51 protein-coding genes and 1 rRNA gene (1 of these 52 running past the window's edge) are annotated in these 57,671 nt (G+C 54.1%); 33 read left to right on the top strand and 19 right to left on the bottom strand.

Annotated features, from left to right (window positions below):
* Nucleotides 1-713: the 5' portion of a DEAD/DEAH box helicase gene (locus G461_RS0109630; RefSeq protein ID WP_026971685.1), read on the bottom strand. The gene continues 622 nt to the left of window position 1, outside the view; only the first 713 of its 1,335 coding nucleotides appear in the window; its start codon is at nt 711-713; its stop codon lies off the left edge, out of view.
* A 97-nt stretch (nt 714-810) separates the two neighbouring features.
* Nucleotides 811-2,055, bottom strand: coding sequence for a diguanylate cyclase (locus G461_RS0109625; RefSeq protein WP_026971684.1), 1,245 nt, complete (start codon nt 2,053-2,055; stop codon nt 811-813).
* A gap of 223 nt (nt 2,056-2,278) precedes the next feature.
* Here G461_RS0109625 and G461_RS0109620 point away from each other — a divergent pair, with 223 nt between their 5' ends.
* Entirely contained in the window at nt 2,279-2,905 is a 627-nt protein-coding gene (locus G461_RS0109620) for a LysE family translocator (RefSeq protein WP_026957685.1), read from the top strand.
* Between the two features lie 46 nt (nt 2,906-2,951).
* Nucleotides 2,952-5,942 (top strand): DUF748 domain-containing protein, encoded by a 2,991-nt coding sequence (locus tag G461_RS0109615; RefSeq protein ID WP_026971683.1) that lies wholly within the window; start codon nt 2,952-2,954, stop codon nt 5,940-5,942.
* Nucleotides 5,943-6,024: 82 nt separating this feature from the next.
* Here G461_RS0109615 and G461_RS0109610 read toward each other — a convergent pair whose 3' ends face one another.
* The 5 genes from G461_RS0109610 to G461_RS0109585 form a co-directional block, all read right to left on the bottom strand.
* Nucleotides 6,025-8,760: a DUF2339 domain-containing protein gene (locus G461_RS0109610; protein WP_026971682.1), complete on the bottom strand. Its 2,736-nt coding sequence runs from the start codon at nt 8,758-8,760 to the stop codon at nt 6,025-6,027.
* Nucleotides 8,761-8,914: 154 nt separating this feature from the next.
* Nucleotides 8,915-10,384 carry a carbon starvation CstA family protein gene (locus G461_RS0109605; protein WP_026957682.1) on the bottom strand — a complete coding sequence of 490 codons (1,470 nt, stop codon included), beginning with the start codon at nt 10,382-10,384 and terminating at the stop codon, nt 8,915-8,917.
* Nucleotides 10,385-10,700: 316 nt separating this feature from the next.
* Nucleotides 10,701-11,963 (bottom strand): dicarboxylate/amino acid:cation symporter, encoded by a 1,263-nt coding sequence (locus tag G461_RS0109595; protein ID WP_026971681.1) that lies wholly within the window; start codon nt 11,961-11,963, stop codon nt 10,701-10,703.
* Between the two features lie 232 nt (nt 11,964-12,195).
* The gene (gene btsR / locus G461_RS0109590) at nt 12,196-12,915 is read right to left on the bottom strand and encodes a two-component system response regulator BtsR (RefSeq protein WP_026957680.1); all 720 of its coding nucleotides are present in this window, start codon (nt 12,913-12,915) and stop codon (nt 12,196-12,198) included.
* A complete protein-coding gene (locus tag G461_RS0109585) occupies nt 12,915-14,615 on the bottom strand; it encodes a sensor histidine kinase (protein WP_026971680.1) in 1,701 nt (566 codons plus the stop codon). The genes btsR and G461_RS0109585 overlap by 1 nt, the downstream gene beginning before the upstream one ends.
* Before the next feature lie 134 nt (nt 14,616-14,749).
* Between G461_RS0109585 and G461_RS0109580 the strand changes: the two genes are divergently transcribed.
* Nucleotides 14,750-15,424, top strand: a complete 675-nt coding sequence (locus G461_RS0109580; protein WP_026971679.1) for a TIGR01621 family pseudouridine synthase — start codon at nt 14,750-14,752, stop codon at nt 15,422-15,424.
* Here the strand turns inward: G461_RS0109580 and G461_RS0109575 are convergent.
* From G461_RS0109575 to G461_RS0109565, 3 genes are all read right to left on the bottom strand, one after another.
* A complete protein-coding gene (locus tag G461_RS0109575; protein ID WP_026971678.1) occupies nt 15,421-16,992 on the bottom strand; it encodes a GMC family oxidoreductase in 1,572 nt (523 codons plus the stop codon). The genes G461_RS0109580 and G461_RS0109575 overlap by 4 nt on opposite strands.
* Complete coding sequence (locus G461_RS25495) at nt 16,982-17,530, bottom strand: hypothetical protein (RefSeq protein WP_051333484.1); 549 nt, start codon at nt 17,528-17,530, stop codon at nt 16,982-16,984. The genes G461_RS0109575 and G461_RS25495 overlap by 11 nt, the downstream gene beginning before the upstream one ends.
* A 135-nt stretch (nt 17,531-17,665) precedes the next feature.
* The gene (locus G461_RS0109565) at nt 17,666-18,904 is read right to left on the bottom strand and encodes a threonine/serine exporter family protein (RefSeq protein WP_026971677.1); all 1,239 of its coding nucleotides are present in this window, start codon (nt 18,902-18,904) and stop codon (nt 17,666-17,668) included.
* 311 nt (nt 18,905-19,215) lie between these two features.
* On the opposite strand from G461_RS0109565, the gene G461_RS0109560 reads away from it, so the two are divergent.
* Both G461_RS0109560 and tyrA read left to right on the top strand, forming a co-directional pair.
* Complete coding sequence (locus G461_RS0109560; protein ID WP_026971676.1) at nt 19,216-20,289, top strand: 3-deoxy-7-phosphoheptulonate synthase; 1,074 nt, start codon at nt 19,216-19,218, stop codon at nt 20,287-20,289.
* 9 nt (nt 20,290-20,298) lie between these two features.
* Nucleotides 20,299-21,423, top strand: a complete 1,125-nt coding sequence (gene tyrA, locus G461_RS0109555; protein ID WP_026971675.1) for a bifunctional chorismate mutase/prephenate dehydrogenase — start codon at nt 20,299-20,301, stop codon at nt 21,421-21,423.
* On the opposite strand, the gene G461_RS0109550 is transcribed toward tyrA, so the two are convergent.
* Both G461_RS0109550 and G461_RS0109545 read right to left on the bottom strand, forming a co-directional pair.
* Nucleotides 21,420-23,327, bottom strand: coding sequence for a sensor histidine kinase (locus G461_RS0109550; RefSeq protein WP_157360272.1), 1,908 nt, complete (start codon nt 23,325-23,327; stop codon nt 21,420-21,422). The two genes, tyrA and G461_RS0109550, sit on opposite strands and share 4 nt — an antisense overlap.
* Nucleotides 23,324-24,514, bottom strand: coding sequence for a sugar ABC transporter substrate-binding protein (locus G461_RS0109545; RefSeq protein WP_026971673.1), 1,191 nt, complete (start codon nt 24,512-24,514; stop codon nt 23,324-23,326). The genes G461_RS0109550 and G461_RS0109545 overlap by 4 nt, the downstream gene beginning before the upstream one ends.
* 168 nt (nt 24,515-24,682) lie before the next feature.
* Between G461_RS0109545 and G461_RS0109540 the strand changes: the two genes are divergently transcribed.
* On the top strand, nt 24,683-25,213 hold the full coding sequence (locus tag G461_RS0109540; RefSeq protein ID WP_026971672.1) for a retropepsin-like aspartic protease family protein: 531 nt from the start codon (nt 24,683-24,685) through the stop codon (nt 25,211-25,213).
* A 12-nt stretch (nt 25,214-25,225) separates the two neighbouring features.
* Here the strand turns inward: G461_RS0109540 and G461_RS0109535 are convergent, their stop codons facing one another.
* Nucleotides 25,226-26,056, bottom strand: coding sequence for a family 16 glycosylhydrolase (locus tag G461_RS0109535; protein ID WP_157360271.1), 831 nt, complete (start codon nt 26,054-26,056; stop codon nt 25,226-25,228).
* Nucleotides 26,057-26,443: 387 nt separating this feature from the next.
* Between G461_RS0109535 and rpsP the strand changes: the two genes are divergently transcribed.
* The 4 genes from rpsP to rplS are packed head-to-tail and all read left to right on the top strand — an operon-like array spanning nt 26,444 to nt 28,396.
* A complete protein-coding gene (gene rpsP, locus G461_RS0109530) occupies nt 26,444-26,683 on the top strand; it encodes a 30S ribosomal protein S16 (RefSeq protein WP_026957670.1) in 240 nt (79 codons plus the stop codon).
* A 24-nt stretch (nt 26,684-26,707) separates the two neighbouring features.
* Complete coding sequence (rimM, locus tag G461_RS0109525) at nt 26,708-27,238, top strand: ribosome maturation factor RimM (protein WP_026957669.1); 531 nt, start codon at nt 26,708-26,710, stop codon at nt 27,236-27,238.
* 27 nt (nt 27,239-27,265) lie between these two features.
* Complete coding sequence (trmD, locus tag G461_RS0109520) at nt 27,266-28,015, top strand: tRNA (guanosine(37)-N1)-methyltransferase TrmD (protein WP_026957668.1); 750 nt, start codon at nt 27,266-27,268, stop codon at nt 28,013-28,015.
* A 30-nt stretch (nt 28,016-28,045) separates the two neighbouring features.
* Entirely contained in the window at nt 28,046-28,396 is a 351-nt protein-coding gene (gene rplS / locus G461_RS0109515; protein WP_026957667.1) for a 50S ribosomal protein L19, read from the top strand.
* 45 nt (nt 28,397-28,441) lie between these two features.
* On the opposite strand, the gene G461_RS0109510 is transcribed toward rplS, so the two are convergent.
* Nucleotides 28,442-28,765: an isoamylase early set domain-containing protein gene (locus tag G461_RS0109510; RefSeq protein WP_026957666.1), complete on the bottom strand. Its 324-nt coding sequence runs from the start codon at nt 28,763-28,765 to the stop codon at nt 28,442-28,444.
* A gap of 101 nt (nt 28,766-28,866) precedes the next feature.
* The gene (gene mutH, locus G461_RS0109505; RefSeq protein ID WP_026971670.1) at nt 28,867-29,550 is read right to left on the bottom strand and encodes a DNA mismatch repair endonuclease MutH; all 684 of its coding nucleotides are present in this window, start codon (nt 29,548-29,550) and stop codon (nt 28,867-28,869) included.
* Between the two features lie 606 nt (nt 29,551-30,156).
* On the opposite strand from mutH, the gene rppH reads away from it, so the two are divergent.
* From rppH to G461_RS0109480, 5 genes are all read left to right on the top strand, one after another.
* The gene (rppH, locus tag G461_RS0109500) at nt 30,157-30,690 is read left to right on the top strand and encodes an RNA pyrophosphohydrolase (protein WP_026957664.1); all 534 of its coding nucleotides are present in this window, start codon (nt 30,157-30,159) and stop codon (nt 30,688-30,690) included.
* 19 nt (nt 30,691-30,709) lie between these two features.
* Nucleotides 30,710-32,974, top strand: a complete 2,265-nt coding sequence (ptsP, locus tag G461_RS0109495) for a phosphoenolpyruvate--protein phosphotransferase (RefSeq protein ID WP_026971669.1) — start codon at nt 30,710-30,712, stop codon at nt 32,972-32,974.
* A 75-nt stretch (nt 32,975-33,049) separates the two neighbouring features.
* Complete coding sequence (gene lgt, locus G461_RS0109490; protein ID WP_026957663.1) at nt 33,050-33,850, top strand: prolipoprotein diacylglyceryl transferase; 801 nt, start codon at nt 33,050-33,052, stop codon at nt 33,848-33,850.
* Nucleotides 33,847-34,641 carry a thymidylate synthase gene (thyA, locus tag G461_RS0109485; protein ID WP_026971668.1) on the top strand — a complete coding sequence of 265 codons (795 nt, stop codon included), beginning with the start codon at nt 33,847-33,849 and terminating at the stop codon, nt 34,639-34,641. Before lgt ends, thyA begins: the two co-directional genes overlap by 4 nt.
* A 53-nt stretch (nt 34,642-34,694) precedes the next feature.
* Nucleotides 34,695-34,988 carry an ArsR/SmtB family transcription factor gene (locus G461_RS0109480; RefSeq protein ID WP_026971667.1) on the top strand — a complete coding sequence of 98 codons (294 nt, stop codon included), beginning with the start codon at nt 34,695-34,697 and terminating at the stop codon, nt 34,986-34,988.
* Nucleotides 34,989-35,084: 96 nt separating this feature from the next.
* On the opposite strand, the gene rpsT is transcribed toward G461_RS0109480, so the two are convergent.
* The gene (gene rpsT / locus G461_RS0109475) at nt 35,085-35,345 is read right to left on the bottom strand and encodes a 30S ribosomal protein S20 (protein WP_026957660.1); all 261 of its coding nucleotides are present in this window, start codon (nt 35,343-35,345) and stop codon (nt 35,085-35,087) included.
* A 261-nt stretch (nt 35,346-35,606) separates the two neighbouring features.
* On the opposite strand from rpsT, the gene murJ reads away from it, so the two are divergent.
* The 12 genes from murJ (at nt 35,607) to G461_RS0109415 (ending at nt 49,525) form a co-directional block, all read left to right on the top strand.
* Nucleotides 35,607-37,184, top strand: a complete 1,578-nt coding sequence (gene murJ / locus G461_RS0109470; protein WP_026971666.1) for a murein biosynthesis integral membrane protein MurJ — start codon at nt 35,607-35,609, stop codon at nt 37,182-37,184.
* A gap of 40 nt (nt 37,185-37,224) precedes the next feature.
* Nucleotides 37,225-38,157 carry a bifunctional riboflavin kinase/FAD synthetase gene (ribF, locus tag G461_RS0109465; protein ID WP_026971665.1) on the top strand — a complete coding sequence of 311 codons (933 nt, stop codon included), beginning with the start codon at nt 37,225-37,227 and terminating at the stop codon, nt 38,155-38,157.
* A gap of 22 nt (nt 38,158-38,179) precedes the next feature.
* The gene (ileS, locus tag G461_RS0109460; RefSeq protein ID WP_026971664.1) at nt 38,180-41,011 is read left to right on the top strand and encodes an isoleucine--tRNA ligase; all 2,832 of its coding nucleotides are present in this window, start codon (nt 38,180-38,182) and stop codon (nt 41,009-41,011) included.
* On the top strand, nt 41,004-41,525 hold the full coding sequence (gene lspA, locus G461_RS0109455; RefSeq protein ID WP_026971663.1) for a signal peptidase II: 522 nt from the start codon (nt 41,004-41,006) through the stop codon (nt 41,523-41,525). Before ileS ends, lspA begins: the two co-directional genes overlap by 8 nt.
* On the top strand, nt 41,497-41,925 hold the full coding sequence (gene fkpB / locus G461_RS0109450; protein WP_026971662.1) for an FKBP-type peptidyl-prolyl cis-trans isomerase: 429 nt from the start codon (nt 41,497-41,499) through the stop codon (nt 41,923-41,925). Before lspA ends, fkpB begins: the two co-directional genes overlap by 29 nt.
* A 17-nt stretch (nt 41,926-41,942) precedes the next feature.
* The gene (ispH, locus tag G461_RS0109445) at nt 41,943-42,878 is read left to right on the top strand and encodes a 4-hydroxy-3-methylbut-2-enyl diphosphate reductase (RefSeq protein WP_026957654.1); all 936 of its coding nucleotides are present in this window, start codon (nt 41,943-41,945) and stop codon (nt 42,876-42,878) included.
* Between the two features lie 135 nt (nt 42,879-43,013).
* Nucleotides 43,014-43,577 carry a type IV pilus modification protein PilV gene (pilV, locus tag G461_RS23850; protein WP_051333482.1) on the top strand — a complete coding sequence of 188 codons (564 nt, stop codon included), beginning with the start codon at nt 43,014-43,016 and terminating at the stop codon, nt 43,575-43,577.
* Nucleotides 43,562-44,611, top strand: coding sequence for a PilW family protein (locus tag G461_RS0109435; protein ID WP_051333481.1), 1,050 nt, complete (start codon nt 43,562-43,564; stop codon nt 44,609-44,611). Before pilV ends, G461_RS0109435 begins: the two co-directional genes overlap by 16 nt.
* Nucleotides 44,611-45,042 carry a hypothetical protein gene (locus G461_RS0109430; protein ID WP_026971660.1) on the top strand — a complete coding sequence of 144 codons (432 nt, stop codon included), beginning with the start codon at nt 44,611-44,613 and terminating at the stop codon, nt 45,040-45,042. The genes G461_RS0109435 and G461_RS0109430 overlap by 1 nt, the downstream gene beginning before the upstream one ends.
* 73 nt (nt 45,043-45,115) lie before the next feature.
* On the top strand, nt 45,116-48,793 hold the full coding sequence (locus G461_RS0109425; RefSeq protein ID WP_211236263.1) for a pilus assembly protein: 3,678 nt from the start codon (nt 45,116-45,118) through the stop codon (nt 48,791-48,793).
* Entirely contained in the window at nt 48,793-49,218 is a 426-nt protein-coding gene (locus G461_RS0109420) for a type IV pilin protein (RefSeq protein WP_026971658.1), read from the top strand. Before G461_RS0109425 ends, G461_RS0109420 begins: the two co-directional genes overlap by 1 nt.
* The gene (locus G461_RS0109415) at nt 49,205-49,525 is read left to right on the top strand and encodes a hypothetical protein (RefSeq protein WP_026971657.1); all 321 of its coding nucleotides are present in this window, start codon (nt 49,205-49,207) and stop codon (nt 49,523-49,525) included. Before G461_RS0109420 ends, G461_RS0109415 begins: the two co-directional genes overlap by 14 nt.
* 6 nt (nt 49,526-49,531) lie before the next feature.
* Here the strand turns inward: G461_RS0109415 and G461_RS0109410 are convergent, their stop codons facing one another.
* Entirely contained in the window at nt 49,532-50,047 is a 516-nt protein-coding gene (locus G461_RS0109410) for a GspH/FimT family pseudopilin (RefSeq protein ID WP_157360270.1), read from the bottom strand.
* Between the two features lie 96 nt (nt 50,048-50,143).
* Here G461_RS0109410 and G461_RS0109405 point away from each other — a divergent pair, with 96 nt between their 5' ends.
* Nucleotides 50,144-50,482 (top strand): P-II family nitrogen regulator, encoded by a 339-nt coding sequence (locus G461_RS0109405; protein ID WP_026957648.1) that lies wholly within the window; start codon nt 50,144-50,146, stop codon nt 50,480-50,482.
* Nucleotides 50,483-50,553: 71 nt separating this feature from the next.
* Here the strand turns inward: G461_RS0109405 and G461_RS0109400 are convergent, their stop codons facing one another.
* Nucleotides 50,554-51,288, bottom strand: coding sequence for an outer membrane protein assembly factor BamD (locus tag G461_RS0109400; protein WP_051333479.1), 735 nt, complete (start codon nt 51,286-51,288; stop codon nt 50,554-50,556).
* Between the two features lie 264 nt (nt 51,289-51,552).
* Between G461_RS0109400 and rluD the strand changes: the two genes are divergently transcribed.
* From rluD to clpB, 3 genes are all read left to right on the top strand, one after another.
* Nucleotides 51,553-52,518, top strand: coding sequence for a 23S rRNA pseudouridine(1911/1915/1917) synthase RluD (rluD, locus tag G461_RS0109395; RefSeq protein WP_026957646.1), 966 nt, complete (start codon nt 51,553-51,555; stop codon nt 52,516-52,518).
* A gap of 2 nt (nt 52,519-52,520) precedes the next feature.
* Entirely contained in the window at nt 52,521-53,252 is a 732-nt protein-coding gene (pgeF, locus tag G461_RS0109390) for a peptidoglycan editing factor PgeF (RefSeq protein WP_026971654.1), read from the top strand.
* Between the two features lie 88 nt (nt 53,253-53,340).
* On the top strand, nt 53,341-55,920 hold the full coding sequence (clpB, locus tag G461_RS0109385; RefSeq protein WP_026971653.1) for an ATP-dependent chaperone ClpB: 2,580 nt from the start codon (nt 53,341-53,343) through the stop codon (nt 55,918-55,920).
* Here the strand turns inward: clpB and G461_RS0109380 are convergent.
* Entirely contained in the window at nt 55,917-56,189 is a 273-nt protein-coding gene (locus G461_RS0109380; protein ID WP_026957643.1) for a hypothetical protein, read from the bottom strand. The two genes, clpB and G461_RS0109380, sit on opposite strands and share 4 nt — an antisense overlap.
* 145 nt (nt 56,190-56,334) lie before the next feature.
* On the opposite strand from G461_RS0109380, the gene pssA reads away from it, so the two are divergent.
* Nucleotides 56,335-57,210: a CDP-diacylglycerol--serine O-phosphatidyltransferase gene (gene pssA / locus G461_RS0109375; protein WP_026971652.1), complete on the top strand. Its 876-nt coding sequence runs from the start codon at nt 56,335-56,337 to the stop codon at nt 57,208-57,210.
* A gap of 384 nt (nt 57,211-57,594) precedes the next feature.
* Nucleotides 57,595-57,671 (top strand): 16S ribosomal RNA (locus G461_RS0109370); the annotation flags it as partial.

The raw sequence follows: 57,671 nt of genomic DNA, 5'->3' as shown, positions 1-57,671 counted from the left end.
GCGAGTTGCTTCTCCTTGTGCTCAACGTTATCGCTTAGGTAGAAGCGCTGGCTGATGTCTTGGTGCACTGCGAAGCCAAAGCCCACCGCGATGCGTTCGGGTGCTTGCAGCAGACCCTGCGCGATATCCTGCACTTGAGGGTCGTCCATGGTCGCGGAGAACATCATGGTTTGGCGCTTGCGGTGACTGGCTGCGCGGTTGATATGGTTGATTTGCGCGGCAAAGCCCAAATCCAGCATACGGTCTGCTTCATCCAGAATCAGCAGCTCCAGCCCTTCCAGATATAAATGGCGTTTGCTCAGGTGATCGGCCAAACGGCCTGGAGTGGCCACCACAACGTGGGGATCTTTGGCCAGCGCTTTACGCTGGTCATTAAAGTTCTCGCCACCGGTAATCAAGGTCGCTTTGAACGAGGTATTCGCCAGCAGGGTGCGTACCTGCGCAAACACCTGTTTAGCCAGCTCGCGGGTTGGCGCCAGCACTACACAGCGTGGATCGCGCTTGGACAGGGCGCGCTGTTTAAGCAGGCGTTGCACTGCCGGTAGCAGGTAGGCCAGAGTCTTGCCTGAGCCAGTCTTAGAGGAAGCCATTAGGTCTTTGCCAGCCATCGCTGCCGGAATGGCAAGGCGCTGGATTTCTGTCGCGTTATCAAACCCTAGGTGGCCGAGGGTGGAAAGTAGGCGTCGATCAAGTCCGAATTGGCTAAATGGCAAGGTGCTTCTCTCTTGTAGCTGATAGTTAACAGGCGGCGATTATACTCAGACCTGCTGCAATAGCGAGCAATTCCGGTGCTGGCAGCGGTTTAACGCGCTAATCACCCACCACCAAGTTTCGCCCGGCTTCCTTGGCATTGTAGAGCAGCTCATCAGCATGGTGAAGTTGCCCTTCCAGATGCTCGCTCAAGTCGTTGGTCACCCCGATGCTCACGGTGATGGTGAGCTGTTGGCCGTTGTAGTCACATTGGCTATCGGCGATCTGATTACGGAAGGCATCGAGCAGTTGGTAGGCCTGGTCGTTGCTTAGCCCCGCCATCGCGACACTGAACTCTTCGCCGCCGGTGCGACCAAACACAAACTTGCCCAAACAACGCTTCAGGATTTGCGCAAAGTGTTTTAGCACCGCATCGCCGGCCTCATGGCCGTGTTGGTCGTTAAACAGCTTGAACTTGTCGATATCCATGACCGCCACTGCCAGTTGGGTTTGCTTACTTTCGGCTTGCTCGTAGAGCTCACGGGCCCGCTCGATAAAGAAGCGACGGTTGGGGATCTCGGTCAGGTAGTCTTGATAGGCGGCTTTCTCCAGCTCTTCGAGCATACTCAGGGTATTCAGGTTGTGGCTAACCCGGCACTGAAACTCTTCCACCGAGAAGGGCTTGTGCAGGAAGTCGTCGGCGCCATTTTTAATGAACTTGCTGGAGACGATGACATTGTCGGCTGAAGAGAGCCCAAGAATCGACAGGCGCCGAGTGGCCATCTCGTGGCGAATGGTTTGCACCAGTTGATAGCCATCCATTTCCGGCATCTGATAATCGGTAATCAACAGCTTGATTTCTGGGTCATCACGCAGGGCTTGCAGTGCTATCGCGCCGTTCTCGGCCTCGATCACCTGATAGAGGTGGCGATTGAGTTGACCGACGATATATTTGCGGGCGCTGCGCGAATCTTCAGCGACCAGCACCTTTACATTGCGGTTTTGATAGAGCTGGTTGAGTAGGTCCATCGCCAGCTCGTAAGAGTAGCGCCCCTCCTTGAGCACATAGTCGACCACGCCCTTGAGGATGAGCTCACCCTGATTTTTTTCATTGAACGAACCCGAAAGCACCACGGTCGGTAGGCCTTGTTCGAGCAAGAAGTCGATGAGTTCGCCGTTGGGTGAATCCGGCAGGCTGTAATCGGACAAGGCGGCAAAGTACTGATCCGGCGCGCTCAAATACAGCTGCTTAGCTTGTTCAAAGCTGGAAGCAAACACGGGCTTTAGGTGGGTGAGGCGGCCACTGACGTGGCGAATGATCTTCAGAACGGTGGCGCTGTCATCGACTATCAGCACTTGGAGCATAACGTATTCCTTCTACTGCACTTGGCTAAGTGTAGAGCATCCTTGCAAACTCGAATGGTGAAGATAGACGGCTGGGGGCAAAACGCAAACGTGGATGATACTGCTCCAAATCTCTTCATTTGCTGTGGGTATCTTCTCTGCCACGATGACTAAGCGCTACCTGCCACTTGGTGGGCTTTCGGTATAGTATGTTGGAATTACTCAGAATTTTTGTGGAATGAGCATGTATTGGACAGAGTTTGCCACCGTGGCCTTGGTGCACTTGTTGGCGGTGGCCTCGCCCGGGCCTGATTTCGCGGTGGTGCTGCGAAACGGCGTTACTCAAGGGCGGCAAGCGGCGATGCTAACCTCCATCGGCGTCGGCTGCGCCATCTTTATCCATGTGCTGTACTCGGTGCTGGGGATCGGCCTTATCGTAGCCAACTCCTTATGGCTGTTTAATCTGGTGAAGCTGGTGGGGGCGGGCTATCTGATTTACATCGGGATTATGTCGCTCAGAGCCGGGGCGCGTAGTCAGCAGGATATTGAGCTGGATGGCGGCAATGCCATGACCCCTCGGCAAGCCTTCATCAACGGCTTTCTGACCAATGGCACCAATCCGAAGGCCCTGCTGTTCTTCCTTTCACTGTTCTCGGTGGTGATCAGCCACGACACGCCGATCGCGGTGCAGTTCGCCTATGGTGTGTACATGATGGTGGCAACCGCACTGTGGTTTATGCTGCTGTCTTACTTGCTGACAACGCAACGGGTGCGCAGGCAATTTTTGAAGGTGGGTCACTGGTTTGAACGCACCATGGGGCTCGCCTTGCTAGGCTTGGGAATTCGTTTGCTTTTTAGTGGTCATAAATAATGCTTAGACTCAGCTCACTCAGATGGCCTTCACGGGAGCAAGTGCAATGACACAGCCAGCATCAGAGGTAAACAAAAGCAAGCGATGGGCTTGGTGGAAAATCTTACTGCTGGTGGTGGTCGGTCTGTTCGCGGTCTATTTGCTGCTTGCCTTAGTCGCTGTGCCTACCCTTGGCCGCTCGCAGGCAGAGAAGCAGCTGAGTGCGCAACTTGGAACACCTGCCCGTCTTGGATCGCTAACCTTTCATCCCTTTAAACTAAGTGCTCAGTTAAGCGAGCTGGAGCTGGGCAGCGCAGAGGAGCCATTGCTCTCGCTGCAGGCCGCCAGAGTCGAGCTATCGCTATCGTCAGTGCTTGAGCGTGCATGGCTGGTCACCGCGATAGAGCTTGAGCGCCTGCATGTGCATGTGAGCGTAGACGAGCAAGGGCTACTTAATTGGCAAAAGCTCGCCCCGTTTCAAGCGCCTGCGGAGTCATCGCCAAATGAGGTTGAGCAGCCTGCCGATGGTGGGCTACCGCGCTTTACCCTCAGCAATACTCGTCTGATTGATGCTCTAGTAGACTATCGCGACGCGCGCAGTGGCAAGTCGCTGAGCCTGGATCCGATCAATCTTGAGATCAGTGAGCTGAGTAGCTACCTGGCTGCCGAAGACCAGCAGCACCGCTTGGACATGAGTTTTAGCAGTGGTGGCGAGCTACATTGGCTGGGGCGCTTAGACCTGATCGATAGCCACTTACAAGGCGCGCTGAGCCTCAAGCAGATCGCCCTAAGCCCGTTGGTGCAGTTGGTCGAACTGCCGGTGGATATCCAGTTGCAGCAAGGCAAGTTGGATCTGGACTTGGAGTTGGATCTCGATTTTGCCGAGGAGGTTGAGCTTAAACTCGCCGGTGAGCAACTGACAATTGCCGATCTGCAGTTAGCCATTGAGCAGCAGCCATGGCTAAGTCAGGAGCGACTCCGCGTTAGCGGCTTGGCATTTGATTTAGCGCAACAACAGCTATCCGTCTCCTCGATCGACTCCGAGGGCTTATCGCTATGGCTAGCTCTGGATGACGAGCAAGAGCTATTGCCACTTGCGAAGCTTCAGCCGGAATCATCTGCAGAGAAGCCCGCTCCAGAACCGGAACCTGCTGAGTCAGCCTGGCGCTGGAGTGTTGAGCAAGTAGCTATAGCCAATGCCAAGCTGCGCTTTGATGAGCAGCTCTCCGGCGAGCCTGTTCAACACCAGCTGCTGCTGGAAGCCCTGCGAGCTGGCGCGATTGACTCTCAGTTGCAGGCCTTCGATAGCCAGCTGAGTCTCTCCATTGCAAGCGGTGGGCGCTTAGACTTTGCCGGACTCGTTGACCCTTCAGGCCAATCCTTGGCGTTAGCTGGCGAGATTGATCAGCTCAATCTGGGCCTGCTTAACCGCTACCTAAGCCCTTATCTGGAGATATCGCTCCAGTCTGCGCTGTTCTCGGCCACCCCTGAGCTAAAGCTGAGCTGGGCGGAGCCGCTCAGCTATCAGCTAGCTGGTGGTTATCAGTTAGGGCAGCTGAAGATTATTGACCAGCGAGACCAAAGTGAACTGCTAGCTTGGGACCGCTTAGATGTGCCTTCGCTGGAGGTGGACTCGCAAACTCGGCTGATTCGTATTGCCAGTAGCCAGCTGGATGCACCTGCCATGCAGATAGAGATCCGCCCCGATTTCAGCACCAACTTGCAAGGCCTTGTAAAGCCCACCAGTAGCCCCAGCGATAGCTCAGCCAACGATGAGCAGCCGGCGAGCCAAGGTGAAGATAGCGAGCCGGCGCCTTGGACCATTGAGCTGGCGGGCTTGAGCCTGAAGGATGGTCAGGTGGATTTTGCTGACTATACCCTTGAGCCGAACTTTCAAACCGATATCCAACGGGTCAATGGACAACTTGGCGCTTTGAGTAACCACCCGGATAGCTCGGCCGAGCTGCAACTTAGCGGGCAGGTGGATGGCTATGCGCCGGTTGCCTTCCAAGGCTCTGCCGCGCCGTTTGCCGAGCAGTTGCAGTTCGACAGTGCGCTTAGCTTTGAACACCTGGAGCTGACCCGACTGAATGCCTACTCAGGCACCTACGCGGGCTATGTGATTGAGCGGGGCCAGCTGTCGCTGGACCTGGGTTATCAGGTGGAGCAAGGCCAGCTCAATGGCGACAATCGCATCGTCATCGAACAGCTTAAGCTGGGCAAGCGGATCCAAAGCGAGAAGGCTACCAGTTTGCCGCTGGAGCTGGCGGTAGCCCTGCTTGAGGATGACCAAGGGGTGATTGACCTCGGTTTGCAGGTCAATGGCGATATCAATGACCCTAGCTTCGATGTCAGTGCGCTGATCGGCAAGGCCATTGGTAGTGCGATTACCAAGTTGATTACCTCGCCCTTTTCCATTATTGCCAGCTTGGTGGGAACCGACGACAACCTCAGCCAAGTGAGCTTTGCCCCGGGCAGCAGCGAGCTAACAGCTGCGCAGAGCCAGCGCATTGCCTCGCTAGCGAAGGGCATCCAGCAGCGCCCTTCAGTCAAGCTGGGCCTACAGGGCTATGTTGACCCGGTCGGCGAGGCTGAGGCGATCAAGCAGCAACTGCTTAGCGAGCAACTGCTTAGCGGTCAACAGCTTAGTGATCAACAGCAAAGTGCTGGCGAATCGGATGCCGCAGTGGCATTAATCGGCTTGGATGAGATCCTCGTCGAGCCCTCGCTGCAAACCGCGCTTGAGCAAGCCTACCTCGAGGCCATACCCGCGGAGCAAGCCACTGAAGCCTACCAACAACTGCGCCAGCAGCTGCAGGCCGAGGACCGCTTAGCCGCGCTGGACGAGGAGTTACTGGGTTTGCGTTACCAAACTCTGATGGACATCCAGCAGGTGGACGAGCAGCGCTACAAGGCGCTGGCAGAGGCACGCGCCGATGCGGTTAAGCAGGCCTTGCTGGAGCAGGGGATCGAGTTGGAGCGGGTGTTTGTTGAACGGGTCGACCGGCAGAGCGCCCAAGGCGAGCCATCGGTGGAGCTATCGATACTTGCGAACTAGCCCTTTCGCTCTTTTGTCTTTTCGCAAGAGCGCGCCAGTCAAAATGCGGTGGCACAGGTTGTTGACCACCGCATTTACTGAGCTAGTCCGATTCTTGTTTAGCGCTGCCCACCAACTGTTTATGCAGGTAAGACAGGCCGAGCAGGCTCAGGCCCATGCCCAAGAACGACGCCACCCGCAGCAGCCCAGTGAGCCCTTCCATATCGACCAAGAACAACTTGCCGATGGTCAGCAGTAGCTGCGCCAGACCAAACTGATACACCGCCTTCAGCTGATAGCGATGCCCCAGCAAGATGGCGGCAATGGCCAGTAGCAGCCACATCAGCGAGAAGCTGTACACCTCTGCACTGGAAATCGGTAGATCCCAGCGCACGCTGCCCTGCCATAAATGGTGTAATGCGATGTTCAGCCACAGCCAGATTGTCGCCGCTGCAGCATACCAACAGTAGTTGCGCCATGGGCGATGGAGCTGTCCACCAAGCGCTAACAGCAGGGCCGGCGTGGCAAAGCTTAGGGTGCTGAGGTTAAACAGCGGCCAGCTGCCCACGTTCTGCCACAGCCAAGGCAAGTTATAGGTCAGCGCCATCAGCAATAGCGTGTAGTTGGCAGCAGCAGCGACCAACAGCACCACGGCATAGCCTTGGTAGTAGCGGCGCAGTTTGCCCGCCAGATGGCTACGGTATTGATAAACCAGCGCCAGCGCGCCAAACAGCAGCATGTTCAAGCTGGCCTCGGTGGCGCTGTAGCTGCGTTGGAACAGATCGCCGTTGTGCAACAGATAGCGCAGGGCGGCCCACAGGCTGAGTGTGAGCAGGTGGATCATCGCGCCCTCGCTCCAAGCCTTGAGCTGCTGATAGCGACCCAGTTGCTTGCCTGCCAACACGCATAGCGCGGTAGCGGCAAAGCCATTGAGTAGTAGCCATAGCGATTGCTTATCGAGCTCAAACAGCAGTGGGTGCAAGCTTAGGCGGCCAACCACCAGCGTTAGCAGCACTTTGTAGGCCCAGGCCAATTGCGGCAGACGGAAGCGCTTGATGGTGGCGGCCAGCGCCCATAGCTGTAAGCTCAGGGCGAAGGTGAGGCCAGTGCTATCGAGCAGCCAGCTTACGCTCAGGGCATAACAAAAGTGCCCGGCCAGCGATACGCTGATCGCCAGACTGCGCCACTCGCGCCGCCCGGCAACCCGAGAGAGCAAGGCGAAGTTTAGCAGGCCAACCAGCAAGGTGATCACTACCCACGGCATATTGCCAGCCCACAGTGACGTGCTGAGATTGGGCCGCAGCAGGTAGCCGCTTAGCAGTAACAGCGGAGTACTGAAAAACGCCAAGCTGGCCCACAAGGCTTTGGCGCGGCAGTGCTTGAGGCTGTAGCCCGCCGCAGCAAACACTAAGGCTGCCAAGGCCAAGCCGCTGTAATGCCAGGTACTTAAACCCGCTTGGGCCAGCGGTAGCATGCTTAGGCTATCCACATCAAACTGACGCGCCAGCAATATCGCCAATAGCCCTATCAGGTACAGCCACGGGTAGTAGCTAAGCCGCTCTTGGCGGCTACTGGCCCATAATAGCAGCGCCATCAGTGGTAGCCAGCTCCAGCTGGCAGGGCTGCTTAGACTGACGGTAAGCAGGCTCAGGCATTGGGCTAACACCAACAGGCCAAAGGAGAAGGCTTGGATCTCACGTGGCTCGCGGCCTGGTTTTACTAACCTGAGCAGCGCCGCTTTATAGGGGAAGCGCTTGTCTGGATAGCGCAGCACTTGAGTTAGTGCCCAATCGCCGCTGGGGAAGGCCAGCAGCAGATAGCCAAGCACCGCCAGGTAGGTGGATTGCAGCAGCACCAGCGTCGGTGTGTTAGCCGCATCAACAATGCTGAGGCCAAACCACAGTAATGCGCCCGCTAGCGCGCCGTACCAGAGCCAATCGCGGAACACATAGCGCAGCACGCCCAAGGCGCTGATGCTTACCAGCAGGCTGTAACCAAAGGCCATCGGCCAGTTAGACTCGCTGGCACCCAGTACTAGCGGGACCAGATAGGCGCCAAGTATGCCCAGCCCGGCCAGTGGCGGACCGTAGAACAGTGCCAGCCACATGGTGGCGACGGCGGTTACCGCCAACAGCGTAAAGCTTAGCCATTCGGGAATTAAGTGATAGAGGTGTTGGGCGGAGAGAACACTGGCGAAGATACATAGGCTGGCCCCGCCGGCTAAGGCGCCAAGGGCGACCGGTACATCAGGTAGGGTGCGCTGACGCAACTTGATGGCAACGCCATGCAGCAACAAGCCCATTGCTGCACCTATGCTCACGCGAGCGGCAGGGGAGAGTAAGCCCTCTTCGATGGAGTAGCGCACCATAAAAATCCCCGCCAAGGCCACGCAAAGGCCACCACTCCAGGCCATCCAGAAACGCTTCAGGTGCTGGATAATCGGGGATTCGGTAGGCGTCGCCCACGCGCTTGCGGGCTCTGGTTCTAGCTGTGACTTGTCGATAGCCTTGGTGGGGCTTGCCGCTTGTTGAGACTCGGTTGCGCTCTGAGCTAGGGACTCCGGTACTGCGCTGCCAGTCTCCGCGACAGGAACAACTGGCGGGGGCTCGGTGATCGTTGAGGCTGGCACCGCTTCAGGCTCAGACAGGGAATCGCTTTGCTCTGCTACAGGGGCTGCGCGCTGTTGCGAAATTTGACGCTGCAGGGCTTCGACTTGCTGCTCCAACTGCACTTGCCGCTGTTTAAGGCTGCGGATTGACGAGCCAGCGTTGCTGGCCATCACGATGGCAATTATCGGCAGCACCAGCACCGCCAAACCTATCATCACCACAATTTCCACGATAAGGTCCTTTTAGAATTCAGTGCGTTGACTATAACGGAGCTAAGCCGCTGTTTACAGTGACCTTTTGAATTACTAAGACGATTAACAAAAAGAGAACAACAAAAAAAGGCACCCGAAGGTGCCTCAAAAGCAAGAGAGCTAAGGAATAGTTTTAGGCTTGCTCAAGCTCTGACGCTTCTGCGTCATCTTCACCACGACCTTTCATGGTGCTAATCATCAGGCCAGTGATAACCAAGGTGGTTACGATGCCGGCGATGGTTGATACGTTCATCGGCAGACCGAAGCCTTGTGAGCTTGAGTTCAGGATGAAGGTCACCACTACAGTGCTCATAAACATGGCTGGCAGGGTAGTAATCCAGTGCAGCTTGTTGTGGCGTAGCAGGTAGGCTGAGGCAGTCCACAGCATCATTACTGCAGTCAGCTGGTTCGCAAAGCCGAAGTAGCGCCAGATAATCCCGAAGTCCACCTGAGTCAGGATGGCACCTACGGTGAATACCGGTACCGCGATAGCCAGACGGTTCTTCACTTTGGTCTGCTTCATGTTGAAGTATTCAGCCAGAATCAGACGGGTTGAGCGGAACGCGGTGTCGCCAGAGGTGATTGGCAGGATAACCACACCCAAGAAGGCGATGATGCCACCGAATACACCCAGCAGGCCGAATGATGCGTCGTATACCACTTTACCCGGGCCACCGTCAGCAACTGCAGCAGCCAGAGAGTCAACGCTGCCGAAGAAAGACAGTGCAATAGCACACCAAATCAGGGCGATAACACCTTCACCAATCATTGCACCGTAGAACACGAAGCGACCGTTCTTCTCGTTTTCCATGCAGCGCGCCATCAGTGGAGACTGAGTCGCGTGGAAACCAGAGATAGCACCACAAGCGATGGTGATGAACAGAGCAGGCCATAGTGGCATGTCGTTCGGGTTCATGTTGCTAAACATTTGGCTTGGCTCGAAGCCAGCTAGTACTTGGTGATCCGCCGAGAAGGCAATCGCGGTAATCAGGCCAACCGACATAAAGATAAGCAGCGCGCCGAAGAACGGATAGAAGCGGCCTATCACTTTATCGATAGGTACGATGGTGGCAACCACGTAGTAGGCGAAGATAATGGTTACCATGCTACCCAAGGCAACGGTCAGCTCGGTTTGCGAGTTGATCAGGTTAGTAATCATGCCCGCTGGCGCCGATACAAACACCACACCCACCAACAACAATAGAACGACAGCAAACACATTCATAAAGTGGCGAGCAGCTGGGCCGAGGTAACGACCAGCCAGTGCCGGAACAGACGCACCGCCGTTACGCACTGACAGCATGCCAGAGAAGTAGTCGTGGGTTGCGCCGGCGAAGATACAGCCGATTACAATCCACAGCATCGCCGCTGGGCCGTACAAGGCACCCATGATTGGGCCGAAGATCGGGCCAACACCAGCGATGTTAAGAAGTTGAATAAGGTAAACACGTTTTTGCGACATTGGCAGGTAGTCAACACCGTCTTGCTTAGCGTAAGCCGGGGTTTGACGGTTTTCGTTGATGCCAAAGACTTTCTCGACGAACGCGCCGTAGATGAAGTAGCCACCAATCAAGGCTGCTACGCAAGTTAGGAACCAGATCATGTTGCTGTCTCTCTGTTTTGGGTAGGGGTACTTAAATCTGTGAGCGATTGTAACGAGCTCAGCACTTGCTCTCATTTGATCACTAGCTAAGCGGTGCTATCGAGACCTTAGTGGTCGAAATAGCCAGTAAGTGGTAGTGATTTATTTGTTACTAAAATTTAAGGATTTGAGCGGGATCACAAAGCGGCGAGTGACAGCGATAGGCGGGCGTTGCGGGGCGCGTTTCAGGTAGTAGGGAAATGTGTTCAAAGATTCAGGGCAGCCCGCTGGAGGCTGCCCTGTTTAAAGCGAAACTTAAGCAAGATCGAGGCGAGATCTAGGCGCGCTCAGCGCGCAGGCTTACCGGCTCGGTAACGCTCACTTCTTCTTCAACCAAGTTGTCGACGATAACCGCGCAGGCCGCATCACCGGTAATGTTCAGAGCGGTGCGGATCATGTCAAACACACGGTCCAAAGCGAACAGCAGCGGCAGGCCTTCGATAGGAATACCGGCTGCCAGCAGTACTGCAACCACCAAGAAGGACGGGCCCGGTACACCGGCCTGACCGACAGCGCCTAAGGTCGAGGTGAGAATGATGGCAATGTAGGCTCCCATGCTCAGATCTACGTCAAACATCTGGGCGAAGAACACTGCAACCAGACCGTAGTAGATGGCGTTACCGGCCATATTGATGGTGGCGCCCAGTGGCAGCACGAACGAGGCGGTGGAGTTGCGCACTTTTAGTTCGTTCTCCACGGTGTCCATGGTCACTGGCAGGGTAGCCATCGACGAGGCGGTAGACAGTGCCACCACCTGAGGCTTCTTCATCATCGAGATAAACTGGCGAGCGCTGACTTTAGAGAAGGCTTGAACCATCAGCGGGAAGCCGATAAAGCCAAAGATTAAAATCGCAGCTACATAAACAAAAAACAGCTTGGCCACCACGGTCAGGGCGCTAAAGCCGAAGGTGCCTACCGCTTCAGCCATCAGGCCAAATACACCGAGAGGGGCAATCAGCATTACCTTGTTGATCATCCACACCATCGCTTCAACAATCGAGTTTACCCCGTTGATCAGCGGTTCGCGGCGGCTGCGCTCCAGGCGGGAGATCGCGATGCCGAAGAACATGCAGAACACCAAAATTTGCAGGATGTTACCGCCGGTTAGCGACTCAAACACGTTGGTGGGGATCATCCCGGTGATGGTTTCCCAGAAGGTCGGCAGCTCACCTTGCGCGGCGTATTCTGTCGAGAACATGCCTTGTACTGCGCTCATGTTTACACCAGATCCAGGCTTAAACACAATACCCATCAGCAATGCCAAGGCAACCGCCAACGCTGAGGTGATGCCGAAGAAGCCCAGTGTGGTCATGCCCACTTTGCCGGCGTTTTGGCTGTTGCCCAGACCCGCGGCGCCGGAGATCAGCGCCACTGCCACCAGTGGGATCACCAACATTCTGATTAGGTTAATAAAGATTGTTCCGAGCGGGGCGAACACCGCAGCAGACTCGCCCATCATGGCACCGATTGCGGTACCCAGGACCATTGCGATTACCACCTGAACACCGATATTGCCCAGATACCCTTTTGCTTTATCCACGTTTTACTCTCCACCATGAGATTGTTGAAATTTGGCGATATCTATTAACCTTTTTCAAAAGGCTAACGAAAAACTCCAAAGGTCTTTTATTATTTGTTCTATTAATCTGCAACATCAGGGTGGGATAACTGCCACTAAGATCAGGGTTTTACACTGAGCTGTTAGCAAAACTGAGAGTTTTGCCCTCTAGGGCGAGGGCAAGGTGATTGAAGAACGTGATCTGAGGCGTTAGTTACAGACCAAAGTGCTGTTTGATGGACTTAAAGTAGCGGCGGCTCACTGGCAGTTGGGCACCGTGGTGGGTAAACAAGATGGCACCTCCGTTGTCTTCGATGGCGATCTCCTTGATCGCCTCGACGTTGACCAGGTACTGACGATGGCAGCGCAGCAGCGGCGTTTTGTCCTCCAGCGCCTTCAAAGTGATCTGAGTGTGGTTGGTGCCCTCGGCGGTTACTACATGCACGCCACTGAGGTCGGAGTAGGCATACTCGATATCCTGCTGGCGCAGCAGTTTCACCCGGTTGTTAAAGTAGCAAGGGATCAGCTTCAGTGGCTCATCCTGCAGCATGCTTTGATAGCTGTTGGGTGTCGGCTCGGGTTGGCGGGCTTGCAGGCGCACCAAGGATTTTTTTAAGCGCTCCGGCACCACCGGCTTTAGCAAGTAGTCCACCGCGTTACGCTCGAACGCGGCAAGGGCAAATTCGTCGTAGGCGGTGACGAAGATAATCTCTGGGGCATGCTCGCCTTCGAGCATGTTGGCCAGCTCCAGCCCGGTGATCTGCGGCATCTCGATATCTAGAAAGATCACATCGGGTTTGTGGGTCGAGAGCGCCTTAAGGCACTCCAAGGCATTGCCATAGCTGCCAACGACCTCGATATCACTGTGCTGTTTGAGCAGCTCAATCAGCTCCTCGCGGGCTAGTGGCTCATCATCCACCACAAAGGCTTTCATTAGTGTTGCTCCTTATTCGGCAGGCTGATCACCATCCGAGTAAATTGTTGTGGCTCGCTTTCAACCTTTAGGCAGTATTCGCCACCAAACTCATGACGCAGGCGCATGTCTACGATATGCATGCCCAAGCCTTCTTCGCTGGGTGCCTCTGGTTGTTGATAGAGGCCGGCATTGTCTTCCACCACAATCTGCTGGATACCACTATGTTCGCGGCTGTAGATCTTAAGCTTGCCGGTTTCCAGCAGCTTCGAGGTGCCGTGTTTAATGGCATTTTCTACCAGCGGTTGCAGACTAAAGCTGGGCAGCACCTGCTGCATCAGATCATTGTGAATATCTACGTCCACCTCCAGGCGGTCGGCAAAGCGCACCTGCTCGATATGCAGGTAGGCCATGGTGTGCTCCAGCTCGCTGGCCACGCTGTTGAGCTGCTGATTGCTCTTGAGGTTGTTGCGCAGAAACAGCGCTAAGTCGGCAATCAAGCTGCGCGAGGCATCGGCATCGCGGCGCACCACTGCGCTAATGGTATTCAGGGCATTGAACAAGAAGTGTGGGCTGATCTGCGCCTTGGCGGCTTTCAGCTCGGCTTCGGTGAGCAACTGCTTTTGCTGGAGGTAGCGGCTTACGGTGAGCTGCTCGGTGAGTACGCTGGCAATACCTTCGCCTAAGGCGCGGTTAATGTTGAGAAACAGCCGGCGCTTCGACTCGTACAGTTTTACCGTACCAATTACCTCGTTTTCAGCGCCGCGGATTGGCACCACCAAGGCACTCCCCAGTGGGCAGTTGTCGCGTATCGAGCATTGGTATTGGTCTTCCAGGCCGTTGGCAAACACCACTCGGTTTTCCTGAATGGCTAGGGTGGTTTGACCGGTGGAGATGGGCATGCCCGCTTTATGATGGTCGCTGCCCATACCGGTGAAGGCCAGCACTTCCTTGGTGTTGGTGATTGCCACCGCCGATACGCCGATCTCTTGGTAGATCACCTTGGCGATCTTCTCGGCGCTCTTGTTGTTAAAGCCCTCGCGGAACACCCCAACCATTCGTTGGGCGAGGCGCAATGCCTTGGTGGAGGAGTAACTGGTGTACTTGTCGTAGATCCGGCGGCGGTCACGGATCATCATCATAAACAGTGCCGCGCCACAGGAGTTGGCCAGCAGCATCGGCAGGGCGATCTGTTTTACCAGCTCCAACGCTTGGTCGTAGGGCTTAGCGATGAGTAGGATCAGACCCATCTGCATTGCCTCGGCCACCAAGGTGACGGTAAAGGCCAACAAGGGCGAGAATAAGTCTTCGCTGCGATGGCTGCGGCGGCGCACGTAGTAGTGGACCAAGCCGCCCAACAAGCCCTCGGCAGTGGTCGATACCGCGCAGGCCAAATCGGTAAAGCCGCCCATATAGTAGCGATGCAGGCCGCCGGTTAGTCCGACCATATAGCCGATGGTGGGACCGCCAAACAGGCCGCCCAGTACGGCGCCAATGGCGCGGGTGTTGGCAATGGCATCGCCCACCAGCACCCCAAAGTAGGAGCCCAGTGCACAAAATGCCGAGAACAGCAGATAGATGGTAACGGTGTTAGGCAGGCGCGGACTTAGGTTGGTCAGCGGCAAGAAGATGGGGGTTTTACTGAGTAAGTAGGCCACCACCAAAAACACACTCATCTGCTGGGCCAGCGCCAGCAACAGGGTAAAATCGTTAATCGGCATCGCTTGTTTCGTTAGGATGTAGGTATCATAGCGCCTATTTTCTGAGCGGGAGTTTCGGCTGCCCGAAAATGCGAGCTGATACCTAAGTTGTTGTCTTTAGGTATATACTGCGACCCGTTCAAGTGAGAGGCGTTATGAATAGTTTGACCAGGGTGTTAGAGCACCGTGATTTTATCGTGATTTCCAAGCCAAGTGGACTGAATTTTCACAGCGAGGATGGCGAGCTGGGTGTGGTTGAACGGGCGCGCCAGCAGTTTGAGTGCGAACTGTGGCCAGTGCATCGCCTCGACAAGCTCACTTCTGGCTTGCTGATTTTGGCCACCAACAAAGCGGCCGCCGCGCACTTTCAGGAACTGTTCTCCCAAGGACTTATTAACAAGTACTATCTGGCGCTGGCTTCGGCCAAACCAAAAAAGAAGCAGGGCTTGGTCAAGGGCGATATGCAAAAAGGCCGCAACGGCAGTTGGCTGTTGGCGCGCAGTCAGGATAACCCGGCGATTACCCAGTTCTTTAGCTACTCGCTTGCGCCGCAGCGCCGGCTGTTTTTACTCAAGCCCCACACCGGTCGAACTCATCAGCTGCGGGTCGCCATGAAAAGTGTCGGCGCGCCGATCTTAGGTGATAAGCGTTATAGCGGTGAGGACTACCTGCGTGGCTGCCTGCATGCCTATGCCTTAGACTTTGATTGGCGGGGTGAGCAGATCCAACTAGCGAGTGCCGCCGAGCTCTTCGAGTGTGAAGGCTTAAGCGAGCAGTTGACGGCTCTGAGTGAGCCGTGGCAGGTCAGCTTTCCTAAGCTCAAAGGCTAGCTAAGCTGCTGGGCGAGCGCCTTCGATGCACGCAGCGCCAGCGCATAAATAGTGAGCTGAGGGTTCGCACCTAAGCTGGTGGGCAGTATCGAGCCGTCGATTACTGACAGGTTTTCCAAGTGGCGATAACGACCGAGGTCATCCACCAAAGAGCGCTGGGTATCGCCGCCCATGGGGCACCCGCCCATCACATGGGCCGATACCACCTTGGTTTGCAAGGCCTCCATCGGCAGCGTCTCAATCAAGGTCTTTGCCTCGGGCCAGCTAAAGCACAATCCGGCCTGCTCATGCAACGGATAGACCGCCTCGGCACCGGCAGCAAACTGCAGCTCGGCCATACTCAGCAGTGCCCGCCTTGCCCCATCCCAAAAGTAATCGTTAAACGGATAATCAAGCAGAGCACTGCCATCGTCGCGCAGCTCTACCTGCCCGCCTTGGCTGTGCGCATCAAAGCCGTCGCGCAGCAGCGCCAGACACACCTGAAGGCGATTAAACTGCTGCATCAACTGTTGATGCAGCTTGCCGAAGCCACATAACTTGGTTGCCACCAAGATAGGATGCAGTGGCGGTACCTCCAGCTTGTAGCCCAAACCTTGGCGCGGCCACAGGTGCTGATCGGAATAGACCGACTGGGGCGCGCCTTTGTGCCCCTCCACCTTAAAAGGCATCAACGCGCCGCTGATGAGCACCGGGTGTAAGAAGGTGCGCTTGCCAATCAGCTGGTGGGGATCGGGCAGCTTGGAGCGCAGCATCAAGGCCGGACCATTGATACTGCCGGCCGCCATTACCACATGCTTTGCCGACAGCGAGAACGAAGGCGCATTGTTGCTGGTGCTGGCAAGGGTGGGCTTCAGGGTCAGCCCGGTCACTCGCCCTTGCTTATGTTCCAGCGTCCACACTTGATAGCCCGACAGCAGCCAGGCACTGTGCTCCAGCGCCTGCGGAATACATGTGGTTAGCATCGACTGCTTGGCATTGGTCGGGCAGCCCATACCGCAGTAGCCCAAGTCCCAGCAGCCTTTGACGTTGCGCGAGATAACTTGATGGGACCAGCCAAGCTGCTCACAGCCTTGCTGCAGGGCGCGGTTATTGGCGTTCGGCGGTACCTGCCAAGGGCTGATGTTGAGTAGCTGCTCGGCCTCTTCAAAGTAGGGCTGCAAGTGCTGCTCGCTAAGCGCGCTTAAGCCATGCTGATCTTGCCAGTGCTGCAAGGTGGCGTTGGGCGTGCGGATCGAGGTGGTCCAGTTCACCGTGGTAGAGCCGCCGACACAATGCCCCTGCAAAATGCCGATCCCCTTGTCTTTGGTTTTGCGGGAGGCCGCCTCTTGGTAGAGGTCGGGATAGGCCTGCGCTTCTTGCAGGTTAAAATCGCGGCTGGAGCGAAACCGCCCCGACTCGATAATCAGCACCGATAGTCCTGCTTCGCTGAGGATCTTAGCGCTGATCCCCCCACCCGCGCCGGAGCCAATAATCACCACATCGAACTCGGGCCAACGCTCTGGCAGCGACTCGGGAGAGTAATGTTGCCAGCCTGCTGCCAAGCCCTTGGCAATGGGGTCATCCAGCATGTGGCGTACTCCTCTCGAGGGCGAAGCTTTTGAAGGGCTCGGGCAGTTGGTAGTCGAGGGCAGGCCAGTTGGCAGGGTTGCCATACCACGAGGCCATGACCAGCTCATGGAGCCCTTGATAGGCTTGGTTGAGCAGCGCCAGGCTGTGGAAGCGCCAGTAGTTGAGTAGCTGTATGCGCTGTTTAATCGAGAACTTGGAGAGATCGCTCACCCCGGCGCTAAGCAGTAAAAAGCTTCCTCGGCGATGCAGCAAATTGAGTAGCTGAGAGAGCTCTTGCTGGGTGCTAGCGGGCAGATAGCCGTAGGCTTGGTCGATGGCTTGCAGCAGACTGTGCAGCTGCTGGGCGTCGGGCCTTATCGGGTAGAGAAGGCTGGGGGCCATCATTGCCAGCACCTCCAGCTGCGTTGCGCTGAGATGCCGAGCCTTGACCCGTTGCTGGGGTAAATCCTGCGGGCGGCTCAGATACCAGCCCAGCAGCCCGCCTGCGCCAGCCAAGCTGGCTAGCAAGAACTGACGGCGAGTGAAGCGTTGTGACATTGTTGAAGCGTCCCTGGTCCAACCTGTTTGCTTCAGTGTGTCGCAGAGTGGCTAGTGTCGCCAATCGACGCTGCAAAAACTTGCGCTGACGCAAGCTGTTGCAGCGAGTTGGTAGAGAAAGGGTAAAGCGAACTGTTACAGGTCGTTGCGCGGCTCAACCAGCACATCGGCAAATACCAGACCGGCGACCAACGACATAAAGATCAGAAAGGTTTGCGAGCCCAGATCCGGCTGATTGATGATCGACTCACCCATGATCATACTGTTCAGGCTGATATAGGTTTTACTGCCGGGAACCAGCAATACGATGCCGGGAAGCAGCACCACCGAGGCGGGGGCCTTCATCACGCGGGCATACAGATTGCCGTACAGTCCAACTAGCAATGCGCCGACAAACGGGCCCAAACCATCGCCGAGTACCTCGCTGGCGGCGATGCTGCTGACATAGGCGAGCACCCCCGACATGACGCACCACAGTGCGTCGCGCACCCTCACCTTAAATACCACCACCAGTGATAGCGATAGTACTAATGCGGCCAATGCGATCAGTTGCGCCGATAAGAAGGTCTCTTCCGGGAAGACGGCCTTGCCCCATAGCTTGGCGCCAATGGCCATGCCCAGTACCGTGCCGAAGTAGAGCTTAAACATCACCATAAAGGCGTCCACTAATCGGGCGGTGCCTGAGAGTAGTTCACGGGCGGAGACTTCCTTGAGGGCGAGGGTAATCGACAGCCCGGGGATAAAGATGATGATGGCCGAGAGTACCGCTACCGACACGTTTAGCTCTGGCATAAAGCGAGTCATCGCCATCGCGCCGATTGCACAAAACATCGCGGAGGCTGGCTCAAGCGCCTTGGCGATACGTTGCGAGCGCGCCGCACCATGCACCAGTGCGTAACTGATCAGGCTGAGAATGGTGGAGCCGATGGTGGTTTGCCAGTTGCTGGAGATCAGCATGGCAAAGGCGCCACCACTGATACAAAACGCCAGCGCCATCAGCCACTCGGGATATGGACTATTGTCGGCTTCAATCTCGCGCAGTTTTAACAGCGCTTGGCTGGGGCTGGTTTCACCGCTGAGTACCCGGTCAACCAAGCGGTTCACCCTTGCCAGTGCGCCTAGGTTGATATCGCCCGGTTGGGTGCGCGCAATATGGGCCATTTCCAGCGGCATATGCTCGGGATCGTCCGAGGGCTCCCACATCACGAAGGTCAGGTTGGTCGGCTGGACCAAAAAGGTGCCGTCGATATGCAGGGTGCGGGCCACGCGAGTTAGCAGCGATTCCAAGCGTGCTGCCGGTGTGCCCAGTTGATGTAGTGCCTTCCCTAGCCGGATAACAAAGCGACGTTTTATATCGAAGTTTACCGAACTCATTGTTAATGGCTTTTTTAGCAAGGTGATTAAGGTGGCGCGATTATAGAGACAGTCAGGCCGGGAAAGAAGCAAAAAATAGTCGGATTTTCACTTCATGTATGACAATAAGCGAGGTCTCATTTGTCTGACAAAAATAGGAAAAAACACTGCTTTAAGGCTGATTTTGTCCGAAAAGTCGGTTTTTACACTGTTGCTGGCGGTTTTTTGCGCCGAAGATTGCAAATGGCTGTTGCCTTGGTATCGTTTTTATTCGTGGCCACACAACCAAAATAGCAAGGCCACCGTGCAAGCCAAGAAGGAGTTAGCTGTCAATGCAACAAGATCGCGTCAACAATATTCATATTGAGTCTCAACAGATTCTGATTACCCCCGAGCAACTTCGGGAGAAACTTCCAGCCAGTGATAACGCGCTGGAGTTCGTGCGCCGCTCGCGCAAGACCATCGCCAATATCTGCCATCATAAAGACCCGCGCCTGCTGGTGATCACCGGCCCGTGTTCAGTGCACGATGTTGAGCAAGCCAAAGAGTACGCCAAAAAGCTTAAAGTGCTACACGACAAGTACCAAGATACTCTGTTCATTGTGATGCGTGTTTACTTTGAAAAGCCACGTACCACGGTAGGCTGGAAAGGCCTGATTAACGACCCGCATATGGATAACAGCTTTGACGTGGAAGAAGGTCTGCACCAAGCCCGTGAACTGCTGACCTGGATTGCTGAGCTCGGCCTGCCAACCGCCACCGAAGCGCTCGACCCGATGAGCCCGCAGTACATCTCTGAGCTGATCTCTTGGGCGGCGATTGGTGCCCGTACTACCGAGTCGCAGACTCACCGCGAACTGGCCAGTGGCCTGTCGATGCCGGTGGGCTTTAAAAACGGTACCGATGGCAGCCTCAGCACCGCGATTAACGGTATGCAGTCGGCCTCTTCACCACACCGCTTTATTGGTATGAGCCCGCAAGGCCAGGTGGCCATCATGCAAACCGCCGGCAACCCGGACTGCCACGTGATTCTGCGCGGCGGCAAACAGCCAAACTACGATTCGGTAAATGTGGCACTGGCAGAAAAAGCCATGCAGGATGCCAATCTACCTGCCAGTTTGGTGGTAGACTGTAGCCACGCAAACTCAAGCAAAAACCACGAACTACAGCCGTTGGTTGCAGAGAATGTGATTCACCAGATCCAGGAAGGTAACCAGTCAATTATCGGCATCATGCTCGAAAGTAACCTCAAGGCAGGCAACCAGCCAAGCTCACTGCCTAAGCACGAGCTGGCCTACGGCGTGTCGGTAACCGATGCCTGTATCGATTGGGAAAGCACTGCCAAGGTGTTGGATAAAGCCAATCAGGATCTGGCTCAGGCTCTGCGTCAGCGCTTTAAGGATTAAGGACTACACATGGTAGAGGCTCTCAACCAGCTGCGTGACCAGATTGATTCGGTCGATCAGCAGCTACTCTCGCTGCTGCAGCAGCGTATCAACCTGGTGCATAAGGTCGGTGAAGTGAAAACCGAGCACGGTTTGCCGATCTATGACCCAAGTCGTGAGGCCGCTATGCTGGCCAAGCGCCGCGGCGAAGCGGAAAGCAAGGGCGTACCGCCTCAGCTTATCGAAGATGTGCTGCGCCGGGTGATGCGAGAGTCGTATACCAGTGAAAAAGACGCCGGCTTCAAAACCATCAATCCCGATCTGGGTGACGTAGTGGTGATCGGTGGCCATGGCGCGCTGGGTAAGGTGTTCGTCAATATGTTCCAGCTTTCCGGCTACAACGTGAAGGTAATGGGACGTAACGACTGGGAGCGCGCCGATGAGTTCTTCGCTGGCGCTGGTTTGGTGGTGGTCTCGGTACCAATCAAGACCACTGAGCAGATCATTCGCCAGCTAAGCACACTGCCAGAAAACTGCGTGCTATGTGATTTGACCAGCGTTAAAGCACGTCCACTGAAAGCGATGCTCGATACCCATAAAGGGCCGGTGGTTGGCTTGCACCCGATGTTTGGTCCCGATGTGCCGAGTTTGGCAAAGCAGGCGGTCGTTTACGTGAATGGCCGTGGCGAGCAGCACTACCAGTGGCTACTGCAACAGATGGCCATCTGGGGAGCACGGATCTTCCCGGTTAGCGCTGAGAAGCACGATGAGGCGATGACGCTTATTCAATCGCTGCGCCACTTCACCTCGTTCGCTTATGGCCGTCACTTGGCCGAGCTGGATGCTGACTTGAAACTGTTACTGGACCTTAGTTCGCCAATCTACCGCTTGGAGCTAGCGATGGTTGGGCGCTTGTTCGCGCAAAATGCCGAGCTGTATGCCGACATTATCATGGCATCTAACGACAGCGTGGGGATGATTGAGCGCTACTACCAGCACTTTGGCCAACTGGTGGAGCTGATTAAAGCCGGCGACCGCGAGGGCTTTATCAATAACTTTGCTGAGGTGAGCGACTGGTTCGGCGAGTACTCGCAAACCTTCTTGGCAGAGAGTCGCAGCTTGCTACAGCAGGCTAACGATAACCGCCAAGGCTAGCTGTTGCCATTGACGCCTGGCTCTGTGGCCAGGCGTATCTTTATCCCCAATCCCTGCGGTTTTACCTGAAACGCGCTGACCTCTCCATGTAGGTGCAGGCTTACCAAATTGAATACCTGATTGAGCCCCAAACCAATGTTGCCCTCGCCGCGACGAGTGGTGAAGAATGGGTTGAAGATTAGGGTTAACTCTTCTTCATCTACCCCCTGACCATTGTCGCGATACTCCAGGAATACCTCTTCAGTACCTTTGGTCACCTTGATGGCAATTTCAGGTGCGACTTGGTCGGTAAAACCGTGCTGTAGCGAGTTTTCAAGCAAACTATGTAGGATCTGCTCCAGCGCACTGGCGTTAAAACGGATCGTGGGGTTGTCCCCGGCAAAGCGCAGCGCTGGGAGGGCTTGATTGCGGGTGGTTAACTCCATTTCTAGCCGTTGTTGGCACCAGCTTAGCAGCGGGAAGGACTGTTGAGTGCTATCGATGTCAGCGCCCGCGATTGCCTTAAAGCTTTTAACCAGAGCGGCGGCGCGCTTCATACTGCTTTCCATCAACTGGGCTGCTTGTTGGTTTTGCTCCATGGTGTTGATTAACGTGTGCTTGGAGAGCTGGCCTTGTTCCAGTTGAGTCAACACTTGTGACGCGTTGTCGGCGATTTGCGAAGACGCCGAGATGCCCACGCCCAACGGCGTATTGAGCTCATGGGCAACACCCGATACCAGCCCGCCCAAGGCGGCCAGTTTCTCTTTCTCGACCAACTGCTGTTGGGTATCTTCAAGCTCTTTCAAGGTGGCTTCCAGCTCGGAGTTGGCGTTTTGCAGCTCAAGGGTGCGCTGTTTGACCCGCTGCTCAAGTAGCTCTTGGTCAACCATCACCTTGTTTGCCATGGAGCTGAGTAGCTCAGATACCTGCTCGAATTCGCCATAACGTAGAGGCGGAGGCTTATACAGATAATCACCCATCGAGAAGCGCCCGACCACCTGAGTCAGGCTGGTCAGCGGCTGCTGAATGTGTCGGGTTAAAAACAGCGCCAGTGCAATCACCAGTGCGGTGTTTAGGCCTACCACCAGTACAACGTTGGCTCGGCGCTCCAACAGGAGTTGCCAAATGGATCGGGTATCTGAACTTAGCGTAACGTCTATAGGGGGGGATAAAGACAGCCATCCAGCGGTGATGGTTGTCTTAAGCTGTGGCTGTGAAGGTGATAGATGTGCTGATGCAAATAGCTCACTCCCATCTTGGCTTAGGGAGATGCGCTGGCTTTGCTCTAGCGCTATACCGGTGTCGTGCCACAGATAGGCAAAAGGAATAAACACCAAAATAGCGCCGGTGACCCGGTAGCCAGAGGCTGAGTTAAAGCTTTGCTGCAGCAGTGGTTGCGCGAACACGAGCCCATGATGGTTGTCACCACGCGGCGGCTCGCCACGCCGATGGAAGCGTTCATCGTTGTAAATCTCGGTGACTAAAGCCGGTGGTGAGGCGTTGCTGCCAGAATCCCAAGTAAGGAGGTGATGGTAGTCCTCCAGATCGACGAGTTGGGAAAACAGCGGCGCGCCCTCCATGACCTGTCCTTTAAGATTCACAATATAGGCGGCGCTCACCCAAGGATTGTGCTGTACCAGTTCGCTGAGTAACAGGTTGGCTTGGTAGCTGAAAATAGCCGAGTTAGGGGTCATCTGAATATCAGATACTTGGGATAGCGACAGCGCTTCGCGGGCGCTTTGCTGCAAGCGTTGGGTTAGTTGCCGGGTGATATCCTCGGTTTTGAGGTAAATAGCATGGCTGACGTTTTGCTGATCCAGCTCGGAGATTTGCTTGAGCAGGTAGGCACCGATGGTTAGCGTAGGCGCTAACGCGATGAGCAACAGACTGAGCCATAAAACACTGCGTAATTGCTTGATTCTCAAGGTGTGTTTTCCCGTTGCTGGCGGTGATCCCGCTCGGCATATTGCTGCATAAACTGGCTAGCTTGCTGCTCATCTATCAGCCCTTGAATGTAAAGCTCAAAGCCTTTGCGCATACCGGTCCAGGCACTGTTTTGCACCGACTCAGCGGACATCGGAATTGCATCAGCCAGTTGCAGCAGGCTGCCTTGCAGCACGGGGTTGTTCGCCTCCTGTTCGGTCAGCTCACTAAACAGTTGCTGGTGGACCGGCAGGAATCGGGTCTGTTGATAGATCTTGAGCTGGGTGTCGTAGCGCTGAAAAAACTGACTGAGCGCTGCTAAGGCCTCACCATTTGGGCCGTTCAAGGCGTCATTGGGAAACATCAGCACCAAGGATGAGGAAAACGGCACAAAATGCTGGTCACCAATTGCCGGGATTTTGGTTACGCCCAGTTGCGTGCCCAGTTGCTGTTGCAGTTCGGCCAGTGCCCATTCTCCATTGATGGCGTAGGCCACCTCGCCGTCAATAAGAGCTTGTAGTCCGCAGGCATAGTCGCAGTTGGCATCAATCAAGCCGCTATCCGACAAGTCGCGATAGAAGCGCAGTGCTTGTTGCATGGCGGGGCTATCCAGAGTCAGCGACTGGCCTTGGGTCATGCGACCGCCGAAGCTATGAACGAAGCCAGCAAACCAATACATGTCGGGGTAGGGCCAGCCGATGGTGCGCATGCCTTGCTTGGCTAAGGCGGGCTGTTGGGCACGCAGCGCTTGCCAGGTCTGCGCAGGTTGCGAGACCAGCGCCTTGTTGTAGAACAGCATTAAGTGATTGCCCTGAAGAATCGGGATCCCCCGTACCACCCCTTGGTTTAAGGTGGTGGCGAGTTGCTCTGGGGGAACATGCTCGGAGATCATTGCATCGGGCACTGCTGACAAGTGGATGATATTGGCAATGCTGATCGCATCTGACGGAGCAAACACCACATCGACGGTCTGCCCTGACAACGCAGCTTTGACTAGCGCTGGCTGAAGGTCGGAGGAAAGTACTTGATGAAGGGCGACCTGATGGCCAGTTTCTTGTGAGAACTGCTCGAGTAGGGTTTGGAAGACCTGCTTGCCTTGCTCGCGGTAATAGAAAAAGGACAACTCAGCAGCGATACTGCTGGCCGTAAAGAGACTAGCAAACAAGGTGACGAACAGGCCGTATCTCATAGCGGGAATCGGTAAGTTTTTAGCTAGTGTAGACCATGAATGATGAGGTCATTTGCGGGGAAACGTTGGTTTGCGAGCTGGATTTTGCTTACTGTCAAAGAGCAAATCTGCCGGGGAAAGCGTTCTATTATGATAAGTTGTTAGGCGAGAGAAGTAGCAGGAGCCGCTATGGATGATTTTACCGACCCCGAAACCGATAACAGCCGACGAACCGGTCGCTGGATGTATGTGGTCGCCTGGTTACTGCTGTTAGCGCTATTCTACAGTTTCTTCAGTGACCGCATTGAGCGCCTCTACAACCCGAACCAACAGCTGCAGGGCCAAGTCGTGAACGGTGTGCCTGAGGTGCAACTGAAACGCAATCGCCAAGGCCACTATCTGACTCAAGCGCAGATCAACGGCCATCCGGTGGTGATGCTGGTGGATACCGGCGCAACCGAGATCTCCATTCCCAGCTCAGTGGCAGAGCGCCTGGAGCTCCCGGATGGTGCCAGGGTGCCAGTTAACACCGCAAACGGCCGCGTCACCGTTCGGCAAACGCGCATCAGTCAGCTGGATATCGGTCCGCTGCGCTGGCGCGACCTATCGGCGCATATCAATCCCGGCTATCAAGGTGAAGAGATCTTGCTTGGGATGAACGCGCTGAAGCATCTTGAGTTGATTCAGCGCGATGGGGTGTTGACCTTACGCCAGTATTAACTACCGCGAAGGTTAATCTTCCAGCACATCTGCCAGAGTATCTGGTTTGATAGCTGCTTCTCCAAGTGTCAACGCCAACACCACCTTGCCATCGATAACCTGTAAGTTGTCTGGAGAGAACAAGGCGATATTGCTATCAAAGCCCCAATCACCTTTGCCCCAGCGCTTGTCATCAAAGCGGTCGAAATCATCGCGCCAGGCGGGGACAAATTCGCCATCGATGTACTCCGCGTAGCTAATCGAGTCGATCACCTGATACATCGGTAGTTGGCTCTCATCGAAGCGGCCGACCCATTCAATTACTTCCGATACCCACACGTTAGCGCGGTAGCTTTGCGGCTCGGAGCGCATATCGACCACTTGCTGGGAGTCTTCGGCCAAGTCTTGGCGGATCACTTCGCCATTGACCATCCAGGTGATCTCATCGGGCGTCCAGATCAGGGTGTAGTCATGGAACTGCTCCAAGTCGACGATCTCAGCATTGTGCTCTGAGTGAATACGTTTGGCCGCGGTGCCGGTAATCAAGTTGGTTTGTAGTTGGCCCTGCTGCTTGCCGATGGCTTCAAAGTCGATCTCGCGCCAAGGACGGCCTTCGCCCTGCCAAGACTCGTTGTCGTAGGTAAAGAAAGAGGAAACTACCCCTGGCTGATTGACCAGCTTCATACGGATATCAAAGCGACCAAAGTGGACTTTATCCTGGCTGTACAGCTCGGCGCCGTAGAGTTGAGCACTGGTCTGATTGCGCTGAGCATTACTGGTGATCGCCTGCGCGCGGGTATCTTGGTTGGCTTGGCCTTCAGCGGAGCTGTCATTAGCGACATTCGCGCAGGCAACTAGGCCCATTAATGGTATGCAGGCAAGGGGGGATTTAAAGCTTGTCATAGTATTCTCAATAAAACGTGTTCGGGGAAACGAGGTGTTTAGCAATGCCACAACTAGCGAGACTCAGGTAGAGCCTTCACTCTAGATTGGGAACCGTTTCGCGAACAAAAAAGGTTTCTTTGACAAGCGCTTGCCGTAGTTTCACAAAAGGCTGCCGCAATAGGGATTGAGCGCAAAATTCGCCGGCGGAGAAAGGGCCCGAAAATCGCTGATGTAGCGTGGCGAAAATAAACACAGCAGAGGGTGGCTATTTCTTGCATTTAACCTTGAAAAGAGTACAATCTTGCGGCTTCAATTAGCGGGGGTCCATTTTGTGGACCATAACTTTTTTAACTAAATGAGGACGATATGGTTACCATTCGTTTGCAACGCGGCGGCGCTAAAAAGCGTCCTTTCTACCACGTAGTAGTGACCGACAGCCGTAACTCACGTGACGGTCGTTTTATCGAGAAGCTAGGCTTCTTCAACCCAATCGCTCAGGGTCAAGAAGAGCGCATCCGTTTGGAAATGGACCGCATTAACCACTGGGTTGGTGAAGGCGCTGCTATTTCTAACCGTGTAGCTAAGCTGATCAAAGACGCAGCTTAATTCAGTCAGTTGAGTGGAGTTAGGATGAGCGAAAGCGAAAAGCCCGTCATTGTTGGTCGCCTAGGTGCCGTATACGGGATCAAGGGGTGGCTGAAAGTGAACTCCTTCACTCAAGATGCTGAAGCACTGTTTGATTACCAACCTTGGTTGGTAGGTCGTTCTGAGAAGTTCACTGCGGTGAAAGTGTCAGAATGGCGGCGTCACAACAAATCGTACATTGTTAAGCTCGAGGGCTTCGATGTTCGAGAAGAGTCCCAGGCGCTTACCGGTATGGATATCGCAGTTAATGCCGATAGCCTGCCTGAGCTTGCCGAAGATGAGTTCTACTGGCGTGACCTGATGGGCATGAAGGTAGTTAACCTCAAGGGCTACGACATGGGTGTGGTGACCGATTTAATGGAAACCGGCTCCAATGACGTACTGGTTGTGAAGGCCAATTTGAAAGATGCCTTTGGCAAAAAGGAACGGTTAATCCCGTTCGTAGAGTCACAGACTATTGATAACATCGATGTCGAGACTCAAGTAATTACCGTTGACTGGGAAGCGGATTTTTAAGCTCCCATGGCTGAGAACTCTCCTAAGTTGTGGGTTGGCGTAGTCACGCTATTCCCCGAGATGATCAAGGCAGTCAGCGAGTTCGGTGTGACCGGGCGAGCAGTGAAAAACGGCTTGCTACATATCGAGTGCTGGAATCCCCGTGATTTCACTCACGATAGACATCGGACAGTGGACGATCGCCCATACGGCGGTGGCCCGGGAATGCTCATGATGGTGCAGCCTTTGCGCGATGCCATCCACGCAGCCAAGGCCGCAGCTGGCGAAGGGGTTAAGGTGATTTACATGTCACCGCAAGGTCGCCCGCTAAAGCAAGACGGGGTAAAAGAACTGTCGGCAAACCAAAAGTTGATTCTGGTTGCTGGTCGCTATGAAGGCATTGACGAACGCATTATTCAGGCGGAAGTCGATGAAGAATGGTCGATGGGCGATTACGTATTAAGTGGCGGTGAGCTACCAGCGATGACCTTGATTGACGCAGTATCACGGCTGGTGCCGGGTGTACTGGGCGATCAAGCCTCTGCTGAGCAGGACTCCTTTACCGACGGGTTGTTGGATTGTCCGCACTATACCCGCCCAGAAGTTCTGGATGGGGAAGCAGTACCTTCGGTATTGCTGAGTGGCAACCACGCGAAGATCCGTCAGTGGCGGCACAAGCAAAGCTTGGGTCGTACTTACTTGAGAAGACCAGAGTTATTAGAAGATCTAGCTCTGACTGACGAGCAAGAAAAACTTCTTGCTGAGTTCGTTCAAGAGCAACAGCTCTTGGATAATTAAATTAGTTTCAGTTAATTCTAGGAAAATACGATGAGCAACATCATTAAACAGCTCGAAGAAGAGCAAATGAAAAAAGACCTGCCAGAATTTGCACCAGGTGACACTGTTGTAGTTCAGGTAAAAGTTAAAGAAGGTAACCGTGAGCGTCTGCAGGCGTTTGAAGGTGTGGTAATCGCTAAGCGTAACCGCGGCCTGCACTCTGCATTCACCGTTCGTAAGATCTCTAGCGGTGAAGGCGTTGAGCGCTGCTTCCAGACTCACAGCCCACTAGTTGATAGCATTACCGTTAAGCGTCGTGGTGACGTACGTCGTAGCAAGCTGTACTACTTGCGCGAACTTTCTGGTAAGAAAGCGCGTATTAAAGAGAAGCTGGCTAAGTAAGACGACTTCTTCGAGATTGAAAGCCCGCAGTATTGCGGGCTTTTTTTATGCGCTCACTTCAAGCACTGAGTTGTCGCCACCCATATCGCTAGCGATGTAGGCATCGGCGGCCCAGTCGTTGTCGAAGCTCTCGCTGCCTGCGGCATCCAACAGCTTGTACTTGAACTGATAGCTCTCTTGCTGATCGGTGGGGACATTGACCACCACCTTGAACTTGCCGCTTTTCAGCTTGCTTAGCTCCAGGGGTTGCCAGTCATTAAATTCGGCCAAGAGAAAGATCTGGGCTGCATCACCAGCCGCTTCCTTTTCAACTTCAAAAGTCACTTTCATCTCGGGTTTGGATTTTAGGTATTGCTTTTTCAGTGGCATCGCGCACTCCTTGCTGACCGTTTGGGTAGTGAAACTGTGATGTCGTTCAAATCTTGCGCAAAAAATTTTGCTGGGTCAACTATATTCCACAATACAAATGGCTACAAATCATACAGTTCAAAGTGTTCACTGATGATTTTGCGGGTGAATTCTGTGCGCAGGTAGTAGCCGCGCGGCAGGGTCTCTATCTCCAAACCTTTCGGTCCAATCGCTTTGGTACGGGCCTTGGCATTGGCCGCCTTTGGCCGCAATTGCATGACTTCTCCATGGTGGGCAGTGATCTGCTCCACCTGACCTAAGGCAATCATCTCGGTGAGCTCTTCCCAATCGGTACGCAGCAGCTGTTCCTGTTGCGGGCTAGGGCTCCAGATAAAGGCCTGGCCGACCATGCGCTCGGCAGGAGGGGTGCTACGATCGGCAATCAGTGGTACCCACAATACCCGGGATAGCTTGTTTCTCACATTGCTGTTCTCCCAGCAATGCCCCGCTAAATCCACTAGTGGGGTGATACACACATAGGTGCTTTCCAGCGGGCGAGCTTGTAAATCGAGTGGGATGGTCTTGAGCTCAATGCCGAGTTCGGGAAAATCCTGGGTCGGTTTACTGCCGGCGGTTGCGCCTAGGTGCCATTCCAGCAGTTGGCCACTCCACCCCTTTTCTCGTTTGAAGTCCTTGGGCACTTCAACGCCCGCCGCGTTGGCGAGATCGCCCAGAGTCTGGCCTGCAATGTGCTGACAGCGGGTGATCAACTGCTGTTCTGAACTGGGTGGTGAGGGTTGTAACATGTGAGCTGGGTCCGGATTGGATAGCGATTGAACAGTTTGTGCATGCCTTGGTAGGCTCGTCAATACTAGCGTTAAGTTGTTGATATAAAAAGATTTAAATCTCTTTACTTTCGTTCTTTTAAAGAGAACTGTTGATTATAACAGCATTAGCAGTATTCATTCACAGACTTATGCACAGATTGACTGAATAACTCTAAGTTAATGTTATTAAGTCATCCAATATCCACCAATATGATCTAAGTAATCCACTGAAAGCCCGTTTGAAGTGTCGAAAATGCGCGCAAGTAGGCGCTTGGTCGATAATTAAACAGCAATGGTTATGCACATGCTAAGACCAACTAAAGGACATGGGGTGTTGCGTTAAGTTGCTGTATTATAATGGTATATGTGGTTTTGTGGGGTTCAATTTGGTATTTGGCACCGCCACTTTTATTCCCCTTTTGGGGATTTCTTCAATTTATCCACAGGGTTGGGCACAGCATCAGCGGATAACTTGAAGTGGGAGAGGAATCGCTGATTTTGCCTTGATATGAGTACATTAATTGCCGACAGATCAGAGATATGAAAGAATCAAGCTATCGAAGACTTAAGCTGAAGGTTGATTCAGTGATTGATGGGGATGGTTACCGTCCCAACGTAGGCATCGTCATTTGTAACCAGCGTGGCCAAGTGCTTTGGGCACGACGTTATGGCCAACATTCCTGGCAATTTCCACAAGGAGGCGTGGATGAAGGGGAGACTGCTGAACAAGCCATGTATCGTGAACTGCACGAGGAGGTCGGATTAGAGCCGAAGGATGTAAAAATTCTGGCATCTACCCGCCATTGGCTGCGTTACAAATTGCCGAAGCGACTAGTTCGTTGGGACAGCCCGCCGGTATGTATCGGACAAAAACAGAAATGGTTCTTACTCCGCTTAGTGGGAAGTGAGGACAATATACGCTTTGATCGGAGCGGACACCCAGAGTTTGACGACTGGCGCTGGGTGAGCTTTTGGTATCCGGTCCGGCAAGTGGTGTCTTTCAAACGCGAGGTGTACCGCAAGGCATTGAAGGAGTTTGCGGCGGCAGCGATGATGCCAACGCGGCCTGAGCGCTCTGGTCGACCTGACAAACGGCGCAGGAGAAAGAAACGTAGTTGACGTTTGAGGAGAAGGATGGGTGCTATCTCAACTACGCAACATCGTTGAGCATGTTAGTCAGGCCGGCAACGCCAGTGACGCGCTAAGCGTTCTGGTAACCGAAACCCGGCAGGCGATGAATGCAGATTGTTGCTCGGTCTATCTCACCGATACCGAGCACGGACGCTACCGCCTGTGTGCCAGTGATGGCCTTGCTGATTCCTCCATTGGCAAAGTCAGCATGGGCTTTGACGAGGGGATCGTTGGCTTGGTTGGTCAGCGCGAAGAGCCCATCAACCTGGCTGATGCCCCCAGTCACCCCAGCTTTAAATACTTCCCCGAAACCGCTGAAGAAACCTTCAAGGCACTGCTAGGCACCCCGATTACCCATCGCGGCGACGTGCTGGGGGTGTTGGTGGTCCAGCAAATCCTACCGCGCAGCTTTGATCAGGGCGAAGAGTCGTTTCTGGTTACCTTGGCCACTCACTTGGCCGGCGTACTGGCGCACAGTGAGGTTAAAGACAAGCTGCAAAGCGCTCAGCTTCAGTCTTGGCAAGAACCCATCGAAGCGGTGTCGGCATCCAGCGGGGTCGCCATTGCCAAAGCCTGGCTGAACCGTCCGCGTCACTCGCTCAACAGCGTGAAGATTGCCAAGAGCAAAGACCGCGATAAAGAGCTGGTCAAGTTTGAGCAGGCGCTAGAGCGCACCCGCGAAGAGCTGTCGGGCTTATCCATTAGGCTCAACGAGCAACTGCCAAAAGACGTGGCGGCCATCTTCGAGCTCTACAAGCACATGCTGGCCGATGCCAGTTTGGCCGGGGACATCCGTAGCAAGTTAAGTCAGGGCTATCGCTGTGATTCGGCAATCCGCCTGGTGGTAGAACACTACGTCGGCCAGTTTGAGGCGATGAGTGATAGCTATCTGCGCGAGCGCGCGCTAGATGTGCGCGATTTAGGGCAGCGGCTACTGCAGGCGCTTTATCAAGGTAAGAAGGGCATGTCGTTGCCTGATAAAGCGATTATCTTGGTGGCCGAAGAGGTCACCGCATCGATGTTCGCCGAGCTGCCCCGTGAGTTAATTGCAGGTGTGGTCTCCCAGCGCGGTGCCGCCAACTCCCACGCGGCGATTTTAGCCCGGGCGATGGGGATACCCGCTTTACTCGGCTTCAGTCTGGATGTGCTGCAGTTAGACAATCTGCAGCTGATTGTGGACGGCTACACCGGCAAACTGTTTGTTGAGCCCGATGCACTACTCCAGCAAGAGTACGCCGAGCTGCTAGTTCAGCAAAACGAAATAGACAGCCTGATGGCCACCGAGCTGGAGCAGCCTTCGGTGAGCCTTAACGGTATCGAGATTGAGCTGCTGATAAACGCCGGCCTGAACTCCGAGGGTGACAAAGCAGCCAAGCTCGGCTCCGGCGGCGTTGGCCTTTACCGCACCGAAGTCCCCTTCTTGCTGCGCGACCGCTTCCCCTCTGAGCAAGAGCAATATCGAGTCTATCGCGATATCCTGCAGGCCTACGACGGCAAGAACGTGTGCATGCGTACCTTGGACGTGGGCGGTGATAAACAGCTTCCCTATTTCCCCATCGTTGAAGAGAATCCGGCGCTGGGCTGGCGTGGCATTCGACTGACCTTGGACCATCCTGAGATTTTCCTGTTGCAGGTGCGGGCGATGTTCCGGGCAGCGATTGAACAGGGCAATATGTCGCTGCTGCTGCCCATGGTAAGCAGCCTACATGAGGTGGATGTATCGCTTCGGCTGATTGACCAAGCGTGGTATGAGCTGCGCGAAGAGCTAAACCGGCCAGATCTGCCACGGCCCAAGATCGGCGCCATGTTAGAGGTGCCTTCAACCCTGTTCCTCCTGCCAGAGCTGGCCAAGCGGGTCGATTTTTGGTCGGTGGGCAGCAATGACCTCACCCAATATATGCTGGCGGTGGATCGCAACAATCCGCGAGTTGCAGGGCTATTCGACACCCTCCATCCTGCGGTGTTACGCGCCCTAGCCCAAGTGGTCGAGCAGGGACACCAGCACAACGTTCCGGTGTGTGTTTGTGGTGAGCTAGCTGGCGATCCAGTCGGTGCGCTGGTGCTGCTCGCCTTGGGCTATCGTAGCCTGAGTATGAGCTCGTATTGTTTAGCGAAGGTGAAGTACATCATTCGCCGTATCGACCTTGATCAGCTCGAGCAACTGCGCTCCACCTTGCTGGCAGGGCAGACTGGCCAGCAGAATTTCGACATTATCTATGGCTTTCTTAGCGAGCGTGAATTGGCACACTTGGTTAGGGTGGCTAATCCTTGAGTTAGCAGGAGTTTCCCTGCACAATGCCTTCTTTCTATTTCTAGATAAAGTGGAATCACAGAAGTGGCAAGCGGCATGCAGTTTCCCCAGATCGATCCTATCGCTTTTAGCCTCGGTCCCTTGGAAGTGCGCTGGTACGGCTTGATGTATCTGTTCGGTTTTCTATTCGCGCTATGGATGGGAAATCGACTGGCAGACAAGCCCAACAGTGGATGGACCCGTAACGAAGTCAGTGACTTGATGTTCTATAGCTTTATCGGCGTCATTCTGGGCGGCCGTATTGGCTATGTGGTGTTTTACCAAACCGCATATTGGCTGGAAAACCCGCTGTACATCTTCCAGATCTGGCAGGGTGGTATGGCCTTCCATGGCGGCTTACTTGGGGTCATCACCGCGATGTACTGGTTTGCCCGTAAAACCGGCCGTCACTTCTTCACCGTTGCTGATTTTATTGCGCCTCTGGTGCCCTTTGGCTTGGGCGCGGGCCGCTTAGGTAACTTCATCAATGGCGAACTATGGGGCCGGGTTGCCGAGTCTGATGTGCCATGGGCGATGGTGTTCCCTGGTGGTGGGTCGTTGCCGCGTCATCCATCGCAGCTCTATCAGTTTGCCCTGGAAGGGGTGGCCTTGCTGCTGATCCTGTTAGTGTTCTCGAGCCGTAAGCCACCGCGTGGCGCCGTGTCGGGAATGTTCTTGCTAGGCTATGGCTGTTTCCGCTTTATCGTTGAGTATTTCCGTCAGCCCGATGCTCATTTAGGGTTACTCACCTTGGGTATGAGCATGGGGCAGTTGTTGTCGCTACCGATGATTATTATTGGCGCCGGGTTTATCGCCTGGGCCTACCGTCGGCAGCGTGTGGTAGAGAGTAAAGTATGAAGAACTATTTAGCGTTAATGCAGCACATTATGGATAACGGTGCCGAGAAAGCCGATCGCACGGGAACCGGCACCCTATCCGTATTTGGCCATCAAATGCGCTTCGACCTAAGTGAAGGATTCCCGCTGGTCACCACCAAAAAGTGTCACCTGCGTTCAATCATTCACGAGCTGTTGTGGTTCTTGCAAGGCGATACCAACACCCGTTACCTGAAAGACAACGGGGTATCTATTTGGGACGAGTGGGCCGACGAAAACGGTAACCTAGGGCCGGTGTATGGCGCCCAGTGGCGCTCATGGCCGAGCCCGGATGGTCAGCACATCGACCAGATCTCGCAGATTATCGATCAGATTAAAAACGACCCCGATTCGCGCCGCATTATCGTATCGGCGTGGAATGTCTCTGAGTTGTCGAAGATGGCGCTGGCGCCTTGTCATGCCTTCTTCCAGTTCTACGTGGCCGATGGCAAGCTCTCTTGTCAGCTGTATCAGCGTAGCTGTGACGTGTTCTTGGGCCTGCCGTTCAACATCGCCAGCTACGCGCTGTTGACCCACATGGTTGCCCAGCAATGTGATCTGGAAGTGGGTGAGTTTGTGTGGACTGGTGGTGATACTCACTTGTACTCGAACCATCTGGAGCAAACCAAGCTGCAGCTAAGCCGTGAGCCGCGCGCCTTGCCTACGCTTAAGATCAAGCGTAAGCCTGAGTCTATCTTCGACTATCGCTTCGACGACTTCGAGATTGAAGGCTACGATCCACATCCTCACATCAAAGCGCCGGTTGCGATTTAATCGCAGCCGCTAGCGCGTCTCTCATTGAACCCTCATTGGACAAGGTGGAGTCTATGGATATTGAACAGATGCAAAGTAACGCCGGTGATGCGTTAAAACTGTTGAAAGCCTTGGCCAATGAGAGCCGCCTGTTTATCTTGTGCCACTTGGTAGAGGGTGAGCTGACGGTCAGCCAGTTAAACGAACGGGTACCTTTGAGCCAATCGGCGCTGTCCCAGCATTTGGCGTGGTTGCGTAAAGACAATCTAGTGACTACCCGCAAGCAGGCGCAGACTATCTATTACTCCTTGGCGAGCGATGAAGCGAAGGCGGTATTGGAAACCTTACACGGTCTGTATTGTAAGTGAGTGGCTAATGCGAAAGCGGCTTTGAAGCCGATTCACAAATTGCAGATAACAAAAAACCGGCCTAAGCCGGTTTTTTTCAATGCAATGTAACGTGAATTACAGCGCGTTGATTTTAGCAACAAGGCGGCTCTTATGACGAGCTGCTTTGTTTTTGCTGATCAGGCCTTTGGTCGCGTAGCGATCAAGAACTGGCTGAGCAGCTTGGAAAGCGGCAGTTGCTGCTTCTTTATCGCCAGCTTCAATAGCAGCGATAACTTTCTTAATGTTGGTGCGCATCATGGAGCGACGGCTAGCGTTATGCTTACGACGCTTTTCAGCTTGAACCGCACGTTTTTTAGCTGACTTAATATTAGCCAAGGGTAACTCCTGAACTCTGTCTGGGAATTATGATTTTAAAGGCCGTGGAATATGCCTGTTTTTCACGCTTCTGTCAAACAAAATTTAACCAAGCGAGCATATCCGGCCAAGTTGCTCGGTTTCCCCTTCCAAGCAATGGCGTACTTCGGCTCAGGCGGGTAAACTGTGGCGCGATTCTAGCAGCAATTACCTCCCGATACCACCGCAGAACGCATGCTGATTTTTGGCTCGGGCAGACTCTTTATCGGAGCAGTAGTTACATTGAGTAAATCCTTGTTAAAGTCAGGTGCGATTGTCAGCACCATGACCCTGATTTCGCGCATTCTCGGTTTGGTTCGCGATGTGGTGATCGCCAACTTGATGGGCGCGGGCGCTGCCGCCGATGTGTTCTTCTTTGCCAACAAGATCCCCAACTTCTTACGCCGCCTGTTTGCCGAAGGCGCCTTCTCTCAAGCCTTTGTCCCGGTACTGACCGAATACAAGCAAACCAAAGAGCAAGCCGAAGTACGTCAGTTGATCGCCTCGGTGAGCGGTACGCTGGGCGCGATTGTGACCCTAGTGACCTTGTTTGGGGTGCTGGCCTCGCCGGTGATTGCTGCCTTGTTTGGTACCGGCTGGTTTATCTCTTGGCTCAATGACGGCCCGGACGCTCATAAATTCGAGCTGGCCAGTGTAATGCTGAAGATCACCTTTCCTTATTTATGGTTCATTACCTTTACCGGGCTCTCTGGTGCCATCCTCAATGCCTTTGGTCGCTTTGCTGTGGCGGCTTTCACCCCAGTGTTCTTGAACATTGCGATTATCAGTGCAGCTATCTATTTGGGGCCGAAGCTGGAGCAACCGGAGCTGGCGCTGGCGTGGGGGGTATTCTTTGGTGGCTTGATTCAGCTGCTGTTTCAGATCCCCTTTATCTTCCGCTTGAAGCTGCTCACCCGTCCGCGCTGGGCTTGGAGTCATCCCGGAGTGACTAAGATCCGCAAGCTGATGATCCCGGCCTTGTTCGGGGTATCGGTTAGCCAGATCAACCTGCTACTCGATACTTTTATTGCCAGCTTTCTGGCGACCGGCTCGATTTCTTGGCTGTACTATTCGGACCGTTTGTTGGAGTTCCCGCTTGGTTTGTTCGGTATCGCCATCGCCACGGTGATCTTGCCTAACCTGTCGCGGCGACATGTGGACAATAATCCTAAGGCCTTCCAGCAAACCATGGACTGGGGAGTACGGATGGTGTGCTTTTTGGGGATCCCGGCATTAGTCGGCATGATCACCCTCGCCAAACCGATGCTGCAGGTGCTGTTTATGCGTGGTGCTTTTGCTGAAAGCGATGTAATTAAGGCCTCGTTCAGTTTGATTGCCTACTCCTCGGGGCTGCTGTTTTTTATGTTGGTGAAGGTATTGGCCCCGGGTTACTACTCACGCCAGGACACCAAGACCCCGGTGCGCTTTGGGATTATCGCGATGACCAGCAACATGCTGTTCAACGTTATCTTTGCCATTCCCTTTGGCTATGTGGGTCTGGCGATAGCCACTTCGCTGTCGGCCTTGGTCAATGCCGGCTTGCTCTATCGCGGTCTGCACCAGCAAAACATCTATCGCTTAAGCGCGGTTAGTGGCGGATTTATTGCTCGGGTGGTCTTGTCGGCATTGGTGATGGGCGTGGTGATTTACTACTTCTCAGCATCTGCCGCCGAGTGGTTTGCCTACTCGTGGCAGCAAAGCGTTTGGCAGCTATCGATTTTGATTGTTGCTGGTATCAGCGTGTACTTTTTGAGCGCCTTGCTATTGGGGCTGCGCCCGAGGCAGTTCAAAAGCAGCTACGGGGCTGTAACTGATGACTAAACAGGCTATAATCCGTCGGTTTTAAACAGTAGTAGGCGCTATGGAGCTAATTCGCGGCATCCACAATATCCGACAGCAGCATCATGGCTGTGCGCTCACCATCGGTAACTTCGATGGGGTGCACTTGGGCCATCAACATGTGCTGGAAAAACTGTTGGAGCAAGCGCGGCTGCGCAAGCTGCCTGCTACGGTGATGGTGTTTGAACCCCAGCCGCTGGAGGTGTTTGCCAAACAGCAAGCGCCAGCACGCCTGACTCGCTTCCGCGAAAAGTATCAGGCGCTCAAAGCGTTGGGCGTTGATCGCATGTTATGCGTCAACTTCAATCCCCAATTTGCCGAGCAAACTGCCGATTACTTTATCGAAGATTTGCTGGTTAAGGGCCTTGGAGTTGAATACCTGGCGGTGGGCGATGATTTTCGCTTTGGCAGAGGGCGCAGTGGCGATTTTGCCGCGCTGCAACAAGCCGGTGAACGTTTCGGTTTTACCGTTACCAATAGCCATTCGTTCTGCGTAGAGCAGCGCCGGGTGAGCAGTACCGCGATCCGCGAGCTACTTGCCCATGGCCATTTTGAGGACGCTAAGCAGATGCTGGGGCGCGCCTTTCATTTTAGTGGCCGGGTGGTGCACGGCCAAAAGCTTGGCCGCCAGTTGGGCTTTGCCACGGCCAATCTAAGGTTGGACAGAAAGGTTCCGCCCTTAACCGGTGTTTACGCCGTAAATGCCGAGCTACCCGATGGACGAACGTTTCCCGGGGTAGCAAACGTAGGCAAGCGGCCTACCGCAGGGGGAGAACAGCTGCTGCTGGAAACCCACCTGTTCGGTTTCAGTGAGAATTTGTACGGACAATTCCTGCGGGTAGAGCCCCAGCTGAAACTGAGAGATGAAGTTAAATTTCCTTCGCTTGAGGCCTTGAAGGCGCAAGTGGAGCTCGATATCAAACAGGCTAAGTCCTTCTATGACTTAGCTGAGTGAAACCAAGTGGAATGTTAAATCAATGAGCGACTATAAAGATACTCTGAACTTGCCGGAAACCGCGTTCCCGATGCGCGGTAACCTGGCTCAGCGTGAGCCAGCCATGTTGAAACGTTGGAAAGAAGCTGATCTGTACCAACGAATTCGCGAGGCCAAGCGTGGCAAGAAGAGCTTTATTTTGCACGACGGCCCTCCGTATGCGAACGGCAACATTCACTTGGGCCATGCGGTAAACAAAGTACTCAAAGACATCATCGTTAAATCGAAGACTCTGTCTGACTACGACTCGCCATATATCCCGGGTTGGGACTGTCACGGCCTGCCCATCGAGCTGATGGTTGAGAAAAAGGTCGGTAAGCCTGGTCACAAGGTGACTCCGGCTGAGTTCCGCCAGAAGTGCCGTGATTACGCGACCAAGCAGATCAACGGCCAGCGTGAAGACTTCAAACGTCTGGGCATTCTGGGCGACTGGGAAAACCCCTACCTGACCATGAACTTCGATACCGAAGCCAACATCATTCGCTCATTGGCTAAGATCATCGACAACGGTCACCTGCAGCAAGGCTCCAAGCCAGTTCACTGGTGTACCGACTGTGGCAGCGCCCTGGCTGAAGCCGAGGTGGAGTACGAAGACAAGACCTCTCCGGCCATCGATGTGCGCTTCACTGCCGTCGACGAGGACGCGGTTCTGAGCAAGTTTGAGCACCCAGAAGGCGTGGCTGGTGAAGGCCCAATCTCTGCGGTTATCTGGACGACCACCCCATGGACGCTACCCGCCAACCGTGCGGTCGCCTTTAACGCGCACCTAGAATATGTGCTGGTACAGATCGAGACCGAAGCGGGCAAAGAGCGCCTGATTCTGGCCCGTGAACTGATGGAAGAGTGTGTAGAGCGCTTTGGCGCAACTCACCATCATGTACTGGGTGATTGCCTGGGCGAAGCACTTGAGAACCTGCGCTTCGCGCACCCGTTCTACAGCTTCGACGTACCGGCTATCTTGGGCGATCACGTAACCACCGATTCAGGTACTGGTGCGGTGCACACGGCCCCGGGCCACGGTCAGGAAGATTTCGCGGTTGGTCAAAAATACGGTCTCGAAGTAGCTAACCCGGTTGGCGACAACGGCGTATACCTGCCTGATACCGAGTTTTTTGCCGGTCAGCACGTATTCAAAGCCAATGACGCAGTGGTTGAGAAGCTTAAAGAATGCGGCAAGCTGCTGCATCATCACGCTTACCGCCACAGCTACCCACACTGCTGGCGCCACAAAACCCCAATTATCTTCCGTGCTACTCCACAGTGGTTTGTAAGCATGGAGCAAAACGGTTTGCGCGAGCAGGCACTGGGCGAGATCAAGCAAACCCAGTGGATCCCAGATTGGGGTCAAAGCCGTATCGAAAGCATGGTTGAGAACCGTCCTGACTGGTGTATCTCACGTCAGCGTACTTGGGGTGTTCCGATTGCCCTGTTTGTTGACCGCCAAACCAATGCCTTGCACCCACGCAGCGTAGAGCTGATGGAAGAGGTCGCCAAGCGCGTTGAGAAAGCAGGTATTCAAGCATGGTTTGATCTGGATGCCAGTGAGCTGCTGGGCGATGAAGCCGAGCAATACCGTAAGGTCGAAGACACGCTGGACGTATGGTTCGACTCTGGCTCGACCCACGCATCGGTTGTGAAGGCCCGCGAAGAGTTCAACGGCAATAGCGCCGATATGTACCTGGAAGGCTCTGACCAACACCGTGGCTGGTTCCAATCGTCGTTGATGATCTCGACCGCGATGACCGGCAAAGCGCCATACAGCCAAGTGCTGACTCACGGCTTTACCGTGGACGCCAACGGCCATAAGTTCTCGAAGTCTTTAGGTAACGGTATTGCGCCACAAGACGTGTGGAACAAGCTGGGCTCTGACATCCTGCGTTTGTGGATTGCCTCGACCAACTACAGCGCCGAGATGACCGTATCGGATGAAATCTTCAAGCGTAGCGCCGATGCCTACCGCCGTATCCGTAACACCTCGCGCTTCCTGCTCGCTAACCTGGCAGGCTTTGACCCAGCGACTGACTTGGTAGAAGCCAGTGATATGGTTGAGCTGGACCGCTGGGTTGTTGGCCGTGCCGCTAGCGTACAGCAAGAGATTGTTGAAGCCTACGAGAGCTACCAGTTCCACGTGGTATACCAGAAGCTAATGCATTTCTGCTCTATTGAGCTGGGCAGCTTCTACCTGGATATCATTAAAGATCGCCAGTACACCGCCAAAGCCGATGGCCATGCCCGTCGTTCATGTCAGACTGCGCTGTTCCACATCGCTGAAGCCCTGACCCGCTGGATGGCGCCAATCCTGAGCTTTACTGCCGATGAAATCTGGCAGGCTCTGCCGGGTGAGCGTGATGACTTTGTGTTCACCGGTGAGTGGTACCAAGGTCTACAGGCGTTGCCGCAAGATGGCACGTTTAATGACGAGTTCTGGGCTGACGTTATCGCTGTTCGCGATGAAGTGAACAAGCTGCTGGAAGCCGCGCGTAACGATAAGAAGATCGGTAAGGCGCTGGAAGCAGACGTTACCCTGTATCTGGACGAGCAGAAATTGGCTCGCCTAAGTCAGCTGGAAGACGAGCTGCGCTTTGTGCTGCTGACTTCTGAAGCACGCGTTGCGCCGCTAAGTGAAGCGGGCGACGATGCGGTTGCCACCGAGCTGGAAGGCGTGAAGCTGCTAGTTAGTGTTGCCAAAGGCGAGAAGTGTGACCGCTGTTGGCACCACCGCGAAGACGTGGGCTCGCACGCAGGTCACGAAGCTATCTGTGGTCGTTGTGTGAGCAACGTAGATGGAGAGGGTGAAGAGCGCCGCTATGCATAACAAGCAGGAAGCATCATCGAGTTTGATTTGGCTTTGGTTGAGCGCGGCCCTGTTCGTGCTCGATCAAGCGACCAAATGGATTGTGGTCGAGAACTTTGCGCTGTACGAGCGCAAAGCCATCACCTCGTTTTTTAATCTGGTCTACGTGCGCAACTACGGCGCGGCGTTCAGCTTTCTCGGTGATGCCGGGGGCTGGCAGCGTTGGCTATTCACCGGTATTGCACTGGTAGTGAGTGCACTGTTGGTGTGGTGGCTGTCGAAAACCCCACGCCAGCAAACCGCGTTGGGGGTTGGCTATGCGCTGATTCTTAGCGGTGCGCTAGGTAACGTGTTGGACCGTATGATGTTTGGATACGTGGTGGATTTCCTCGATTTTTACTGGGGTAGCTACCACTGGCCAGCATTCAACGTGGCCGACTCTGCTATCTGTGTCGGTGCCGGTTTGCTGATTGTTGATGCACTATTTTTGGAGAAGCGACGCAAGGATGAAGATCGCGCAGGGCAGCACGGTTGAGCTGCATTTTGTCATCCGATTAGAAGATGGCTCCATCGCCGAAAACACCCGTAACTATCCAGCACCAGCGTGCCTGGTGCTGGGAGACGGCAGCCTAACCGAAGGCTTTGAAGCCTGCCTCATTGGCTTGGAGGCGGGTAACAAGCAAAGCTTTACCTTGCCGCCTGAGCAGGCCTTTGGCAGCGCCAATCCCGATAATGTTCACTACTTTGAGCGTTCCCGGTTTAACGATGGCGCGCCTGCCGAAGTTGGCGCTATCATCGCCTTTAGCCAACCCAATGGGCAAGAGATCCCCGGCATTGTGCGCAGTGTTGAGGGCGACTCGGTCACGGTGGATTTTAATCATCCTCTGGCCGGTCAAACCATCAATTTTGATGTCGAAATATTGAAAGTGAGTTAACCCCTAAGGAGTGTCCTGTGGAAATCATTCTGGCCAACCCTCGCGGTTTTTGCGCTGGCGTTGATCGTGCCATTTCTATTGTGGAGCGGGCACTGGAGCTATTTGGTGCGCCAATCTACGTACGCCATGAAGTGGTACATAACCGCTATGTGGTCGATGGCCTGCGCGAGCGCGGAGCAGTATTCGTTGATGAGCTCGATGAAGTCCCGGAGAACAGCATCTGCATCTTTAGCGCCCACGGTGTTTCTCAGGCGGTTCGCCAAGAAGCCAAGGCTCGTGAGCTGAAGGTGTTTGACGCCACCTGCCCACTGGTGACTAAAGTACATATGGAAGTGACCCGCGCCAGCCGCAAGGGGATCGAGTGTGTGCTGATTGGCCATCATGGTCATCCAGAAGTGATTGGTACTATGGGCCAGTACGCCAGTGAAGAGGGCGGCATCTACTTGGTGGAGACGGTCGATGACGTAGCCGCCTTGCAGGTGAAGAACCCCAGCCAGCTGTTCTATTGCACCCAGACCACGCTCTCGGTAGATGACACCTCGTCGATCATCGATGCCTTGCGTGAGAAGTTCTCCGAGATCCAAGGACCGCGTAAAGACGATATCTGCTACGCCACCCAGAACCGCCAAGATGCAGTTAAAGATCTGGCGGAAAAGAGTGATGTGGTGTTAGTGGTGGGCTCGAAAAACTCGTCCAACTCCAACCGCTTGCGCGAGAAAGCCGAGAAGTCTGGCGCTGCGGCATTCTTGGTGGATGGTGCCGACGATATCCAGGCGGATTGGTTCAATGAGCCGTGCCGGGTAGGTGTGACTGCCGGTGCTTCTGCGCCAGAAGTGCTGGTGCAAGAAGTGGTGTCACAACTGCAGCATATGGGCGGCGTACGGGTTATCGAAAACCCCGGGCGTGAAGAGAACACTACCTTCGAAGTACCTGCTGAGTTACGCATCAAATAGACGATGCTCGGTAGCACAGATAACCGATAAAGGGGAGCGTTGCTCCCCTTTTTGCGCTATAAAAAAAAGATAATGGATTAGTTAGCTCGGGATAACTATAGCGATATAGTTCGGAATAAGGCTGGGTTGGTAGGGATGCTTATTGTTCGACGTACTCATTCAGCGGGTTTTTCGCTGATTGAGGTGATAGTCACGACCTTTATTGTAGCCGTGGGCTTGCTGGCGATTGTTGCGATGCAAACCATGGCTAAACGCACATCTGTTGAATCACAGCAGCGCACCGCTGCCTATATCACCGCCAAAGAGATGCTGGAACGGGTTCGCAGCAACAGCTTAGCTTGGCAAACGAATAATCCCGGTATCGTTAAAATCGGCCAAGGCCAAACCGCCCGTACTCGCCCCAACTGCGCCGAGGACAGTGGCCTGATGAGCGCCTGCAGCGCCGCCGACTTGGTCTCTGCCGATCTCTATTATTGGGAATGGGCGCTTAAGTCCAAATCCAGCGCAGGCCAAAGTGCACTGCTCAACGCTACCGCCTGTATACAGCTGCTAAACACCGGCGAGCTAAGCGTGGTGGTGAGCTGGTTATCAAGGCAAGCTTTTGCGCAAACCACCCCGACTAATTCCCTCGCCACTAGCTGTGGTAGCAGCTCCGATAAACGACGTCTGTTGGTACTCGAAACATGGCTAAGTACCTGAGTCAACGCTCACAGGCAGGGGCGGTACTGCTTGAATGGATCATCTCCCTTTCTATCGGCCTTTTCATTATCGGTGGCATCACCGGTTTTTTAGCTGCCTCTAAACGCACCACCGAGTCAGGCTTTCATATTGAACAGATGCTGGAGAGCGGCCGTATCGCCACTGAGCTGATTAGCCGCGATCTTCAGTTGGCGGGCTTCTTTGGCGAGTACACCGGTAACACCATGGTCAGAGGGGCCAGTGTTAATGTGATGGTCGCCGATTTAGCTGCTGATGACGATTGCATTATCGATTGGCTGGGTACCGGTAACGAAGGGTCATTCCCGACAGTATCTGGTCGCTTCAGTGCCTTGTTTGTCGGAACGGTGCGTGAGAACAACTCCCTCAATGGCCAGTACGATTGTGTGGCGGATCGCAGTGACTTGGTCATGGATTCAGATGTCATTGGGATTAAGCGGGTGATCGGTGTGCCATTGGCTGACGCAGGGGATATGGAAGATAACCGCTTTTATTTCGCGGGCAATAGCGTGGTCGCTCAGATCTTTGATGATACTGATGATTGGCCAAGCGAAGCGGCTATGCCGGGCAGGCAAGTGTGGGAATACCAACATATTGCGTACTACTTGGATGTAAGTCAGCAGTCAGGACTACCGGTGCTGCGTCGCTACCATTTGATTCGGGATGATAGCGGGGTAGGAAAGATTGCCATCGAAGGCAGTGGTCCTTTGGTTGAAGGCGTGGAGCGGATCCGGGTACTGCTGGGGGTCGACACTGATCTGGTGGTCGATGGCATTGTCGATGATTACCTGAGCCCCGATGAAGTAACTCCGCAGCAATGGAGTGAAAACCGGGTACTAGCCGCCAAGTTGTTTGTATTGGTGCGCTCGTTGACCGAAGACAGCAGCTACGTGAATAACAACAGCTATGAGCTGGGCGATGTCACGGTGGACAGTGGTGGTGATCACTATCGCCGTATGCTGTTTCAGTCGGTGGTATCGCTGCGCAATATGGTGATTCATGGAGGAAGTAGCTAATGAGGCGTCGCCAGACTGGAGCCGCACTGTTTGTGGCCTTGATGTTGCTGATGATTCTTTCCGTGCTGGGTGGCGTGATGCTCAGTACCTCAGGTCAGGGTGCCAAGGTGACGGTGGCCATGGGCGAGCGGATCCAGTCTGAGCAGCGCGTAGAAGGGCAGTTCAATCAACTGGTCGCCCATGGTGATCTGCAGAGCTCGATTGGCTCGATGGCCAGTGGAGATTCTATGGCGGTGTCTGGCTTTGTTGCCGGTGCCCAAGGTGACTTGACCCACTCTGTGGACGGTACTTGCTCGCGAAGCTATACCGCCAGCAGTGGCAACGCGATATCAAATTGTCGTTATGTGAGAAGCCAAATTACCGAAAGCTATGGAAAGAACGCCAGCGGTAGTACCTCGTTGGCGGGGGGCATAGAGCAGCCCTTGCTTTAGATGACAAATCCTGAGGTGAGTGATGAGACACTTTAATCTACGAACCGTCGCCGTCAGTACGGTACTGAGTGCAATGACCACATGGTCAGTTCTAGCTGACGATACGGAGTTGTTCATTCTCGATTTTTCAGCCGGTGGCGCTTCAGCGGGAAAAGTCCTGCTGATTATGGATACCTCTGGAAGTATGGGTTGGAACATCACCACCAAGGAAGGCTATAACCAAGACGCCGATGGCAACGTTGACTATCAAAACTATGAAGAGTCGATTAGCTCGCAAAATGCGCTAGATAACGATTTTATTTACTTTGTGGTTGATGGGGTTGATGGTCCCGGCTATGTACCATCGGGAAACAACGAAGACCGGCGTTTTCTCTGGGACATTAATAACTGTGCTGCTTCCTATGAAGCATTGTCCAAAAATGGGGTGTTTACCGGCTATTTCCGAGAACACCGCTATCATGGCAACACCGGCTCGTGGGATGACGTACGACTTAATAATGGCGCTAACTATACGGTTATTGATTGCATCAATGACTACGACTTGGAGACTGACGCAGATGGCAATTTATTGAAAGATGGCCTGCCATACTCGTTCACCGTGAAGCTGCAAAACGACGCCGGTGAATTTTACGACAAGTTGGTTGATACGATTAATCCCGGCCGATATCGCGTTAACAACAATAACTACGCTGACGCTGAACAGGGCTTTCCTATCAACGGTGCGAGTAAAAATGCCGATGACTTCTATACCCTAGACAAAGATCTAGCTGAATCTACGACCCGTGATAGCTTCGATGATGGCTATCTGATAACCATGTACACCGCCAACTACTTGCGTTGGTACCACTACTCGGAAGATACAGTGGTGCGCAGTCGTATGGAGGTGGCCAGAGAGGCGCTGGCGAATGCCTTGAGCACGATCAGTGGCGTCGATTTTGGCATGATGATGTTTAACAACAATAGCTCGAATGGCAGCAACGACGGCGGGCGAGTCATTCAGGCTTTGAGTTCAGATACTACCTCGGCAGATATGATTACCACTGCCAACTCGCTCCCCACCGATGGCTGGACGCCATTATCAGAGACTCTGTTAGAGGCCAAGCGCTACTTGGGTGGCGAGGCCATTGTTTATGGCAACAACGACACCTCTAGTAACCCCAAAGCGGATAAGGATGCGGAGTCCGGTAACGACTATTTGTCGCCTTTTGGAAATACCTGTGATGATGTGGTTAACATCATCTATGTCACTGATGGAACGCCGACCCGCGATACCCATGCCGACTCCACCATTAAGGCCTTGCCGATTAACACAGCCGGCGTGAGTGGTTGCGCGGCCGACGCTAGCACCGTTAGCGATTGTAGCTGGGGCGGCTCGACCAGTTTCGGTGGCGGCTCAACCTACCTTCCCGCGCTCACCAGTTGGATGTATACCAATGATGTGAATGCGAGCTTGGCAGGCAGGCAATACGCTAAGACCTCTACGATAGGCTTTGGTGAAGACGTGCTCAGCGGCGGTTCAGCCATGCTGACTACCGCGGCGACCCAAGGTGGGGGAAGCTTCTACGCAGCGGAAGATGGTGTTCAGCTGGAGGAAGCGATCAGACAGGCGCTGATAGCGGTATACGAGGAAACCTCCTCTTTGGTATCGCCCGCGGTAACCAGCAATAACTTCGATCGAACACAAACCCTTAATCGCGTTTACTACGCGATGTTCAAACCTAGCCTCAACCAGCGTTGGTCGGGGAACCTGAAAAAGCTTGAGCTATCACCCAATGGATACATGGCCGATCAGTTTGGAAAACCGGCGATCTCTGATGATGGCTCAATCATTGGGGAAGCCACCACCTTTTGGTCATCGACCAAGGATGGCAATGATGTCGAGCTGGGGGGCGTAAGAGAAATGCTCTCAGCGAAAAGTAGTCGCAAGGTGGTGTTTGACCTGAATGCCAGTGGCTTGCTGAGTGAGTTCACCCAGTCAAACCTGGAAAGCAAGGCTGGCTCAACGGCCCTTTTGGCTGATCACCTGGGCGTGTCTGAGTCTGATTTAAGTGATCACCTGGATTGGATTGTCGGCAGTGATGTTGATGATGATGATAGCGACGATAGCACCACTATTCGCCCCGATATCATGGGTGACCCGCTGCATTCTCGTCCGCTAGTGATCAACTTTGGCCTGAAGAGCGGTGCGGCTAGCGATAGCACCGACCCCGATGACATGGATATTCGTATCTTGGTTGGGACCAATGGCGGAGCTATGCACATGTTCGCCGATAACGGCGATACAGTGGATGAAAGCTGGGCGTTTATGCCATATAGCTTGTTGGCCCGACAACAGCAGCGGCGCAGAAATGAGCAGAGCACTAACCATATCTACACTGTCGATGGTACGCCCACCGTGTTCTTACTCGATAAAGATGGTGATGGTAAATACTCGAGTGCTGGTGACAAAGTGCTGGTGTTTTTCGGGTTGCGGCGGGGCGGTGATGCTTACTACGGCTTGGACATTACCACTCCGGACTCTCCGAAGCTGCTCTGGAAGATTGATAGCAGTAGCACCGGGTTCAGTGAACTAGGCCAAACCTGGTCCATGCCTGTCACAGGGTATGTTCCCGGGTATGCCGATCCGGTAGTGATTTTTGCCGCTGGCTATGACATCAATCAGGATGCGACAACTCCGAATGCTGCTGATAGCAGAGGAAGGGGCGTGTTTATTGTCAATGCCTACACAGGGGCATTGGTTTGGTCGTTAACCAACAACGATGACACGCGCTTGACGCACTCTATTCCTGCGGCAGTGGCCACCTTAGATAGCAACAGTGATGGTGCCATTGACCGTTTGTACTTTGGTGATACCGGAGGCAGAGCCTGGCGCGTAGACCTCTACTCTTCCGATAAAGATAAGTGGGCGCTATCTGCATTAGCTGATATTAGCGACGCGACTCAGGTTACCGAGCGGCGCAAATTCTTCACTCAGCCAGTGGTGGTGAGAACCTTCCTAAGGAAGCTCTCAGAGGTGACGACCGGCAGCGGCGAGAGTCAGGTAACGGTGGTCGACTCCCAACAGGTGCCTTTCGATGCGGTACTGATGGGCACTGGCGATCGCAGCAAGCCGGTCACCGACAAAGGCAGCGATGGTGTGAACAACTACTTCTTTATGTTCCGTGACTACAACGTTTCTTCGATGGATGTCGCCAGCCTAAGTACTGCGCCGCAGGCGATTACTATCGATGAGCTCTACGATATCACCAACGACCCGATTGGCTCGGCCTCCACCGAAGCTGCCCAGCAGACTCAGCTAATCGCGCTCGGTGCGGCGAAAGGCTGGGTGCATGGCTTGGCGGGTGATGGCGAGAAATCTCTGGGCTCTGCGTTGGTATTGGCAGGCGATGTGTACTTTACTTCCTTCCTTCCCGGCGCGGTTGATTCGGCCAACTGCTCAATCCCCAGTATTGGTACCGGGCGAACCTATCTGGTGAATATGCACACTGGTACCAGCATTCATCAGCAACGCTATTTTGAGGTGCTCAACAAAGTGCCTGATGATTTGATTATTCACTCGGGCGAGGATGCTAGCGGCGAATCGGTGATCCGTGTATTTGGCGGCGACCCGGGTGAAGACTTAGTCTACGACGATGAAGACCCCGACCAAGAGCATGGCTGTGAGCAGCAAGGTGAGTGTAAGGAAGGCTCACGAGTTGATGATATGAACATGCGTCCGCAGCAGATCTATTTTTACTTTGAGGAGGGTTAGTGAAGCCAGCAGTAACGGGCTTTAGCCTGATTGAGTTAATGATTAGTGTGGCGATAGTGGCCATCTTAGCCACTGTCGCCTATCCGTCCTACACCAGCTATGTGCTGGAGTCGCGGCGGGGAGAGTCGTGGGAGGCGCTGGCTGAGGTGAGTTTGCTTCAAGAGCAGTACTATCTAGATAACGGCAGCTATGCCACCACGTTGGTTGCATTGGGGCTGGCGGCCAGTGACGAGACCTCATTTAGCACAGACAATGGCCATTACAGCGTGACTTTGAGCGCCGCCTCTGCCGATGCGTTTACCGTTACCGCTACCGCGCAAGGCGTGCAGCTCAACGACAAGTCCTGCAAATCGATCAGTTACAGCAGTATCGGGGCTAAAACCGCAGTGGATTCAGAGGGGAGTAGCAGCAATGAATGTTGGTAGCAAAATGATGATCGTTGTGGGGCAGTTTCTATTTACTGCGTCTAGTGTTGCGCAGCAGCAAGATATCGCCTGTCATCTAAGTTGGTCTGACGCGAGTGAGAATGTGGTGTTGGCAGCGCCCGAGTTGCATTTAGGCAGTGGTGAGAGCTATCTCGATGCGGCAACAGCACTAATGCGAGAGCGATACAGCGTAGCGAGTAGCTGGACAGAGCAACATGGTGCGCTCGTCGATTTGGAGTGTGTTCTTTATGGACAACGCTTTAGTTCCAGACAAGCGCAAGTGTTGCTGGAAGATTTAGCTCACTAACAGGTATTAAATTGGACAGCTCGTAGTTTCACTATCTAAAGCAAAGCGAACACTGCCCCCCCTGGACACAATGATGCCACTTACATAATTGCTATCGTTTGAGCAAAAATAGAGGCTGCCATTCTGGCCGGTGATCATCCCTTCGGGTGTGAAGCGGAGAGCGGTGGTGTTAAGTTTAACTTTTCCGGTCCCGTAGCTCTCAGCGACTTGCAATACTTCTTCGCCTACATCCAGAGCTTGATTATTGTTGCTATCGATAAAGATCGTGAGACCGTCTGTGGCACTGCCACCACATTTGTTGTCGCTGTCTAAGGCGCAGATCACTACGGTTTGGCTCAAGTCTATGGCTTGGCTGCGGGCAAAGCGCACTTCACGCATCAGGCGGTTGCGGGTGGCTTCAGCAGAGATTGAGGCATGGAACTGCGTCATCGCGGGAACACCAATCCCGAGCAGGATGGCGGCGAGGGCAACGGTGATCAATAGCTCCATTAAGGTGAAGCCTGCGTTTTCTACTCTTTTCACAACAACTCACATAAGTGTTTGTTTCGCAACTATGCTTAGCTTACAGTATTAGTATTTTCAGAATCAGCGATTTAAGCAAGTACGAGGGATCAAGTCATGAAACAAGTAACCGCAATTATCAAGCCGTTCAAGATGGATGATGTGCGAGAGGCCTTGGCTGAAATCGGTATTACAGGTATGACAGTCACCGAGGTCAAGGGATTTGGTCGTCAGAAAGGTCATACTGAGCTGTACCGCGGCGCAGAGTACAAGGTGGATTTTCTGCCTAAGATGAAGCTCGAGTTGGTTGTACAGGCCGACGACCTTGAGCGCTGCATCGATGCTATCGTCCAGACCGCGCAAACCGGCAAGATTGGCGATGGTAAAATCTTTGTTCGCGACGTTGACCGAGTCATTCGTATTCGTACCGGTGAAGAGAACGAAGACGCGATATAAGCGATATCTGATAAATAAAAAAGCGAGCCTTGAGCTCGCTTTTTTTGTCAGTCTGGTTGCCGTTTCTTAGATTAATTTGCCGCTTCAACCCGGGCTGCCTGCTCAGCCAGATCATCAACACCTAAAGCGGTGTAGCCTTCTTGCATAACAACCAAAGCATCGCGAGCCGCTTGGGTATCAGGGAAGTGCTCGACAATATACTTAGCGCGGTTAACGGCTCCGATATAGGCTTCTCGCTTGATATAGTAGCGCGCGACCGATAGCTCATGACGGGCCAGGTTGTTTTTCAGAAACACCATGCGAGCGCGTGCGTCTGCTGCGTAGTCGCTGTTAGGGTAGCGCTTAAGCAGCGTGCCGAAATCACGGAATGCTTGCTGACTAAAGCTTGGATCGCGGTCGTAGCGATCTACGCGAACGACGCTTTGGAATAGGTTGTAGTCGGCCGCCATATTGGCAAGACCGCGCATGTAGTAAACATAATCCAAATCGCTATGGGTTGGGTTGTTGCGCAGGAAGCGATCAATATTCGCTAGCGCCTTAGGCGTCTCGTTCAGTTTGTAGTAAACATAAATAAGATCGAGCTGCACTTGAGTGGTATACGGGCCGAAGGGGAAGCGGGTATCCAATGCTTCCAAAAGCTCCGAGGCTTCGCCGAAGTTACCCAAATTGATAGCGGTTTGGCTTTCTGAATAAAGCTCAGAAGCTGGCTTGTCTGGAACCGTGGGTTTATCCGCCTTGTTTGACGAGCAGCCAAAAATGAATGCACTGGTAAACAACACCAATAGGGCTCGCTTCAATACTTGCATGTTGGGGTAAGCTTCTCTGTAATGTTAAATCGAAGAATAAGTCTGCAAAGAGTCGCCAGCGTCAGCTGTATCTTCCTGATTACGGACTCCGTTAAATTGACGCCACAGTATCCTTCAAGGAGCCGCACAGGTCAATTGTATGCCTCGCCAGCGCCTAAAAACGCCGACTCGCTAACTGTGACCACAATTCCTTAGCAAAATTCACTATGCTTTGAGCGAAGAAGGTATAAAATACCCGGTTTTTTCCAGCCCGAAGGTATAAACATGAGCCAAGCCCTAGAATTACAAGCCGTGGTCGATGAGCAACTCACCGGTTGTCGCTTAGATCAGGCGTTGGCCAATCTGTTTCCTGACTACTCCCGCTCACGTATTAAAGAGTGGATCTTGGAAGGTCAGGTGAAACTCGATGGCGAAGTGGTCACCAAACCCCGCGAAAAGGTGTCCGAAGGTGCCGAAGTGGAAGTATCCACCGTGCTGGAAGACGTGGTCGAAGCCCAAGGCGAAGACATCGAGCTGGATATTGTTTATGAAGACGACGATATCTTGGTGATCAACAAGCCTGCAGAGCTGGTGGTTCATCCCGGTGCGGGTAACCCGAGCGGTACCGTGCTGAATGCCTTGCTGCATCGCTATCCTGAAATCGCCGAAGTGCCACGCGCCGGTATTGTTCACCGCCTCGATAAAGACACCACCGGTCTGATGGTAATCGCTAAGACGGTACCTGCACAGACTCATCTGGTCGAAGCGCTGCAAGCGCGCGAGATTACCCGTGAGTATGAGGCCCTAGTGACCGGGATCATGACCGCCGGCGGTTTGGTTGATCAGCCGATTGGCCGTCATCCACAAAAACGCACCCATATGGCAGTGATCGAAACTGGCCGTCCTTCTGTGACCCACTACCGTGTTGCCGAGAAGTTTCGTCAGCACACCCGTATCCGCCTGCGTCTGGAAAGTGGTCGTACCCACCAGATCCGCGTGCACATGGCGCACATCGGCCACTCGCTGATTGGCGATCAGACCTACGGTCGTCTGCGTCTACCGAAAGCGGCCAGTCCTGATTTTGTAGCGGCGCTACGTGGCTTTAGACGCCAAGCACTACATGCGGTGATGCTACGTTTGCAGCATCCGATTAGCGGTGAGATGATGGAGTGGAGCGCGCCGGTGCCTGACGATATGCAGGCCATGACCAAACAGCTGCGCAAAGACCTGGAACTCAACGGACCGGAATAGCCATGGCGGTACTTATCCCCGACTGGCCAGCACCCGCTGGCGTAACCGCGATCTACAGCGATCGCCTGCAAGGCAATAGTAAAGGTGTCTACCACAGCTATAACCTTGGCGATCATGTTGGGGATTCGACAGCTGACGTTGCATTAAACCGCGAGCACTTTGCTTCGCACCTTCCCACTTCACCGTGCTGGCTCAATCAGGTGCATAGCACGGTGGTGGTAGATGCCGCTGAGCAATCAGCTATCCCTGATGCCGATGCAAGCATTGACCGAAGCGGCCAGCGCAGCTGTGTAGTGATGACCGCCGATTGCCTGCCTGTGCTGCTTTGCGATCGACATGCCACCGTGGTTGCTGCTGCTCACGCGGGGTGGCGCGGACTGGTGAATGGGGTATTGGAGAACACAGTGGCCGCGATGCGCTGCCAACCGGAAGAGCTGTTGGTATGGCTAGGCCCCGCGATTGGCCCCGAGGCCTTCGAAGTGGGCGCTGAGGTCAGAGAACAGTTCGTTAATCATAGTGCGGATGCTGCTGAAGCCTTCACCGCTGGTGAGCCAGGAAAGTACTTCGCCAATATTCAGCTACTGGCTCGGCAACGCCTGCAAGCATTAGGCATCACCGCAATCTACGCCAATCAAGAATGTACCGTTCGTCACAGCGAAAAATACTTCTCCTATCGACGCGACGGTCAAACCGGCCGGATGGCGGCCGCGATCTCTCTCACAGCTATTCGTTAGGTTGAAGCTGGCATTGCGATAATGCCTTGAAATTAGCCGCCAATGCTCCCATCTATGTATCAACACAATGCGTTATGGGAGTCGAATCATGCGACTGGACAGATTCACGACAAAATTCCAACTGGCAATCTCTGACGCCCAGTCTTTAGCGCTGGGGCGAGACCATCAATACATCGAGCCCGCCCACCTGATGACCTCCATGCTCAATCAGGATGCAGGGTCACTGCGCCCACTATTGCTTGACGTTGGCGTCGAAGTCAGCGCGCTGCGCTCGCAGTTATCACAGGCGCTGGAGAGTATTCCTCGGGTCGAAGGCACTGGCGGCGATGTTCAACTATCCAATCAACTGGTAGTGCTGCTCAACCTCTGCGACAAGCTCGCACAAAAGCGCAAAGACAAGTTCATCTCGTCTGAGATCTTCTTGCTGGCCGCGCTTGAAGACAAAGGTGCGCTTGGCGATATCCTGCGCTCCATGGGCGTAGATAAGGGCAAGCTTGAGAAAGCCATCGACAAGGTACGTGGTGGCCAGAATGTGGATGAGCAAAACGCCGAAGATCAGCGCCAAGCGCTGGAGAAGTTCACCATCGATCTGACCGAGCGTGCTGAGCAAGGTAAGCTCGACCCGGTCATCGGCCGTGACGATGAGATCCGCCGTACCGTGCAAGTGCTGCAGCGCCGTACCAAGAACAACCCGGTATTAATCGGTGAGCCCGGTGTCGGTAAAACCGCCATCGCCGAGGGCTTGGCCCAGCGGATTATCAACCACGAAGTACCGGAAGGGTTAAAGAACAAACGGGTCTTATCGCTGGATATGGGCGCACTGGTCGCCGGTGCTAAGTACCGCGGTGAGTTTGAAGAGCGCCTTAAAGCGGTACTGAACGAGCTGGCTAAAGAAGAAGGCCAGGTCATCTTGTTTATCGATGAACTGCATACCATGGTCGGCGCCGGTAAAGGTGAAGGCGCGATGGATGCTGGCAATATGCTTAAACCCGCTCTCGCGCGTGGTGAGCTGCATTGCGTTGGTGCGACCACCTTGGATGAATACCGTCAGTACATTGAAAAAGATGCTGCGTTGGAGCGTCGCTTCCAAAAAGTGCTGGTGGAGGAGCCAAACGTGGAAGATACGATCGCGATCTTACGTGGTCTTAAAGAGCGCTATGAGCTGCACCATTCGGTGGAGATCACCGATCCAGCCATTGTCGCCGCTGCCGGGTTGTCGCATCGCTATATATCCGATCGTCAATTGCCTGATAAAGCCATCGACCTTATCGACGAGGCCGCGTCGAGCATTCGCCTACAGATTGACTCAAAGCCTGAGGCCTTAGATAAGCTCGAGCGCCGCATCATCCAGTTGAAGCTGGAGCAGCAAGCGATGCAAAAAGAGTCGGACGAGGCCAGCCGCAAGCGCTTGGAACTATTGGAAGACGAACTGGGCGACAAAGAGCGCCAGTTTTCTGAGCTCGAAGAGGTTTGGAAAGCCGAGAAAGCAGCGCTCTCTGGTACCCAGCATATCAAGGCCGACCTAGAGCAGGCCCGCTTAGATATGGACGTGGCGCGGCGCGCGGGCGATCTCAACCGGATGTCGGAGCTGCAGTATGGCCGTATCCCCGAGCTGGAGCGCCAGCTCGATTTGGCGAGTCAGGCTGAAATGCAGGACATGAGCCTGCTGCGTAACAAAGTCACCGACAGCGAGATTGCCGAAGTGTTGTCGCGCTGGACTGGCATTCCGGTGAACCGCATGCTTGAAGGTGAGCGCGATAAACTGCTGCGAATGGAGCAGCAACTGCACGATCGGGTTATCGGCCAAAGCGAAGCGGTGGAAGCGGTATCCAATGCAATTCGCCGCAGCCGTGCCGGGCTGTCTGATCCGAATCGCCCGATTGGCTCGTTTCTATTCCTTGGCCCAACCGGTGTCGGTAAAACCGAGCTATGTAAAGCACTGGCGGAGTTTATGTTCGACAGTGACGACGCCATGGTGCGCATCGATATGTCGGAATTTATGGAGAAGCATTCGGTCGCGCGCTTGGTCGGGGCACCTCCCGGCTATGTGGGCTATGAGGAAGGCGGCTATCTGACCGAAGCGGTACGGCGCAAGCCTTACTCGGTGATCCTGCTCGACGAAGTCGAAAAGGCTCATCCCGATGTGTTTAATATCCTGTTGCAGGTACTTGACGACGGTAGACTGACCGATGGCCAAGGGCGGACCGTGGATTTTCGCAATAGCGTGATCATCATGACCTCTAACCTCGGCTCCGATGTTATCCAAGAAGGGCATGGTGAGATGGAGTATGATTCCATCAAAGCGACCTTGATGGGGATCCTCTCTACCCAATTCCGCCCGGAGTTTATCAACCGTATCGATGAAACGGTGGTGTTCCATCCACTGGCTCAGCAGCACATCTGCAAGATCGCGGAGATACAGATCCAGCGTTTGGTGCCAAGGCTAGAAGAGAAGGGCTATCGCCTCAAGGTTGACCAAGCTGCGCTAGAGAAGTTGGCAGAAGCTGGCTTTGATCCGGTGTTTGGCGCGCGCCCACTCAAACGGGCGATTCAGCAGGAGCTTGAGAATCCTCTCGCCCACGCCATCTTGGCGGGTAAGGTGCAGCCGGGTATGGGGATATCTGTTAGTGCAGAGCGTGGCCGATTGATCTTCAACCCGATGAACTAATGGTGCCTGTCACCTGATTGCTTGCGCTGCAGTTGCTGTTGCTGACGTAACGCACTGTAGCGCTGCTGTTGTTCTTCGTTTAAACAAGCACGGATCTGCGACTCTTTATCGCGTACCAGCGCGCGCATCGCCTTCCACATGGACTTCCGGTCCTGCTCTGAGGCAAACAGTTCATCCATTTGCTGTTCGTAGTTGGCATCGAGGTTTTGTAGCTTGCGGTACTGCTCGGGATTCAATTGCAGGTACTGCAGCAGCGCTTCCGTATCCATGTTCACTCCATTGTGCTGCAGGCGGTGTCTTGCTGTATTTAAGCTATAGTCTATTTCCATCTATTTGCCATTCCATCAGCTACCAAGCCTTTGGGGCTTGTGATATGTTGTGCGGCTAAGTTGTAACTATAGGTTCAGGTATATCATGACCGAGCAAAAAGTGAGTGATGGCGCGAAACAGAAGGGGATTTACTTCCTACCTAATCTGTTTACTACCGCCGGACTATTTTCAGGATTCTATGCAGTAGTGGCCTCAATGAACGGACAGTTCGAAGCGGCGGCAATTGCTATCTTCGTCGCGATGGTATTCGACGGCGTCGATGGGAGAGTGGCTCGTTTGACCGGAACCGAGAGTGCCTTTGGTGCCGAGTATGACTCTATGGCCGATATGGTCAGCTTCGGTATTGCGCCGGCGCTGGTGGTATACAACTGGGCGCTCAGCGACTTTGGCAAGATTGGCTGGTTGGCTGCGTTCATCTATACCGTCGGGGCGGCGCTGCGTTTAGCGCGCTTCAACACCCAGGTGGGCATTGCAGATAAACGTTTCTTCCAAGGCCTGGCGAGCCCGGCCGCAGCGGCGGTAGTTGCCGGTATGGTGTGGTTTGCGCAAGACCTGGACGTTGCGGGCAACAACTTCAACATTGTGGCTTGGGTGGTTACCGTGCTTGCTGGCCTGCTGATGGTGTCTAACTTCCGTTACTACAGCTTCAAAGGTATCGACCTTAAAGGCAAGGTGCCGTTTATCGTGGTACTGCTGATGGTCGTTGTGTTTGTCATCATTGCGCTTAAGCCACCGCTGGTCCTGTTTACTCTGTTTTTGGTATACACCCTATCGGGTCCTATCTACACCATCCGCACCGTCAACAAGCTCAAGTTCGAGCATGTGATGGGTGACGAGCCTGAAGATATGGAAGATCTCGAGAGCTGTGCCAAAGGCAGCAGCAAAGCGGCTGCTTCAAGCGGTGAATCAGCGCAAACCGCCACCACTGATAGCAAAGCAGAAGAAAATAAGCCTGAATAGGCTTATTTCTGTACTGTTTGGACGTATATTTCATTTATTTAAAATTATTTGAAATTTACTGTTGACGAAACAAATCCACGCCCTATAATGCGCCACCACTGACACAGCACGGCGCAACAGGGTTTGCGGTGAAAGCGGGTCAGGGTTGAGGGGCTGGAAACAGCACTTACAACCACCGGTCAAAAACTTCAAAAAAGGGCTTGACTGGGAATGAGGAAAGCGTAGAATGCGCACCTCGCTTCGGTAACGAAGCAACGTTCTTTAACAAGTTATCAAGCAATCTGTGTGGGCACTCACGAGATGTGAAGCGACAAAAAAATTCGCTTCAAATTATCCTGAGTGAACACAACGTTAATTCAGTGATTTATTTGAGCAAACAACTTTTATTTGAAGAGTTTGATCATGGCTCAGATTGAACGCTGGCGGCAGGCTTAACACATGCAAGTCGAGCGGAAACGACA

This window comes from Aliagarivorans marinus DSM 23064, assembly GCF_000429485.1.
Lineage (GTDB): Bacteria > Pseudomonadota > Gammaproteobacteria > Enterobacterales > Celerinatantimonadaceae > Aliagarivorans > Aliagarivorans marinus.
Note: the sequence above shows the minus strand (reverse complement) of the source record. Positions and strands in the feature narration are given on the sequence as shown.

Bases quoted from the DNA above. Each gene is read 5' to 3' on its own strand.
- G461_RS0109620 (WP_026957685.1), top strand. From the start codon at position 2,279: ATGTATTGGACAGAGTTTGCCACCGTGGCCTTGGTGCACTTGTTGGCG.
- pgeF (WP_026971654.1), top strand. From the start codon at position 52,521: ATGGCGGTACTTATCCCCGACTGGCCAGCACCCGCTGGCGTAACCGCG.
- lspA (WP_026971663.1), top strand. From the start codon at position 41,004: ATGCATAACAAGCAGGAAGCATCATCGAGTTTGATTTGGCTTTGGTTG.
- G461_RS0109415 (WP_026971657.1), top strand. From the start codon at position 49,205: ATGAATGTTGGTAGCAAAATGATGATCGTTGTGGGGCAGTTTCTATTT.
- tyrA (WP_026971675.1), top strand. From the start codon at position 20,299: ATGGTAGAGGCTCTCAACCAGCTGCGTGACCAGATTGATTCGGTCGAT.
- G461_RS0109545 (WP_026971673.1), bottom strand. From the start codon at position 24,514: ATGAGATACGGCCTGTTCGTCACCTTGTTTGCTAGTCTCTTTACGGCC.
- mutH (WP_026971670.1), bottom strand. From the start codon at position 29,550: ATGTTACAACCCTCACCACCCAGTTCAGAACAGCAGTTGATCACCCGC.
- lgt (WP_026957663.1), top strand. From the start codon at position 33,050: ATGCAGTTTCCCCAGATCGATCCTATCGCTTTTAGCCTCGGTCCCTTG.
- G461_RS0109480 (WP_026971667.1), top strand. From the start codon at position 34,695: ATGGATATTGAACAGATGCAAAGTAACGCCGGTGATGCGTTAAAACTG.
- fkpB (WP_026971662.1), top strand. From the start codon at position 41,497: ATGAAGATCGCGCAGGGCAGCACGGTTGAGCTGCATTTTGTCATCCGA.
- G461_RS0109435 (WP_051333481.1), top strand. From the start codon at position 43,562: ATGGCTAAGTACCTGAGTCAACGCTCACAGGCAGGGGCGGTACTGCTT.
- pssA (WP_026971652.1), top strand. From the start codon at position 56,335: ATGACCGAGCAAAAAGTGAGTGATGGCGCGAAACAGAAGGGGATTTAC.
- thyA (WP_026971668.1), top strand. From the start codon at position 33,847: ATGAAGAACTATTTAGCGTTAATGCAGCACATTATGGATAACGGTGCC.
- ileS (WP_026971664.1), top strand. From the start codon at position 38,180: ATGAGCGACTATAAAGATACTCTGAACTTGCCGGAAACCGCGTTCCCG.
- G461_RS0109400 (WP_051333479.1), bottom strand. From the start codon at position 51,288: ATGCAAGTATTGAAGCGAGCCCTATTGGTGTTGTTTACCAGTGCATTC.
- G461_RS0109425 (WP_211236263.1), top strand. From the start codon at position 45,116: ATGACCACATGGTCAGTTCTAGCTGACGATACGGAGTTGTTCATTCTC.
- G461_RS0109540 (WP_026971672.1), top strand. From the start codon at position 24,683: ATGGATGATTTTACCGACCCCGAAACCGATAACAGCCGACGAACCGGT.
- rpsP (WP_026957670.1), top strand. From the start codon at position 26,444: ATGGTTACCATTCGTTTGCAACGCGGCGGCGCTAAAAAGCGTCCTTTC.
- G461_RS0109560 (WP_026971676.1), top strand. From the start codon at position 19,216: ATGCAACAAGATCGCGTCAACAATATTCATATTGAGTCTCAACAGATT.
- G461_RS0109575 (WP_026971678.1), bottom strand. From the start codon at position 16,992: ATGCTGGATGACCCCATTGCCAAGGGCTTGGCAGCAGGCTGGCAACAT.
- G461_RS25495 (WP_051333484.1), bottom strand. From the start codon at position 17,530: ATGTCACAACGCTTCACTCGCCGTCAGTTCTTGCTAGCCAGCTTGGCT.
- G461_RS0109580 (WP_026971679.1), top strand. From the start codon at position 14,750: ATGAATAGTTTGACCAGGGTGTTAGAGCACCGTGATTTTATCGTGATT.
- G461_RS0109585 (WP_026971680.1), bottom strand. From the start codon at position 14,615: ATGCCGATTAACGATTTTACCCTGTTGCTGGCGCTGGCCCAGCAGATG.
- G461_RS0109430 (WP_026971660.1), top strand. From the start codon at position 44,611: ATGAGGCGTCGCCAGACTGGAGCCGCACTGTTTGTGGCCTTGATGTTG.
- G461_RS0109380 (WP_026957643.1), bottom strand. From the start codon at position 56,189: ATGGATACGGAAGCGCTGCTGCAGTACCTGCAATTGAATCCCGAGCAG.
- G461_RS0109605 (WP_026957682.1), bottom strand. From the start codon at position 10,384: ATGATCTGGTTCCTAACTTGCGTAGCAGCCTTGATTGGTGGCTACTTC.
- rplS (WP_026957667.1), top strand. From the start codon at position 28,046: ATGAGCAACATCATTAAACAGCTCGAAGAAGAGCAAATGAAAAAAGAC.
- G461_RS0109510 (WP_026957666.1), bottom strand. From the start codon at position 28,765: ATGCCACTGAAAAAGCAATACCTAAAATCCAAACCCGAGATGAAAGTG.
- G461_RS0109565 (WP_026971677.1), bottom strand. From the start codon at position 18,904: ATGAGTTCGGTAAACTTCGATATAAAACGTCGCTTTGTTATCCGGCTA.
- pilV (WP_051333482.1), top strand. From the start codon at position 43,014: ATGCTTATTGTTCGACGTACTCATTCAGCGGGTTTTTCGCTGATTGAG.
- rluD (WP_026957646.1), top strand. From the start codon at position 51,553: ATGAGCCAAGCCCTAGAATTACAAGCCGTGGTCGATGAGCAACTCACC.
- ribF (WP_026971665.1), top strand. From the start codon at position 37,225: ATGGAGCTAATTCGCGGCATCCACAATATCCGACAGCAGCATCATGGC.
- btsR (WP_026957680.1), bottom strand. From the start codon at position 12,915: ATGAAAGCCTTTGTGGTGGATGATGAGCCACTAGCCCGCGAGGAGCTG.
- G461_RS0109615 (WP_026971683.1), top strand. From the start codon at position 2,952: ATGACACAGCCAGCATCAGAGGTAAACAAAAGCAAGCGATGGGCTTGG.
- G461_RS0109625 (WP_026971684.1), bottom strand. From the start codon at position 2,055: ATGCTCCAAGTGCTGATAGTCGATGACAGCGCCACCGTTCTGAAGATC.
- rimM (WP_026957669.1), top strand. From the start codon at position 26,708: ATGAGCGAAAGCGAAAAGCCCGTCATTGTTGGTCGCCTAGGTGCCGTA.
- G461_RS0109535 (WP_157360271.1), bottom strand. From the start codon at position 26,056: ATGGGCCTAGTTGCCTGCGCGAATGTCGCTAATGACAGCTCCGCTGAA.
- G461_RS0109405 (WP_026957648.1), top strand. From the start codon at position 50,144: ATGAAACAAGTAACCGCAATTATCAAGCCGTTCAAGATGGATGATGTG.
- clpB (WP_026971653.1), top strand. From the start codon at position 53,341: ATGCGACTGGACAGATTCACGACAAAATTCCAACTGGCAATCTCTGAC.